The following is a 49,695-nucleotide window of genomic DNA, read 5'->3' on the forward strand; positions in this document are numbered from 1 at the left end:
GAAGTCGGTCTCGCTCGTGATCAGGCCGTTGGCGTCCTGGGTGCGAGAGGCCGCATCGGATTCACCTTCGCCCGAGGGCAACGAGCCCGCCGTGACCGCCAGCTTGCCCTTGGTGGTGCCGTAGCTGAAGTTTCGGCTGGTGCTCAGCGGGTCGATGACCGTTGCAGCGCTGGCAACGGGATAACTCACTTGATATCGGCTGACCCCGCCGGCCAACTCGGTGCTGATCGCTCGTCCTTGTGCGTCGTAGGCGAAGCTGCCCCAGCGAGCGCCGCTCTCGTCCTGGATGCCGGTCAGCGCATGCGGAAACGACGCGTTCTCGTAGGCGAAGCTCCTCGTCTTGCCACCGGGATAGGACACCGATGAAAGACGACCGGTGGCGTCGAATGCGTACCCGGTCTGGCGTCCGTCGAGCGTGGCGACGGAAAGCAAGCGGCCGTTCGTGTCGTGAACGAAAGTCAGGCCGTGGCCGAAGTTGTCGACGACGGTGGCAAGTTGGCCCGCTGCGTTGTATGAATAGCTGTGAGCCCATCCATTGCGTTGGCTGACCGACTGCAGCTTGCCCGAGGCGTCGAACCTGTATGTGGCATCGTCGTCGGCGCGTCGGTAGATCCAGCCCTGATCGCTCGATCGGGCGAGGGTGTCCGCGCCGTTGGTGGCGCTCCACGCCTGAGCGCCTGCGGTGCTGCCGAAGGTCCTGACGAAGCCCTCGGAGAAGTTGATCGCGACGGCCGTTGCCCCACCCGAGGCATCGGAGGCCGTAGTCTTGAGCGAGGTCTCGTGGTTGTGCGACCAGGCCTTGCCGAGCGCGCCACCCTGGCGCCCCGCATCGAGGCCCCAGGCGCTGTGGTACGACCGCGCGAAGGTGAGCCTGGTGCCCGCGGTGATGACGAGATCGATCTCGAACCGGGACTTGTCGCCGCTGGCGGGCGCCACCGGCGCTCCGAACAGTTCACCCGCGCTCGAGGAACGTCCGGGTGCCTTGCAGCTTTGCGCGGAGCCGCTGAGCTGTTGCGGCTCGGGCAGTGCCGCCAGGCACGACGTCTGGCTGCCGTCCTCCTGGTAGCCCGTGTCGCAGCCGCAACCGCCCGAGATGGATGAACTGTTGATCGGGCATCTGTTGCGCAGGAGCTGATAGATGCCGGCTGTTGCCGACGAGCCCGTACAGAATCCATCGCTGAGGCATTGCCCGATCTGGACATCACAGAAGTGGCTGACCGGATCATTCCCGGCAGGACGGACTGTGGCCGAAGTGACCCAGGCCGAGGCCCAGCCGATTCGCAACGCGGCGTTGGCGAAGTCGTCGGCAAAGGCGCTGCAAACCGCCTGCGGCGATGTGGCATCGGCATTTCCACCTGTGGCACCCGAAGGGGTGAGCGAATACACCGACACGCTGGGAGGCGCAAACACAGCCCAGCTCGACGCGCAGAACACAAGCAGCACGAACGCGGTGAATTGCTGGAGCAGTTGCCGGAAAGGCGATGTCTTGATCCGGCGTGAATGCGATGGGAACTTGCGCGCACGGGCGCGACGCGCCTCTTGCGAGCCGATAGGTGGCGGCATGACTTCCTCCCCGTCCTGCGGGTCGTTGTTCTTGATGGGCGCGGATGATAGCCGCAGTTTCTTCACCAAATCACCGCCAACTCCCGAACGCGACCATCACTCACATTTGCAGATCAACCGACTGCTCCCTGTCCCAACATCAGTGCGATCTGCTCCGTCATCAGGCACGCGGCCATGCTCATCGAGTTGACCCCGCTGGCGTCGTAACCACGGACAAATGTCTTGGCCTCTTTCGCAGTGACCACCGGAACTTCCTTGACATCTGTCAACGCGATTCCTAGTATTTCCTCGGCTTCTTGACAGTCGTCCAAACACAACAGGAGACAACCATGAGTGCAACTGACCTGACCGGCCGCAAGGCCCTGGTCACTGGTGGCGCGCGCGGGATCGGCGCGGGCATTGCCCAGGCGCTGGCGGCGGCCGGTGCTTCCGTGATGATCGGAGACGTGCTTGCGCCGCTGGGACGAGAGACGGCAGCGGCCATCGCGGCCGGCGGCGCCAAGGCCGGCTTCGTGCCGCTGGACGTCACGCAGGACGCCGACTGGGAGGCCGCGGTCGCCGCCACGGTGAAGGAGTTGGGCGGCTTCGACCTGCTGGTCAACAACGCCGGCATCGAGATCACGGCGCTCGTGGCCGACATCGATGCGGCCGACCTGCGCCGCATGCTCGACGTGAACATCGTCGGCACCGCGCTCGGCATGAAGCACGCCTTTCGCGCGATGCGGCCGCAGGGCCAAGCCGGCAAGGGCGGCACCGTGGTCAACATCGCATCGGTGGCCGCCACCATCGCCTTCCCGGGCATCGCCGGCTATTCGGCGACCAAGTCGGCGGTCGACCGGCTCACGCGCGTGGGCGCCATGGAGGCCGGCAAGCTCGGCTACGGCGTTCGCGTCAACTGCATCTACCCGGGCCTGGTGCCTACCGAGATGGGCCAGAAGCTGGCCGGCGACGTCGTCACGGCCGGGCTCTTCGCTTCGCCCGAAGCCGCCGTGGGCGAGGTGATCGCGCAGACGCCGATGGGCCGCCTGGGCGAGGTGCAGGACATGGCCGATGCGGTGGTGTTCCTGAGCAGCGACGCATCCCGCTTCATCACCGGCACCGGCCTGGCGGTCGATGGCGGCATGGGCATGTAAGCCCCGAAAGGACAGCACCATGAGCAAGAGCAGCAAGAAGCCGGTCGTCGTCTACGGCGCCAGCGGCTACACCGGCCGGCTGGTGTGCGAGTACCTGCGCGAGTACGGCATTCCCTTCATCGCGGCCGGCCGCAGCAAGGAAAAGCTCGATGCGGCGATGCAGGCGAACGTGCCGGGCATCGAGACCGCCGACTTCGAAGTGGTCGAGGTCGCGCACACCACCGAGGCGCTGACCGCGCTGTTTCGCGGCGCGTCCGTGGTCCTGAACACGGTCGGCCCCTTCGCCCGCTTCGGGCCCGAGGTGGTGCAGGCTTGCCTCGCCGCCAAGTGCCACTACACCGACACAACCGGCGAGCAGGATTGGCTGATCACGCTCGACCAGGAGTACGGCGAGCGCTTCGCGAACGCGGGCCTGCTGCTGTCGCCCGGCCTGGCGCAGATGTACACCACCGGCGAGATCGCGGCGCAGCTCTGCCTCGAAACGCCCGGGCTCGACACGCTGGACATCGCCGTGTTCTGGGGCGGCAGCCCGACCATCGCGTCGACGCAGACCATCCTGGTGAACGCTGCGACCTCGAAAGCCTTCTACCTGCAGCAGGACCAGTACGTCGAATGGCAGCCCGATGCGGGGCTGTACCACCTGTCGATTCCGGGCCAGCACGAGGCCGCTCTGGCGCTGCCGTGGGGCGGCACTTCGCACCCCGTGTGGTTCAGGCGCGACCCGCGCGTGGCCAACGTCAAGGTGCTGGGCGGCGTGTTCAACAAGCCGCTGATGCTGGGCGTGCCGCAGATCGTGGCGGCCGCGCTCGAAGCCACCAAGGACCTGGCGCCCGATGCGCGCTACGAAGCGCTCGCGAAGACCGCGGCCGGCGTGATGAACACGATGCCGCCGCGCGAGAACCCGCGCATCAACAAGTCGGTGGACTCGGTGCATGCATCGGGCCCGCTCGGCCGGGCGCATTGCGTGATCTACGGCAACTGCAATTACAAGCAGACCGGCCTGCTGCAGGCCCATGCCGCCATGTCGCTGCTGCAGCAGGCGCCCCTGCGGGCGGGCTTCGCGAGCGGCTGCCAGGCTTTCGGCCACCGCGAGCTGCTCGGCGTGCTGCGCAGCTTCGGCCTGGTGCAGCCGCCGGTGATCACGGTGCACGCCTGACGGAGCGACCGCCATGCGCCTGATCGACTACCTCGACAAGGGCGCCCAGCTGGGGCCCGGCGCGCCCTGCCTGAGCATGGGCGATGCCGACCTCAGCTACGCCGACGTACAGCGCATCAGCCACCGCGTCGGGCGCGCGCTGCAGCGCGACGGCATCGGGCCCGGCGACAAGGTGGCGGTGCTCAGCAGCAACGACGCGAAGGCCTTCGCCTGCGTCTTCGGCATCTCGCGTGCAGCCGGCGTGTGGTGCCCGATCAACCCGCGCAACGAAGCGGCCGAGAACCGCTACGTGCTCGAGCGCTTCGACTGCGCCTGCCTGATCTTCCACAGCGCCTATGCGCCGATGGTGGAGCAGATGCGCGCCGGCCTGCCCGGCGTGCGGCAGTGGGTGTGCCTGGACCAGGCGCTGCCCTTCGCGCCGTCGCTGGCGCAATGGCTCGACGGCGTGCCCGACGCGCCGCTCACGGTCGCGCCGGTGGACGACCTGGCGATGATCGCCGGCACCGGCGGCACCACCGGCCAGCCCAAGGGCGTGATGCTGTCGGGCCGCAACCTGGAAGCGATGTCGGCGCTGACCTTGATGGGCTACCCCTTCGAGGGCCGGCCCGCCTACCTGGCGCTGGCGCCGCTCACGCACGCGGCTGGCGTGCTGTGCCTGCCGGTGATGGCGCTGGGCGGCCGCATCGTGATCATGCCGAGGCCGGACATCGGCGAGTTCCTCGGCTTGATCGAGCAGCACCGCATCACCCACGCCTTCCTGCCGCCGACGCTCATCTACATGCTGCTGGCGCACGAGAAGCTGCCCGCGACGCGGCTGGATTCGCTGCAGTGCTTCTGGTACGGCGCCGCGCCGATCTCGCCGGCGCGCCTGGCCGAGGCGCTTGAAAAGATCGGCCCCGTGATGGCGCAGCTGTTCGGCCAGACCGAGGCGCCGATGATGGTGTCGATGATGGCGCCCAAGGAGCACTTCATGCCCGACGGCAGCGTGGCGCAAGCCCGCCTGGCCTCGGCCGGGCGGCCCGGGCCGCTGGTGCAGGTCGCCACGATGAACGCCGACGGCGAGCTGCTGGCAACTGGCGAAACCGGCGAGATCGTGGTGCGCGGCTCGCTTGTCATGATGGGCTACTACAAGGACGCCGACGCCACGGCCGAAGCCGGGCGCCACGGCTGGCATCACACCGGCGACATCGGCCGCCTCGACGACGACGGCTACCTCTACATCGTCGACCGCGCCAAGGACATGATCATCACCGGCGGCTTCAACGTCTACTCGGTGGAAGTCGAGCAGGCGCTGATGCAACACCCCGGCGTCCAGGACGGCGCCGTGGTCGGCTTGCCCGACGAGAAGTGGGGCGAGCGGGTCGTGGCCGTAGTCCAGCCCAAGGCCGGCCATGCGCTCGACCGGGACGAGCTGCAGGCCTTCGTGAAGGCCCGCATCGGCAGCGTGAAGGCGCCCAAGCAGGTGGACATCTGGCCCGATCTGCCGCGCTCGAAGGTGGGCAAGGTGCTCAAGAAGGACATTCGCGCCGAGTTGCTGCGGCGCGCGGGCTGAACGCTCAGCGCATCAACCCATTGAGCTTCGCACCCGCCGCCGCATCCGCGAACCCGTCGAAGCGCCCCTCCTGCAGCCCACGAGCGGCCCGCATGAAGCCGCCCCACGCGGCCCGCGCGAGCCCGCCGCCGACGCTGACGCGGCGAACGCCCATGGCCGCGATGTCCTTCAGCGTGAATTCGCTGGTGCCGCCCACCAGCAGGTTGACCGGCTTGGGCGCGACCGCGGCGACCACGGCCTCGATCTGCTCGCGCGTGCGGATGCCCGGCGCGTAGAGGCAGTCGGCACCGGCGTCGGCGTATGCCTTGAGGCGGGCGATGGTGTCGTCGAGGTCGGGCCGGCCGGCGAAGAAGTTCTCGGCCCGGCCGACCAGTAGCGTGTCGCCGCCCTCCTGGTCGACGGCCGCGCGGGCGGCGCGCAGGCGCGCGACGGCGACGTCGATGTCGAACAGCGGATGCGCGGGGTCGCCGGTGGCATCCTCGATCGACAGGCCCGCCACGCCGGTGTCGATGGCCATTCGCACGCTCTGGGCCACGCCTTGCGGATCGGCGGCGAAGCCGTTCTCGAAATCGGCGTTCACGGGCAGGTCGGTGGCGCCGACCAATTCGCGCAGGTGGGCCAGCACGGCCTCGCGCGACAGCGCACCGTCGGCACGGCCGCGCGACCACGCGAAGCCCGAGCTGGTGGTGGCCAGGGCCTCGAAGCCCAGGCTGTGCAGATAGCGCGCGCTGCCCACGTCCCACGGGTTCGGCAGCATGAAGCAGCCCTGGGCATGCAGCGCGCGGAAGGCGGCGCGTTTCTCGGCGACGGAACGTGTCATGGCGACCTCGGTAGAAAGTGGAGCGGAGCGCCTCGAACGAGGCCCAGGGCCGGTTTATAGAACAGCGGCGTGGCGCCCGTGCGGCCTGCATGCAAAATGCGCGCATGAAATGGCTCGCGTCCCTCCCCATCGCCCTGATCGTCGCCGGCTGCGGCGTGCCTCCCAACCAGGTGGTGCCGATGCGCGACGGCACGCTCAAGGCCATCACCTACGTGGCGGCTTCGAACCATTGCGAGGAGAAGGGCCTCACCGCCCGGATGATGGGCAAGGCGCCGGCCGAACAGGGCGTGCTGTTCCGCTGCGAGTAAGGGCGCTCAGCCCCGCCGCATGTCGAGCGGCGCGAAGGAAGAATCGAGCTCTCGCCCGGCGAGCACCGCCATCATCGCGCGGTACAGCTGGCTCGGCAGCACCGGCTTGTGCAGCAGCGGAACGCCGGTGGCGCGCGCCTCGCGCAGCCGTTGCGGCGCGGTGTCGCCGGTGATCAGCAAGGCCGGCAGGTCGTAGCCGAACTCCGCACGCAGCGTCGCGATGGCCTCGGCGCCGGTGCGCAGCTCGCGCAGCCGGTAGTCGCTGATCACCAGTTCCGGCTCGCGGGCACGCGCGAGCGCCTGCGCGTCCTCGATCGAATCGGCCGTGTCGCAGGTGCAGCCCCAGGCCATCAGCAGCTGGCGCATGCCGGTGCGGACCGACTCGTCGTCGTCGATCACCAGCACGTGCAGGTCGAAGCTGCGTGCCGCTGCTGCCGCCGGGCGGCCGCCTTCTTCTTCCACGACGGCGGCACGCGCCAGCGGCAATACGACCCGGAACACGCTGCCCCGCCCCGGCACCGACGACAGCGACAGCGGCTGCCCCAGCGCGCGCGCCAGGCCTTGCGCAATGGCCAAGCCGAGGCCGAGGCCCTTGCGCCGGTCGCGCTCCGCGTTGCCGAGCTGGTGGAACTCGCGAAAGATGGCGTCGTGCTGGTCGCGCTCGATGCCGATGCCGGTGTCCCACACCTCCAGCGACACGTGCGCGCGGCGCGCACGGCAGGCGACCAGCACGCCGCCCTCTTCCGTGTAGCGGATCGCGTTCGACACCAGGTTGCGCAGGATCAGCGCGACGAGCGCCGGGTCGGACCGCACCGCGGCATGCGTTTCGCGCGAGCGGTAGACGATGCCCTTGGCGTCGGCCTGCGGCGCCAGTTCGTTCTCGATCTTGTTGAGCAGCGGCTGCAGCGCGAACACCTGCATCTGCGGCTCGACCACGCCGGCCTCGATGCGCGAGAAGTCGAGCAGGGTGTCGAGCATCTCGGCCGAGGCCTGCCAGGTGGCGCGCGCGTTGGCCAGCGCGTCGTACTGGTCGGTCGACAGCTTGCTGCGCGACAGCACCTCGAGGAACAGGCCTTGTGCGTGAATGGGCTGGCGCAGGTCGTGGCTGGCCGCGGCGAGAAACCGGGACTTGGCCTGGTTGGCTTCGTCGGCCACGCGCTGCGCGGCCTGTGCGTGCTCGGTCTCGACACGCAGGCGCTCGATCAACTCGTGGTTCTCGAAGCGCAGGCCGATCGCGCGCCGCGCCGCGCGCGAGCCGTTGCGCGCCTGGCCCAGCAGCGCGGCCGTGTAGAGCACCGCGGCCACGGCCAGGCCGTTGTAGGCGGGGTCGTCCATGGTCCACAGCTTGGCGCCCAGCACGCCCAGCTCGGCGATGCCGAACACCACGAAGACCGGATAGATGGGCGCCAGCGAGGACATCGAACTCCCCGCCACACCCGCCAGCACCGCAACCACGAGCACGCTGCCGGCCACGCTGGTGGTGCCCAGCGCCGCCCAGGCCAGCGAGCCCCAGATGGCGCCGTCGATCGCGTTGATGACCAGCTTACGCCGCAGCAGGCGGCGCGCATGCTCGGGGCTGATCTCCATGGCCAGCAGGCGCTGCGCGTCCCAGGCGAGGTACAGCTTCATGAGGATGGTGACGCCGGCCCACAGGCGGATGGCCAATGCATTGGCCTCGTTCGACAGCACCCAGACCAGCAGCAACGCGAGCAGGATGGTCGGGATCACCGAACTGCCGATGTTGCCGAGCTGCAGCCGCAGCTGTTCGACCAGCATGCGGTCTTCGGGCAGGCGCGGCCGAACCATCGATGAGGCCGTCGGTCGGTCAGGCGACCAGGCCGCGCTGCCGCGCCGCGAAGCCGGCCTCGGAGCGGCTGGACACCTGCAAGGCGGCGAGCACCGCCTGGACGTGGCCGCGCACCGTGTTCTCCGACAGGTTGAGCCGCCGGCCGATGAGCTTGTTCGACAAGCCCTGGCACATGAGGTCGAGCACCTCGCTCTGGCGCGGCGTGAGCAGTGCGGCGCCCGCGTCGCCCACCGGCGCCTGGGCTGCTTCGCCTGCGACGGGCAGGCCTTGGCGCAGCTGGCCGATCACGCCGAGGATGCGGTCGGCCGGCTCGGCCTTCGAAACGAAGGCCGCGGCGCCGCGATCGAGCGCCAGCCGGATCTTCTGCGGCGAGACATCGGACGACAGAATGACCACCGCCGCCTCGGGCCACTTGCGCTTGACCAGCGCGATGCCCTCGAGGCCGTTGAGCCCGTGCAGCTGGATGTCAAGCAGCACCAGCGCCGGGTCCTGCATGGGGGTGCGCAGCGCTTCCTCGAGCGAGGCCGCCTCGGCCACTTCGAGCCCGTCGATGCCGGCATCGAGCACCATGCGCAGCCCGCAGCGGAACAGCGCGTGGTCGTCGACGAGGAGGATGCGGGGCGGCAACATGGGGAAAGCGAGCGTGGTGCCCACGCATTTTGCCGAAGTCGCCCCCTTGCGCGGCCGGTCCAAATGGACTATTTACGCCGGCGCGCACAGCGGCGACCATCGCTGCAACAACAATTTCACGCTTGCTGCGCCTTCCGTCTTCGACATGAAACCCCTGGTCGAAATCCAGTGCCTCGGCCCCGAAGCCTTCACCTACCGCATCAGCGCCTTCGTCGCCGGTGCGGAGGAGGCGGGCGACAGCGCGACCTTCGATTCGTTGTCGCACTGCCTGTACGACGCCGGCGCCGTGCTGGCCAACTACTTCTCGAGCGTGGAGCTCAACGTCGACGGGCTGTTCGTGGGCTCCTACGCGGTCGACGCGCTGTGCCGCCACTCCAGGCGCGTGGCGCAGCGCATCCAGCAGCACTTTCAGCCGGCCTGAGGCCGCGCTCCTCTCCCCTCATTTGTCCTTCAGCGCACGCCGCAGCGTGTCGATGAAGCTGCGGCTGGCCGCCGACAGCGAACGGCCGCGCTTCGTCACCACGAAGACGTCGCGCGACACGCGAGGCGCCGTCAGGCTGCGCACCACCAGCGAGGCATCGCCGGACGCCCGGGCGAAGGCCGACGGCATGATCGACGGGCCCATGCCGCTGGCCGTCATCCACAGCGCGGTGGACAGAAACGACACCTCGTTGACCACGTTGAGCGCCACGCCGGCCTGCGCCGCCGTGCCGTCGATCAGCGGGCGGATGCCGTAGCCCGGCCGCACGGTGATCAGCGCGTGTCCGGCCAGCTCGGTCCAGCGCACGGGCTTCGCGCTGGCCGCCAGCGGATGCCCGCGCGCGCACACCAGGCTCAGGTGGTCGCGCAGCAGGGTCTGCGTTTCGACCTCGGCGCCCGCGCGCTCGGGCGTGCCGATGCCGAAGTCGACGTGCTCGCCGATGATGCGCGACACGAACTGGTCGGGCGCGCAGTCGTCCACCACCACCCGCACCTGCGGATGGGCCTCGCCGAAGCGGCGGATCGCGGAGGGCATCAGAAACGACGCCAGCGTGGGCGTGATGGCCAGGCAGACGCGCCCGCGCTGCAGTTGCGACAGCTCGCGGAAATCGGCCGACAGCGAATCGACGTCGCGCAGGATGCGCTCGGCCGCGGGCAGCATCTCGTCGGCCGCCGCCGTGGCTTGCAGCGAACGCGTGGTGCGGTCGAAGAGGCGCGTGCCCAGTCCCTCTTCGAGCTGGCGGATCAGCATGCTCACCGCCGACTGCGTGACGTAGAGCTTCTCGGCTGCAGCGCTGAGCTTTCGCAACTGGTACACGGCGAGGAAGGCGCGCAGTTGGCGGATCGTCGGGCTGAACTTCGGATTCATCAGGTCAGATCATATTTCGTTCGAAATTTATTGATTTACGAATGAATGACGCTGCCGTTCAATCGGCCTCGGAGACATCACGAGAGACATCACGAGGAACATCGATGAAGACATTCGCCCGCGCCCTTGGCTGGTTGGCCGCTTCCGCCGGCCTGCTCGCCGCTGCACCTGCGTACGCGCAGGGAGCCGACGCCTATCCCTCGAAGCCGATCCGCATGATCGTGACCTTTCCGCCCGGCGGCAGCGCCGACGCGGTGGTGCGCATGCTGGTGCCGCGGCTCAACGACAAGCTGGGCCAGCCGGTGGTGGTTGACAACCGCCCTGGTGCCGGCGGCAACGTGGGCCTGACGGCGGTCGCCAAGTCGCCGGGCGACGGCTACACGCTGGGCGTGGGCGCGGCCGGCGCGCTGTCGGCCAACGCCAGCCTGTACGCGCAGATGCCCTTCGACCCGATCAAGGACTTCAAGCCGGTCGGCATGCTGGCCGCGATTCCGTTCGTGATCGTGGGCCATCCCTCGCTGGAGGCGAAGACGCTGCCGCAGCTCGTCGCGCTGGCGCGCTCGCAACCGGGCAAGCTCTCGATCGGCCATGGCGGCAACGGCACGGCGATGCATCTGTCGTCGGCGCTCTTCGCGCAGATGGCGCAGCTGCAGCTGGTCGAAGTGCCTTACCGCGGCTCCGGCCCGGCGGCGGTCGACGCGATCGCGGGCCAGGTGCCGCTGGCGGTGGTCGACCTGCCCTCGTCGCTGCAGCAGATCAAGGCCGGCAAGCTGACCGCTTTCGCCGTCACCAGCCCGCAGCGCCTGCCCATGCTGCCGGAGGTGCCGACGGTGGCCGAAGCCGGCTTGTCCGGCTACGACGCCGTCGGTTGGTTCGGCGTGGTGGCGCCGGCCGACACGCCGGCACCGGTGGTCGCGCGACTCAACGCCGAGCTCAACGCAGCCCTGCGCGACGAGAACACGCAGGCGGCCATGCGCAACCTCGGCGTGGAGCCGGCACCGGGCACGCCCAAGGCTTTCGAGGACTACATCCGCAGCGAAACGAAGAAGTGGTCGCAGGTCATCAAGACCGCCAACATCAAGCTCGATTGAAATGAACGAAGCAATGAAAGCCGACGTCCTGATCGTGGGCGCCGGCCCGGTCGGCCTGACCCTGGCCATGGACCTGGCCTCGCGCGGCGTGAAAGTGCTGGTGGCCGAAACGCGCCGCTACGCCGAGCCGCCCAACGTCAAGTGCAACCACGTGTCGGCGCGCAGCATGGAGGTGTTTCGGCGCCTGGGCGTGGCGCAGAAGCTGCGCGATGCGGGCTTGCCCGCCGACCATCCGAACGACGTGGTGTTCCGAACGAGCGTGACGGGCATCGAGCTCACGCGCATCCCCATCCCTTGCCGGCGCGACCGCTACACCGAGACCGAAGGCCCCGACGCCTGGTGGCCGACGCCGGAGCCGCCGCACCGCATCAACCAGCTGTTCCTGGAGCCGATCCTGCTCGAGCACGCCGCTTCGCAGCCGAACATCACCATCCTCAACCGCACCCAGGTGACGGACTTCGAGCAGGACACCGATGGCGTGAGCGCGAACGCCATCGACCTGGATGGCGGCCCTGCGCGCCACATCCGCTGCCGCTACCTGGTGGGATGCGACGGCGGCGCTTCGGGTGTGCGCAAGCGCATGGGCGCGAAGCTGGAGGGCACGGCGGTCATCCAGCGCGTGCAGTCCACTTACATCCGTGCGCCGCAGCTGCGCGCGCTGATCCCGGGCAAGCCCGCGTGGTCCTACTACTCGGTGAATCCGCGGCGCTGCGGCACGATGTTCGCGATCGACGGGCACGAGACCTGGCTCGTGCACAACCACCTGAACGCCGAAGAGCCCGAGTTCGATTCGGTCGACCGCGACCGCTCGATCCGCGAGATCCTCGGCGTGGGCGACGACTTTCGCTACGACGTGATCAGCAAGGAAGACTGGGTGGGCCGCCGCCTGGTGGCAGACCGCTTCCGCGACCGCCGCGTCTTCCTGGCCGGCGACGCCGCCCACCTGTGGGTGCCCTATGCGGGCTACGGCATGAACGCGGGCATCGCCGACGCGGTCAACCTGGGCTGGCTGCTCAGTGCCTGCGTGCAGGGCTGGGCCGACGAGCGCTTGCTCGATGCCTACGAGGCCGAGCGGCAGCCGATCACCGAGCAGGTCTCGCATTTCGCGATGGACCATGCGCAGAAGATGATCCGCGCCCGCCGCGCCGTGCCGCCGGACATCGAGGCGGCCGGGCCCGCGGGCGATGCGCTGCGTGCCGAGGTGGGCCGCGAGGCCTACGAGCTCAACGTGCAGCAGTTCTGCTGCGCCGGGCTCAACTTCGGCTACTACTACACGGGCTCGCCGATCATCGTGGCGGACGACGAAGCGCCGCCGGCCTATTCGATGGGCGGCTTCACGCCTTCGACCGTGCCGGGCTGCCGTGCGCCGCATCTGTGGTTGGCCGATGGTCGCTCGCTGTACGACGCCTTCGGGCCGGGCTACACCTTGCTGCGCTTCGACCGCAGCGTCGACATCCGCGCGCTCGAAGAAGCAGCCCGCGAGTCCGGCATGCCGCTGGTGGTGCTCGACGTGGAAACGGATGGGTTGCCGAGCGCCTACCGGCACCGCCTGGTGCTGTGCCGCGCCGACCAGCACGTCGCCTGGCGCGGTGACGGGTTGCCGGCGAATGCAGGCGCGCTGGTCGGCACGCTGCGCGGCGCCGGCTGACGCTTGTTCACGAATCAGTGCATGGCCGCCTGGCCCGACCGGCTGCGCCGCCATGCCGCCGGCGGGCATCCGTACTCGCGCCGGAACGCGCGGCTGAAGGCCGTGTCGGTCTGGTAGCCCACGTCTTCGGCGATGCGCGCCAGCGGCGCATTGCTGCGACTCAGCAGGTTGGCCGCCATCAGCATGCGCCACTGCGTGAGGTACTGCATGGGCGCGCTCCCCACCAGCTGCTGAAAACGCTCGGCCAGCACCGAGCGCGAGGTGCCGGCGGTGCGCGCCAGTTCTTCCAGCGTCCAGGCCTGGGCGGGGCTGCCGTGCAAAGCCGTCAGCGCACTGCCGACGATGCGGTCGCCCATGCCGGCCAGCCAGCCCGTGCGGCCTTCGTCCTGCTCGTTCATGTACAGGCGCAGCACCTCGATGAAGAGCAGCTCTGCCAGCTTGGCCAGCACCCCTGCGCCGCCGGGGCGTGGCGAGCGCGCTTCGGCCAGGGCGTAGCGCACCGAGCTTTCGAGCCAGATGCCGGCGTCCGAACCGCGCACGTTCACGCGCACCAGCCGCGGCAGGCCCGTGAGCATCATGCGTGCGAGCTTGGCGTCGCAGGCCAGGTAGCCGCAGACCAGGCGCGTGGTAACACCGCCGCCGCCATAGGCCAGCATGCGCGGGCGGCGCGACAGCACCTGGTCGAGGCGGGCGCCGGTGGCCGGCGGCAGGCCGGGCTCGGAGGTCATGCGGTGCGCGTCGCCGTGCGGGAACACGATCGCATCGCCGGCGACGAGGCGCACCGGCGGCTCGCCGGCCATCTCGACGAAGCATTCGCCGTGCGTGATCAGGTGAAAGATCACCACCCGCTCGGCACCGGGCTCGAGGAAGGGCGCCGCCACCTCGGCGGGCGGCGACTGGTAGCACCAGGGCGCGCTGAAGCGGGCATGGATGAAGATCGCGCCCACCAGGCGAACCACGCGCAGGATCTCGGAAAGTGCGTCCATGGCCGTGAACGTCCGCGGTGCGGTCAGGCCAGCTCGACGTGCAGGGCCAGCGGCGTGGCGTTCTGCGTCGCGTTCGGAATCGGCGAACGACGGATGGCCGCCTCGACCAGCAGGCGCAGCCGCTCCGGCGCCACGCCCGCCGCGCCGATGCGCACCTGCAACTGCATGTCGCGCGGCCCGGCATAGACGGCCTGCCCATCGGGCTCCGCCACGCCGACCAGCCCGCGCGTGTCCGAGCGGCTGCCCACGTGCGCCTCGAGCGCATCCAGCGCGATGCCTTCGGCCGCCGCCGCCATGGCGACGGAGGTGGCGGCGCAGGCTGCGATGCCGGCGCGGAACAGCCAGCCGGGTGTGACGCGGTCGCCGGTGCCGCCGAGCTCGCAGGGCATGTCGGTCATCAGGCGGGTGCCGTTGGCGTGGGTGGATTCCACGCGCACCCCGCCTTGCCAGCGCGCGGTGGCCGGCGCGTCGTCGTGCAGTCCCATCTCGGGCCGGCGCTCCAGCACCGTTCCGGCGCGTTGCAATGCGGCAGCGATGTCTTGCATGCTCATCGTTGTCTCTCCGGGGGTGGGTGGTCGGAATTGTGGTCGCCTCGCGCTCGGGGGCCAACTAGGCCGAACAGCCGATGCCATCACGCGGACGATCGGTCAAACCGCGGCGACGCAGGGGCAGGACGCGCGGGGGCCTTGCGTGTTCCAGTTCAGTCAGGCCCGACGCACCTGTGCAGGCCGGCCTTTCGAAGTTCCATTCATCCCATCGATCCCCTGGAGCACTGCAACATGAATGCACCGACCACCGACCTCAACGCCCTCAAGACCCGCCAGCAGGCGGCCTGGTCGAGCGGCGACTACGCCATCATCGGCACCACGCTGCAGATCGTCGGCGAACAGCTGGCCGAGGCCTGCGACCTGCGCTGCGACGAGGCCGTGCTCGACGTGGCCGCCGGCAACGGCAACGCCACGCTGGCGGCGGCGCGGCGCGGCTGCCGGGTCACGTCCACCGACTACGTGCCCTCGCTGCTGGACCGTGGCGCCGAGCGCGCCAAGGCCGAGCGCCTGGACGTGAAGTTCCAGGTCGCCGACGTCGAGGCCCTGCCCTTCGGCGACGCGAGCTTCGATGCCGTGCTGTCCACCTTCGGCGTGATGTTCGCGCCGGACCACGCGAAATCGGCCGCCGAGATGCTGCGCGTGGTGCGCCCCGGCGGACGCATCGGCATGGCCAACTGGACGCCCGAGGGCTTCATCGGCCAGCTGTTCAAGACCCTGGGCCGCCAGGTGCCGCCGCCCGCGGGTGTGCAGCCGCCGTCGATGTGGGGCAACGAAGCGCACCTGCGCTCGCTGTTCGGCGACGCCGCGGAGGTGCGCACGGCCTCGCGCATCTTCAACTTCCGCTACCGCTCCGCGGCGCACTTCATCGACGTCTTCCGCACCTGGTACGGCCCGGTGCTCAAGGCCTTCGCAAGCCTGCCGCCCGAGAAGGCGACGGTGCTGGAACAGGAACTGACCGAGCTGCTGAACCGGCTGAACGTCGCCGGGCCGGATTCGCTGGTGGTGCCGAGCGAATACCTCGAGATCGTCGTCACACGCCGCCGCTGAACGCCGCAGGCGCCACGCCGCCGCCGAACGCCGACGGACGCCGCCGACGAGGGGCCGTCATGGAGCCACGCCTGCAGCGCAGGATCCAGCGCTACGGCTGGGACCTGGCGGCCACCGACTACGAGCGGCTGTGGCAGGCGCAGCTGGCACCGGCGCATGACGCCGTGCTGGCCCATGCCGCGCTCCGGCCCGGCGAGCGCGTGCTCGACGTGGCCTGCGGCACCGGCCTGGTGTCGCTCGCGGCGGCCGAGGCGGTGCGACCGGCGGGCCACGTGCTGGGCACCGACCTGTCGCAAGGCATGGTCGACGCCGCGCGCGAGCGTGCGGCCCGGCAAGGCCTGCACCACGTCGACTTCGAGCGCATGGACGCCGAGCAGCTCGCGCTGCCCGATGCGGGCTTCGACGTGGCGCTGTGCGCGCTCGGCCTCATGTACGTGCCCGGACCGGAGGCCGCGCTGCGCGAGCTGCGGCGCGTGCTGCGCCCCGGCGGCCGGCTGGTGCTGGCCGTATGGGGCGAACGCGCGCGCTGCGGCTGGTCCGCCCTGTTCCCCATCGTCGATGCCGAGGTGCGCAGCGAGGTCTGCCCCTTGTTCTTTCGCCTCGGGCAGCTGGACACGCTGGCCCGGCTGTGCACCGAGGCGGGCTTCGGGCGGGTCGAGCACCAACGCATCGCCACCACCCTGCGTTATGCCGACGGCGACGAAGCCTGCGGTGCCGCCTTCGCAGGCGGGCCCGTCGCGTTGGCCTGGTCGCGCTTCGACAGCCCGGTGCGCTCGCGCGTGCAGGGGCGTTACCTCGATGCGATCGCCGGCTGGCGGGAGGGGCAGGGCTATCGCATTCCCGGCGAATTCGTGATCGTCTCCGCCACCACGCCGCGCGTCGACTGAGCGTGCTGCGTCCGCGCAGGCGCAGGCGCAGCTGATGGCACACACAGCCTGACGCGGGCCGCCGGCGAACCCCGCGAGCCCGCCGTGGGCCGCCTCATCGCGTTCTTTTCCCCGCACGGCGCCCCAGCGCGGCGCGCAGCTCACCGACCATCAACGCTGCGTAGGGGCTGGGATCGGCGCGCCGATGCACCAGGTAGAGGCTGGACACCGCGCCCTTGTCCGCGACGGGCTGGTAGACCACGCCCTCGAGCTGGATGCAGCGCGTGTCGCCCGGCACCAGCGCGATGCCCACGCCCGCGGCGACCAGGCCCACCAGCGTGGAGGCATCGCGCGCCTCCTGCACCATGCGCGGCCGGAAGCCGGCCTTGGTGCACAGCGCCTGCACCATCCAGTACAGGCCGATGCCGGCGTCGCGCGGATAGGTGAGCAGCGGCTCGTCGCGCAGGTCGGCGATGTGGATCGCCGCGCCGGCGAGCGGGTGCCCCCGCGGCACCGCGGCGACCAGTGGCGACTGATACCACTTCTCGATCACGATGCCCGGCGGAATCGCCACGTCGGGCCGCCGCAGGATGCCCACGTCGAGGCTGCGCCCGTGCACCGCGTCGAGCTGGTCCAGCGAGGTCATCTCGTGCAGGGTCAGCACCACCTGCGGATACGCACGGCGAAAGCGCTGGAGCGCGGCCGGCAGCGCCAGCGACAGCATGGACGATGCGGTGTAGCCGAGCGCGACGCGCCCGATGTCGCCCGAGGCGGCGCTCTGCGCTTCGCCCTTGGCCACGTCTACCTGCTGCAGGATGGCCCGTGCGCGGTCGAGGAAGTGGCGGCCCGCCTGCGTGAGGAACACGCGCCGCTTGTCGCGCTCCAGCAGCCGGACCTTGAGCTCCTCTTCGAGCGCGCGGATCTGGATGCTCAGCGGCGGCTGCGCGATGTGCAGGCGCAGGGCCGCGCGCGTGAAGTTGAGCTCTTCGGCGACTGCGACGAAGTAACGGAGATGGCGCAATTCCATGATATTCAGAGGATATCGAAAACGCTTCAAAAACGATATTTCCAAATATAAGCGGCGCTGCCTACGATGCCGTGCATGACACAGAGAGACACGCTGCAGAAGCGCTTCCAGGGCCATCCCGTGATGCAGCGGCTGGCTCGCCGCGAACCGGTGGCGGCGTTCGGCGTGCGCATGGCGCGCACCGCTGACGTCGCCCGGCTGGCCAAGGCGACCGGCCACCATGCGATCTGGATCGACCTCGAACACAGCACCATCGGACTGGACGTGGCGGGCTACATCTGCGCGGCGGCCCACGACATCGGCCTGATGGCGCTGGTGCGCGTGCCCGAGCGCGAATACGGCGCGATCGGCCGGCTCCTCGACGCCGGCGCCTCGGGCCTGATCTTTCCGCGGGTGGAGACCGCCGAGCAGGCCGCCGACTTGGCTGCGGCCTGCCGCTTTCCGCCGCACGGCCACCGCTCGGCCATCGCCGCGCTGCCGCAGGCCCACTACCGCCGCATGCCGCCGGCCGAGCTGTACCGCCTCGCCGACGATGCGGTCGTGGTGAACGTGCTGATCGAAAGCCCGCGCGGGATCGACAACGCCGAGGCCATCGCCCGGGTACCCGGCGTCGACCTGGTGAGCATCGGCACCAACGACTTGAGCGCCGAGCTCGGCGTGCCCGGCGAGTACCGCCATCCGTCGGTGCAGCAGGCGCTCGATGCCGCGCTGGCGGCCTGCGCGTGCGCCGGCAAGCCGCTGTCCATCGGCGGCATTGCCGATGCGGCGCTGAACGCCGAGCTGCTCGCGCGCGGCGCGGTGCCTTTTCTCATGACCGGCATCGACACCGACGTGCTGTATGCCGCGATGCAGGAACGAGCGCGCCAGGCGCTGGACGCGCATGCGCACGCCACGCAAGCCCAGGTCCAGGTTCATTGACATCCGATTGCAGACCCCGCCACCATGACCGACGAGATCCTCACTTCCAGACCCATGCGCGACGCGCAGACCCTCACCCGCGCCGGCTTCGAGCTGCCTGCCGGCGCTTGCGATGCGCACGTGCACGTGTTCGGGCCGGCCGATCGCTATCCGCGCGTGGACCGCCCGCACTACACCCTGCCGGACGGCGATCTCGCCCAGCTGGAGCGCGCCCTCGGTGTGCTCGGCGTCGAGCGCTTCGTGATCGTGCAGCCCAGCTACTACGGCACCGACAACCGCTGCATGCTCGATGCGCTCGATGCGGCTGGCGGCCGCGCACGCGGGGTGGCGATGGTCGACGACGACGTGGACCTGCAAGCCTTGCAGGCGATGCACGAGCGCCACGTGCGCGCGCTGCGGCTCGACCTGTTCCTGCGCGCCAGGCTGCCCACCGCCGAGATCCGCGCGTTCATCGAGCGCAGCATCCGCCGCGTGCGCCCGCTCGGTTGGCATGTTCAGTTCTACACGCCTGGCTGGGTGGTGCGCGACCTGATTCCGCTGCTGCCCGATCTGGAGACGGACTTCGTGATCGACCACATGGGCTACATGCTCGAAAGCGACGGCCTCACGCGGGCCGACTTCGACCGCCTGCTGCGCGCCGTGGCCGACGGCCGCGGCTGGTTCAAGCTCTCGGGCCCGTACCGCCTGGCGAAGGACGGCAACTACGCCAGGCTGCAGCCGCTGGCGCGTGCCATCGTCGAGGCCGTGCCCGAGCGCGTGGTCTGGGGCAGCGACTGGCCGCACATCCCCGAAGGCGGCCGCGACACCGGCGAGCTGCTCAACCTGATCGGCGAATGGATCCAGGACGCCGCGGCGCGGCGCCGCATCCTGGCCGACAACCCTGCACGCCTCTTCGGCTTCTGACCATGAACATCGCACTGCACGACATCCAGGCGCTCGACACCTCGGGCGCACGCGCCGTCGAGAGCTTCGAGCACCAGGGCACGCGCTACCTCGTGGTGCCGCAACTCGCCCGCGATGTGGCGGGCCAGCCGGCCCGGATGACCCTGGGCGACAGCGACGTCGACGCGCTGGTGTACCGGTGGCACGGCGGGCGCTTCGTCGAGCACGCGCGCTTGCCCGTGCCCGGCGGCGAAGATGCCGAGTTCTTTCGCATCGGCGAACGCGCCTTCCTGGCGACGGCGAGCCTGCGCACCGGCTCGGACCCGTACTCGCTGGACACGCACTCGACGATCTTCGAACTCGTCGACGGGCGCTTCGAGGTCTTCCAGCGCGTGCCGACCTCGGCGGCCAAGCAATGGACGCACTTCGAGATCGACGGCCGGCATTTCCTCGCGTTGGCGCAAGGCGTCACGCTCGGCGACGCCAAGCCTGCGCATCCGTCCGACTCGTGCATCTTCGAATGGGACGGCGAGGGCTTTCGCAAGCGCCAGTCCGTGCCCTCCGGCTGGGGCTACAACTGGGCGTTCTTCGAGGTCGGCGGGCACCGGCTGCTCGCCTATGCGGACCACGCCGTGCCTTCGCAGTTGCTGCGCTGGAACGGCACGTCCTTCGAGCCCTTCCAGGAACTGGCAGGCAAGAGCGGCCGGGCCTTCTGCTTCTTCGAGGCCCAGGGCGATGCATGGCTGGCCTTCGCCTGCCTGCACGAGGACACGGTCTTGCTGCGCTGGGCCGACGGGCGCTTCGTGCCGCACCAGGTGCTCGGCGGGCCGGGCGGACGCGAGTTCGAATGGATCGCCGATGCGGGCCTGCTGGTGCAGGTCAACTTCCTGCACGGCACGCGCGAGGCGCCGGTGCCGCGGCTGCAGTCCGTGGTGCACCGGCTGGAACGCGGGCGCATGGTGCCGGCTCACGAATTCACGACCCATGGCGGCACCGACGCCACCAGTTTCGAGGCCGATGGGCAACGCTACCTGGTGGTGGCCAACAGCCTCAGTGCCGAGGTGCGCTTCCGTACGCCGACGCAGGTGTACCGGCTCGCCGTGACGTCATGAAAGGAGCCGACATGAGCGCTGCATCCGACGCGCACCGCAGCCCCGAGCTGCTGCGCCTGTTCGAGACCTACACCGGCGGGCCGCAGGGCATCGGCGGCAAGCTCGCGGCGCTGACCGGCGCGGCCACGGCCGGCGACCCGCTGATCGTGGCGACCAGCTCCGACGTCGTGCTATTTCCGGGCAACGGCCGCGATCCCGAGGTCCAGGGCTTCCGGCTGTCCACGCGTGGCTTCAAGGAGCTGGCGGGCATCTCGCATCACGGCCCGGCCGTCGCCTCGGTGCTCAAGATGCGGCTGGTCGATCCCGACGGCATGACGTGGCGCCGCGAAGCCGAGCGGCTGCTCGTGGCCACGCGTGCCGCCCGCGAGGCCAACTCGGTCGAACTGTGGCGCGACGTGATCGCCGTGCCGGCCTACCGCGGGCGCGAACAGCGCATCGCCGAGCTCGTGAACTACTCGTGCGTGCTGACCGAGCGCTACCTCGAGCGCGTGCTCGAGGCGCCCGCCCTCTTCACGCCCGCCGACATGCGCGAGCACTACCTGGAGGCCACGGGCTCGGCCGCCGGTGCCACCGTGCCGATGAACGCCGTGATGATCGCGACCTTCTTCCTGGTCGGCATGGAAATCAGCCACCGCGTGATCGCCTGGCTCGACGGCCACGCCATCGACTGGTCGCGCGCCATGGCGCTGGTGGTGGGTCGCCAGGGCCGGCCGACCGCCGGCGTCACCTGGACCACCAATTCGGTGTGCGCCATGATCCTCGGCGCCTCGCGCCATGCGCTGTCGCTCGACCGGCTCTTCGTCGCGCCGCATGCCGGCAGCGAGCTGCAGGCTGGCGCAGTGCCCGACATGGCGACGCTGCGCGCCTTCGAGAAGCCGATGCGGCAGCTGTGGGCGCACACGCGCACCGTGAGCGAGCTGGGCGCGCTGATGTACGAAGGCTATCCACGCTACGAGCCGGCCTCCACCACCCGCCCCGTGCTCGACGCGGGCACGCGCACGGTGGCCGAGATGCCGGCCATCGGCGGCCCGGACGACTGGCGCGCCCTCAACACGCGGCTGCGCGTGGTGCTGGAGGACCCGCGCCAGCTGCTGTCCGGCTGCGTGACCGACTACGCGGTCGATCAGCTGCAGGCCCATGGCAATGACCCCGCGCGCGTGCAGGTGCCCGGGCTCGATGCGGTCGACTACCCGCCGCTTCCCGGACCCTGACCCGCCGGCGGCTTCGCGATGGCGGCGCCATGAGGCGGCCCGCACCCGGAACTTGGAACCCAGGAGACAAAAGATGAAACTCGTCCGTTCGTTGCTCGTCGCACTGACGGCTGCCGCTTCGCTCGCGCCCGCGTGGGGCCAGGGAGCGGCCTGGCCGTCGCGCCCCATCAAGATCATCACGCCGACCCCGGTGGGCGTGGGCTCCGACATCTTCGCGCGCCAGTACGCCGACCGGCTGTCGCGCGCGCTCGGTACGCCCGTGGTCGTGGAAAACAGGCCCGGCGCGCTGTCCACCATCGGCACCGACGCCGTGGCCAAGGCCGCGCCCGACGGCTACACGATCCTGTTCTCGACGAGCAACCCGTTCACGATGACGCCCTTCCTGCTGTCGAAGGTGCCGTACGACGCGAAGAACGATCTGGCGCCCGTGACGCAGGCGCTGAAAGGCGGCTCCTTCATCGTTGCCGGCACCGCGGTGCCGGCGAAGACCGTGCCCGAGCTCGTGGCGCTGGCCAGGCGCGAGCCGGGCAAGGTCTCGTACGCCTCCTACGGCGCAGGCAGCACGGCGCACCTGGGCTTCGAACTCTTCCAGGAGGCCGCCGGCATCGAGCTGCTGCACGTGCCCTACAAGCAGAGCGCCGCGCCCGACGTGATCGCGGGCCAGGTGATGCTGGGCTTCGAGCCGCCGGTGTCGGCGCTGCCGAACATCCGCTCCGGCCGGCTCAAGGCCCTTGCCTATACCGGACACAAGCGCAACGCGGCGATGCCCGACGTGCCCACGCTGTCGGAGGCCTACCCCGGCGTGGAGATCTTCACCTGGCTCGGCTTCTGGGTGCCGGCGAAGACGCCGGCGGCGATCGTCGAACGGCTCAACCGCGAAATCATCGCCATCACGCACTCGCCCGAGATGGCGAGGCTGATCGGCGACGCCGGGCTCGACCCGATGGGCACCACGCCCGCCGAGACGGCCGCGATCGTCGACCGCGAGGCACAGGTCATGAGCCGGCTCATCAAGGCCAAGAACATCCGCATCGACTGACGGTGCCCGCGCGCGGCTGACCGCCGCGACGTTCCCGCTCCGCCGCATCCCCACCCCGAGTTCGCGACGCCTGCAGCGCAGGCGCCGCGCGACGACGCACGCCTTTTTCAACACGAGGAGACATCTTGAAAAGAACCGGAACCCGCATCGCCCCACCCCGCCGCCTGCTGCCGCGCGCCCTGGCCGGTGCCGCCTGCGTCACCGCCGCGGCGGGCAGCATGGCCCAATCGAGCGTCCAGCTCTTCGGCACGCTCGACCTGAATCTGACGTACTCGAAGAGCGACCGTGCCTCGGTCAAGGCGATGGACCAGGGCGGCAACATCTTCCCGAGCCGCCTCGGCTTTCGCGGTACGGAAGACCTGGGCGGTGGGCTGGCGGCCAGCTTCTGGCTCGAGATGGCGCTCCTGCCCGACACGGGCGAGATCCAGGGCACGGGCTTCCACCGCCGCTCGACGCTGAGCCTGTCGAGCAACTCGCTCGGCGAACTGCGCATGGGACGCGACTACACGCCCACTTTCTGGAACATCTCGCAGTTCTCGCCCTTCGGCACGGTGGGCGTGGGCGGGTCGGCCAACATCATCGAAGGCTGGCCCTTCGGCCTCGGCGGCGCCCGCACGCTGGCGCGCGCCAACAACTCGGTCGGCTACTTTCTGCCCCGGGGGCTGGGCGGCTTCTACGGCCAGGCGATGTACGCGCTGCCCGAGGACGTGGAAGGCGCACGCTACCGCGGTGCGCGCGTGGGCTGGACCAACGGCACGATCGACGTCGCGGCCGCCTACGGCGTGACGCCGGTCGGCCCCGCCGATGCCCGCGTGGCCAGCCTGGGCGGCACCTACGATTTCGGACCCGCCAAGCTCTACGCCAACTACTACCGGCAGTCCACCGAGGGCGACCGGCAGGTCAACCTGCTGCTCGGCCTGAGCGTGCCGGTCGGGCCGGGCGTGATCAAGGCCGTGGTCTCGCGCTCCAATCGCTCGGGCCCCGGCATCGACGACGACGACGCCCGGCAGTACGCGATCGGCTACGTGCACTACCTGAGCAAGCGCACCGCGCTCTACGGCACCTATTCGCGCATCCGCAACCGCGGCAACGCGGCTTACATGGTCAGCGACTCGGCGCCGGCCACCGTGCCCGGCGGCGCGTCGAGCGGACTGCAGCTGGGCATCTCGCACAACTTCTGAAGCGCAGCGAACCGCCCCGGTCGCGCGGATGCGCGACACTCCGGCGTGATGTCTCCTGCTGCCTCTCCGCCCTCCGGGGCCATGCCCGTCGCCCCGCTGCGCCGCCCCACGCTGCGTTTTCTGTTGTCGCACCCCGCCCACTTCATCGCGCTGGGCTGCGGCGCCGGCCTGGCGCCCCGCGCGCCCGGCACCGCCGGCACGCTGTGGGCCTGGGCCGCCTTCGTCGTCATGCAGCGCTGGCTGCCGCCGGCGGCCATCGGCTGGATCATCCTGGCCTCGCTGCCCATCGGGTGGTGGGCCTGCACGGTCACCGCGCGCCACATGGCGATCGCCGACCCCGGCAGCATCGTGTGGGACGAGGTGATCGCTTTCTGGATCGTGCTGTGGCTGCTGATGCCGGCCGGGCTGTGGGCCCAGCTGGCGGCCTTCGTGCTGTTCCGCGTCTTCGATGCGGCCAAGCCCGGGCCGGTGGCCTGGGCCGACCAGCTCTTCAAGCAACGCGGCGCCACGCCGGCCGCCTTCTCGTGGCGGGCCGCCGGCTTCGGGATCATCTTCGACGACTTGGTGGCGGCCTTCTGCACGTTGGTGGTAATCGCGCTCGTCCGCGCATGGTGATCAAGGTGAATGGCATGAACGACGCTTCTTTCTCGGCCGATGCATCGGGTCCGTCGGAAACGGCCGCGCTGGTCGAGCAGCTGGCCAAAGCGCTACAGGACAAGGGCTGGATGATGGCCACCGCCGAGAGCTGCACCGGCGGGCTCATCGCGGGCGCCTGCACCGACCTGTCGGGCTCCAGCAACTGGTTCGAGCGCGGCTTCGTCACCTATTCGAACGAGGCCAAGACCGAGCTGCTGGGCGTGGACGCCGCGCTGATCGCGGGCCACGGCGCCGTCAGCGAGCAAGTCGCGCGCGCCATGGCCGAAGGCGCGGTCGCGCGCTCGCGGGCGCAGGTGTCGGTGGCGGTGACCGGCGTGGCCGGGCCGACCGGCGGCAGCGTGGACAAGCCGGTGGGGACGGTGTGGTTCGGCTGGTCGGTGGGCGGCCAGACCCGCACCGAGCGGCGGCGCTTCCAGGGCGGGCGGGCGGAGGTTCGGGAAGCCACCGTCGATCACGCGCTGCACGTGCTCATCGAGCTGCTGCGGCGCGCCTAACCCGGCTGGAAGAAATTCATTATTGAACAGACTGCCCTATTTGTTTAATAATAGTTGAATGCCATCTCGCTCCGATGCTTTGGAAAGTTTCCCCGCAGTCGCAGCGAACGCGCTTCGACGCCTCGGAGAAGATCTCGGAATCGCCCGCAAACGCCGAAAGCAATCGCTTCGCGCATGGGCGACGCGCATGAACGTGTCCGTTCCGACCTTGATGAAGATGGAACTCGGCGACCCGGCCGTCTCGATGGGCGTTTACGCCACAGCCATCTGGATGATCCAGCGGCAGGAGGCCTTGGCGCGGGTGGCAGAGCCGGCACAAGACCTCGCCGCGCTCGAATCGGACATCCAGACGGCATCGCGCCGCGGAGCCCGGCGCGATGAATGAAGCCCACGCCTACGAGCCGCAAGACACGCTGGCCCTGTGGATGCTGTCGGACCCCGGTCGCCCCGTCCTCGTCGGCGAACTCTCCCTGGCCAGCGGAAGCCAAGGGGTCAGCCTGCGCTACGGCCAGGCATGGCGCGGCGCAGGCTATGCATTGAGCGAAGACCTGCCGCTGACCGACGCGCTCTTCCTCCCGCCCGACCGGAAGGGCGCACCTGGCGCGGTCGAGGACGCTCGCCCCGACCGCTGGGGTGAGCGCGTCATTCGCCGCTTCGAGCGCAGCCCGCGGCTGTCCGTGCTGGAGCTGCTTCTGTTCGCAGGGGCCGACCGCTACGGTGCGCTCGGTGTGTCGCAGCGGTCCGATGTCTACGAGCCATGGGGGCGGTCGCCCATCCCTCGCATGGGCGAGCTGGAGCAGATGCAGGACGTGATCCGCAAGGTGATCGCCAACGAGCCGGTCGCCGAGTTGGAAAAGCGCCTGCTGCGTCCCGGTGTGTCCCTGGGCGGTGCGCGCCCCAAGTCGCTGATCGAGATCGAAGGACACGCCTGGCTCGTCAAGTTCGGAGAAGGCGAGGACGAGGACACGCCGCTCATCGAGCACGCGACCATGTCGCTGGCCGCCAGGTGCGGCATCGATGTCGCGCAGACGCGGGCGCTTCCGGTACAGGGGCGGCATGCGGTGGCCATCAAGCGCTTCGATCGCGAGGGCACGTCGCGCGTCCATGCCGTGTCCGCCCACGTCATCCTGCGAGCGGTCGGCGAACCCTACGGCTATCCGCAACTCGCGCAGCAACTGCGACGCCTGTGCCGCGTTGACGACATCGCACGTCAGCAGGCGCAGCTGTTCCGGCGGATGGTGTTCAACATCCTCATGGACAACACCGACGATCACGAAAAGAACCATGCGCTGTTGCGGGAAGCCGATGGCTACTGGGCCCTTTCGCCGGCGTACGACATGGTGCCCAGCCTGTCCGGCCTCGGGGTCCAGGCCATGCTGGTGGGCAAGGATGGGCACGATTCGACGATGAAGAACGCCATGTCCGACTGCAAGGCCTTCGGCATGAATCGCCAGCAGGCCTCGAGCATCGTCCGCGAGGTCTGCGAAGTGGTCGATGGATGGCAGACTCACTTCCAGGCCACCGCAGTCATCGACACGGACTTGGCGCTTCTCGCGCAGTACATCGACAACGAGCGGCTCGGCGGCCAGAGACGCCTGCCTTTGCGGTAGGGCGGCCTCCCCGGCCGGTCTTTCGGCCTCGGCTACCATCGCCGACCATGCGCAACGAAGACACCATCCAGCGCCTTTACGAGGCCTTCGCCCGCCTCGACGCCGACACCATGGCGAGCTGCTACGCGCCGGACGCGCGCTTCGACGACGAAGCCTTTTCGTTGCGCGGTGCACGCGAGGTCGGCGGCATGTGGAAGATGCTGTGCGAGGCCACGCGCGCCAAGGGCGCCGATGTGTGGAAGCTGAGCTGGCGCGACGTGCAGGCCGACGGCAGCACGGGCCGTGCGCACTGGGACGCGCACTACCGCTTCAGCACCACCGGCCGACTCGTCGACAACTCGATCGACTCCGAATTCCGCTTCACGCCCGACGGGCTGATCGCCGAGCAGCGCGACCGCTTCGACTTCTGGACCTGGTCGCGCCAGGCGCTGGGCGCGCCGGGCCTGCTGCTGGGCTGGACGCCGATGCTGCGCAACAAGGTGCGCGCCGGCGCGGCGAAGAACCTGGCCAACTATCTGTCGACCCATCCATGACGATCACCATCACCAACCATCCCGACCAGCACCGCTACGAAGCCCACATCGACGGGCAGCTCGCCGGCTACTGCGAATACAACGTGCTCAGCAACGCGGTGATGTTCACCCACACCGAGGTGTTGCCGGCTTTCGAAGGCCAGGGCGTGGGCTCGGCGCTCGCGCGGCACGTGCTCGACGACGCGCGCACCCAGGCGACGCCGGTCATCCCGGCCTGCCAGTTCATCGCGGGCTACATCCGCAAGCACCGCGAGTACCTGGACGTCGTGCAGCCCGCCAGCCTGCGCGCCTTTCACATCGAGTGAAGCTTCAGCTGCGGGCGGCCGTCGCGCCCTGGGGCGCCGGCAGCCAGGTGAAGGCCGCGCATCCGGCCACCAGCAGCACGGCGATGAAGCCCAGCACCACCGCATAGGGCTCCATGCCGAAGGCTTGCGCCACCGAGGCCGCGACGCCGGTCAGCCACTGCATGAGCGCCACGCCAAGGAACATGGCCATGGTGAACACCGCCATCGCGCGCCCCGTCAGCGCCGCCGGATAGGCGCTGCGCACGTCGGCGTACTGCCAGACGATGAAGCCCGACAGCAGCCCGATCGCGAGGGCGCAGCCGACGTCGATCCAGGCCGCGTGGAAGATGCCGACCGCGGCGAACAATGCCGCGTAGATGCCGCCGCACACCAGGATGCGCCGGCGCCGCTGCGGGCCGCCGCGGTCCAGCCGGCCGAAGAGCGGCGGACCGAACAGCGAGATGACCGACACCGCGAGCGCGACGTTGCCGCTCTGCACCAGCGAGTAACCGTGGCGCTCCACCAGCAGCGGGCCCAGCCACAGGCCGCGCAGCGAGATGAACGCGGCATAGGTGACCGCGCCCAGCACCACGATGCCCAGGGTGTGCGGCATCGCGAACAGCTCGCCGAAGCGGCGCAGCGCGGCGATGGGCGATTCGCGCGGCACGGCGCCACACTCGCCCCCCGGCTCGCGCACCATCAGCGCGATGCTGAGCCAAGCCAGCGCCGAAGCCCCTGCCAGCACCCAGAAGCCCATGCGCCACGAATACGCCTCGACCAGCCAGGCCAGCGGCGTGCCGGTGATCAGCATCCCCACGCCCCCGATGCCCAGCACCAGCCCCGACACCGAGGCAAAGCTGGCCGCCGGAAAATGCCGTGCGATGAACACGGTGCACACCAGGAAGGCCGGCGCACAGCCGACGCCGATCAGCACCTGGCCCACGATCAGCAAGCCGAAGCTGGTCGACAGCGCGGAGATCAGCGCCCCGACGATCGCCAGCGGAAAGGCCGTGAGCACCGTGCGGCGCACGCCGTGCAGGTCGATGCCGATGCCCATGAAGAGCTGCATGGCGCCGAAGGCGAAATGAAAACTGCCGGAGAACAGCCCCAGCGCCTGCGCCGACAACCGGTATTCGCCCTGCAGTTGCCCGGCCATGATGGCGCCCACCGTGCGGTATGCCTGACTCAATGCGAAAGCGGTGCACAGCGTGAGCACCATGGCCCACGCGCGGCGGATGGTCAGCGAACGGGCCGCGTCAGCCTGCACCGTGGCACTTCTTGTATTTTTTTCCGCTGCCGCAGGGGCAGGGGTCGTTGCGACCCGGCGTCGCTTCCTTGCGCACGGTCTCGACTCGCGGGCCCATGCTGCGCCACAGGCGGCGCAGGTCGTACACGCCCCAGATCGCATCGCCGAAGTCGTCGACGCGCTGCTGGCTCACGCTGGGCGGGCCGTCCTCGCTGTACATCGAGAGCACGGGCTTGCCGCGGTCGTCCTCGGTCAGCGCGACGATCGAATCGAGCGCCTCGTCGAGCATGCCGGCCGCCTCCTTGTCGCGCGGCGGGGTCCATTCGTCGGGCCAGTTCTCCACCGCGTACATGAAGCCGAGCGCCCACACCTGGGCGAAGGAGGGAATGTCCTCGCCGGCCATGTCGGCGCGCTCCTCCTCGGGCAGCGAAGCGATGGCGCCACGCGTGTCGAGCACTTCGGGTTGCCAGGCCTGTTCGTCGTCGAGCGACTGCACGTCGGCGTCCAGCCCTTGCTCGATCTCCCGCCAACGCCGCTTCCAGCGCCAGACGAATTCCATGTGCCGGGCCGGCACGAAGCCGTCGCCCAGCAGCACGGGCCAGTACTCGGCCGGCTCGATGGTCCGGCGGGTGCACACCAGCGCGGCCATGAAGCCTTCGCAGAACTCCCATTGCGGGATTTCCTCGTCGTGCTCGCGCATCGCGTCGAGGTCCTGGTCGAGCGCGTCGAAGTCGTCGGGGCTTAGTGCCTGGGCGGTGGAATCGGGGGTGGGGGAGGTGTCGTTGCTCATGGCCATGGGGTGCAGCCGCGGCGCTGCCGGGGCCGGTCATTATGCCGAGGGCCACCCTCCGGGTCTGTCATCCGGTGCCGCCGCACGGCGCCTATGATGCGGGCTCCACGGCCGCCGCCGGCCGCCCCGCCATGACTTCGATCGTTCCGTCCCGTTACTTCGCCTTCGCCCTGTGCGTGCTCGGCCTGCTGGCCAGCCTGGCCGCCCTCTTCGCGGCACCCTTGCACTGGATGCCCTGGCTTTGCACCGCGGCCTTCGCCGTGCTCAGCGGAACCGGCGTGCACGACCTCCGGCAGCCGCGCCACGCGATCCTTCGCAACTACCCCGTCATCGGCCACCTGCGCTTCCTGCTCGAATACATCCGCCCCGAGATCCGGCAGTACTTCATCGAAAGCGACCGCGAGGCCGCACCTTTCTCGCGGGCCCAGCGCTCGCTGGTCTACCAGCGCGCCAAAGGCGAGCCCGACAACCGGCCCTTCGGCACGCAGCTCGACGTCGGCATCGCCGGCTACGAGTGGATCAACCACTCGATGCAGCCGACCCGGCTCGATGGGCACGACTTCCGCATCGTGATCGGCGGCACGCCCAACCCGGCCTCGCCGGCGGGACAGGTCTGCACCCAGCCCTATTCGGCCAGCGTGTTCAACATCTCGGCCATGAGCTTCGGCTCGCTGTCGGCCAATGCGATCCTGGCGCTGAACCTGGGCGCCAAGCACGGCGGCTTCGCGCACGACACCGGCGAGGGCTCGATCTCGGCCCACCATCGCGTACATGGTGGCGACCTCATCTGGGAGATCGGCAGCGGCTACTTCGGCTGCCGCGACGAGCACGGCCGCTTCAGCGAGGAGCGCTTCACCGCCAACGCGCGCGACCCGCAGGTGAAGATGATCGAGATCAAGCTGAGCCAGGGCGCCAAGCCGGGCCACGGCGGCGTGCTGCCGGCGCCCAAGGTCACGCCCGAGATCGCGGCCGCGCGCGGTGTGCCGGTGCGGGTGGACTGCATTTCGCCCTCGTCGCACAGCGCCTTCTCCACGCCGGTGGAGATGCTGCATTTCATCGCCCGGCTGCGCGTGCTGTCGGGCGGCAAGCCGGTCGGCTTCAAGTTCTGCCTGGGCCATCCGTGGGAATGGTTCGCCATCGTCAAGGCCATGCAGCAGACCGGGCTCACGCCCGACTTCATCGTGGTCGACGGCGCCGAGGGCGGCACCGGTGCCGCGCCGGTGGAGTTCAGCGACCACGTGGGCGCGCCGCTGCAGGAAGGCCTGCTGCTGGTGCATAACACGCTGATCGGCGTCAACCTGCGCGAACGCATCAAGATCGGCTGCGCGGGCAAGGTGATCACCGCCTTCGACGTGGCGCGCATGATGGCGCTGGGCGCCGACTGGTGCAATGCGGCGCGCGGCTTCATGATGGCGCTGGGCTGCATCCAGGCGCAGACCTGCCACACCGGCCACTGCCCGACCGGCGTGACCACGCAAGACCCGGCGCGCCAGCAGGCGCTGGTGGTGCCCACCAAAGCCGAGCGCGTGCGCAACTTCCACGACAGCACGCTGCATGCGCTCAAGGAACTCGTGCAGGCCGCCGGCCTCGACCATCCGCAGCAGATCACGGCCCACCACATCGTGCGGCGCATCTCCGACACCGAGGTGCGGCTGCTCAGCAACCTGGTGCTGCAGGTGAAGCCCGGCGCGCTGCTGCACTCGCTGGAGAACCAGCACAACGTCTTCCGCACCTACTGGCCGCTGGCCAGCGCGCACAGCTTCCAGCCCCTGCTGGACACGGAACCTGCCTTGGCTGCCGCATGAACCCGGTTGCGAAACGCGGCACGCGCGTGCAGGCGCGCAAGGGGGTGGCATCGGCGCCGGCACCCCTCGAAGCCGGCGTGCCGCCGCTGGAACCGGGCGATTACGCGGAGTTCCTGCGCAGCATGCTGCCGCAGCAGCCAAAGGCCGTGGCCAGCCATCGGCTCGGGCAGGAACGCGTGTGGCTCAAGAAGGCCGGCCCGCCGCACGGCAAGCTCGGCTACCACCTGATGGCCGCGGTGGCGAGCCTGCTGCGCCTCGACGTGCTGACCCCGGTGGTCAACCCCGGCGGCGAGGCCGCCATCGCCACCGAGGCGCGGCGCCTGCGGGCGCTTGGCGCGCTGGGCCTGCGCGTGCCGGCCGTGCTGGCGCAGCAGCCCGATGGCCTGCTGATCTCCGACCTGGGCGAAAGCGGCCGGCCGCCCGTGGTGCTGCAGGAGCGCCTGGACCAGGCCGCGGCGCAGGGCCCGAGCGCGCTGCTGGCCGTTTGGCGCGAGGGATTGGAAGCCATCGCCGTGGTGCATGCGCACGGCGCTTACTTGAGCCAGGCCTTCGACCGCAACCTGGTGCAGTGCCCCGACGGCGTGATCGGCTACATCGACTTCGAGGACGACCCGGGCGAGACATTGCCGCTGGCCGAATGCCAGGTGCGCGACTGGCTCAGCTACCTGCATTCGACCGCGATGCTGGTGCGCGCCGCATCGTCCCAAGCGGCCGGTGCCCACTGGCATGCGGTGCTGGCCGACGCGGCCGATGAAACGCGCGACCGGCTCGCGCTGGCCGCACGCCGCATGCGCTGGCTGCGCCACCTGCCCGCGGGGCGGCGTTGGGGGCGGGACACGCAGCGCTCGCGTGCGGTGGCGCGGTTGCTGTGGCGGTGGTATGGAGGCGAGGCAGCTCGGCCTACGCAGCGCTAGCCCCTCTTCGAATCGGTTCGCCGTTGCAAGAGATGCGACGGTGCGACAGTGCGACATGCAACGGCCAGATCGTCTTGCCACACCGGCTTGTTCGGCCGGATGCAATGGATATCCGAGGAACGCGAAAGCAATTCCGGTTACCCAGTGTGCTGTTTTCAACAGTTCACCGCCTTGCACATGGAACCAATCGTCCCGGGCTTTGCTGCCATTCCTTCCAACCTGCCCGCACTTGCGATCGCAGATCACCTCGAAGAAACACTCAAGGATCTGCCGAAGATCCTGCAACAGGCCCAGCCCGCACTGCTGGCCGGCACCTCGCTCGGGGAATTGAGGGGACTCGAAAGCGCCGACCGCGATGCACTGTACGAGGCCGCCTGCGAGCTGTGCGATGCAGATCGGTTCCGAGAAGCCTTGCCGATCGCCTTGCAACTTGTCGCGCATGAACCGCGTGATGCCCGCTTCACCTTCATCGCGGGCAGCTGCCTGCAGCGTTTGGAACTATCGAAGCCCGCGTCGGCCATGTTCGGGCTGTGCATCATGGAAACGTTCGACCCGGTGGCGCTTTACCGCCTGGGCGAATGCCTCGATGCGCAAGGAGAAAGCCGGCAGGCACGCGAAGCCTTTGAAGCGGTTCAGGAGATGTGCAGGGGCGACCATGAGCGACGCGAACTGCAGGTGTGGTGTACCGAGGCGCTGGGCCGTCTCAGCGCCTCGGAAATCTCTCACTGAAACACGATCTTGCAGACTGCCCCATGTACAACCACCTCTTCAATGCCCCCGCACCTTTGACCCGCGTCGCGTTGCCGACGACGCACGGCGAAAGCCCCGATCCCCACCAACCGCAACCGCAGAAGTCATGGAGAGCCCTGGCGAGAGTTCACGGCCTCGAGCCTGGCGACCGCTGCATCCGCAACGCGCTGAAGCAGATCGACAGGGAGAAGGAGGAGCAGAACAAGGAGAGCGGCACGCGGAGCATCGGTGTTTCCATCACAAATATCGCGGACAAGCTCACCGCCGTTCCTGACCACACCGGCATGAACCGCGCCATCAACGAGCTTGGACTCCCCCGTACAGCAGTTCACTCGCTCGCAATCGATATCGAATCACGTGACGGCGTTCTTCGGCGTTTTGAAGAGCTGCGACACGAAAGTGCATCCGCCGAACGGTCCAACGAACTCGACCAGCTCGAAGGCGAACTAGAGGAATATCAATCGAAGATCGAGAGGAACCACGACTACCTTCAGCTTTTGTTGACCGGTGCTCAACCGGCTCCGCTTCTTCTCCCAGGCTATGGTGACGCTCACCGCCTGTATCACAACCAAGCACTACGCATAGCGGCGGCGGCGTTCGTAACCTTCACGCCGGTGGCGGTCGTCGGGATCCTCGCATACGACCAAGCAATGCGCCGAGCCGACTTTCTGCACAACAACCCCGGCTTTGGCGCATTGGCCGGATTCGATCCGTCGTCGCCCACGTACCACGAGGACGTCGATGCCGTCGTTCTCCGCAACGTCAGGCACTACGTGCCGATGGCGGCCGTCGCCGCCCTGGTGAACGTGGTTTTGACGGAAGTCTTCTATCAAGTGTTCTGTCGTCAGTTCTGAGGCATTTCTCGTTCACGGCCCCACCCAGTCACGCAGCGCGCCGACCTCCACGCCGTGCACCGCAAGCCGGCGACGCAAGTCGAGCACCGCCCGGTCCTTGCTGAACAGCCGGGCCCGGTGCGCGACGGCGAGGTCGACGAAGACCTGGTCGTCGACGTCGTCACACAGGCATGGCGCACGCGGTGCGTCTTCGACCATCTCGACGCGTCGATCGAAGGCCTCCAGCACGGACGCGGCAAGGCGTCCACGGCTCGCCAGCCGCGCAGCGATCAAGGGGTAGCCCAGCACGCGTTTCAGTTCGCCGCGCATCGCCGCGGTTGCGATCCACCGCACGGCGCCGGCATCGAGCGCCACCACCAAAGCCGCGCATCCCGGATCGTCGAACACCAGCAGGTCGAGGGCGATGTTGGTGTCGATGACGACGTGCATGGGCGGTGATGCTAACCCCCGGCACTTTCTGTTCAGAACCCGCGCAGGTCGTCCACCGCCATCGCCAGCTTGCCGGCGGTGATGCGCTCCAGCGCGCGCGTCATGACTTCGATGTCGTTGTCGAAGGCGCCGTGCGACGAGCGCTCCAGCACCGGCTGGCCGGCCGCGTCGAGTGCCACCTCGATGCGCGCCGCCTGCACGCGCTGGGTGCGCGACTCCAGCTTCGACGCCAGCGCGGCCTGGCGCCACAGGGCCAGCGCCTCGCCGGTGTCCGACGAACCGTCCCAGCCCGAATAGGCCGCGTCGTTGATGCGGTCCAGGCCGAGGATGGGCGTGTGCAAATCGGACTCCAGTGCGTTGGAGACCAGGTACAGCAGCGACTTTCGGTAGACGGGGCCGACCGTGTCCGCGCGCTCGACCGTGTCGGCGAGCACGTCGAGATGCAGCCGCTCCATCAGCTTCGCATCGGCCGCGTAATGGCGGTTGGCGAAGGCCACCGAGCAGGCCGGCGCCATCAGGCTCACCGAGGCGATACGAGCGCCGAGGCCGCCGTCGCGGCCGGCGCGCTGGCGTTCGGCCAGGGCGCCGAGCAGGTGGCCGATGGCGATCGCGCCGGCCGAATGCCCGACCAAGTGCAGCTCGAACTTCTCGCCCCAGTTGCCGGCCAGCGCCTGCACCGCGTCGAGCAGCAGGTCGCCGCCGCGCCGCACGGCGAAGGCCAGTTCGGCGTTCTCCTTCATCTCGCTCCACAGCGGCCGCGCCACGGGCCGGCCCACGCTTTTCTCGATGAGCAGGTCGGTCTTCTCGCTGACCCATTCGCCGGCGCCGGCGCCTGCTCGGGCCGGCTCGGTGCGGAAGGCATCGGCGAGGATGTTGCCGATGGTCTCGAACAGCCCCGTCTTCCACACCAGGAACAGCGGGTAGCAGCCATTGCCGATGAAGTAACGGCCCATGGCGCTGGCGCGCTTGATCGCCTCGTCCTCGCTGTTGAGCCCGCCATGCACGTAGAGCACCAGCCGCTTGGTGCTCACCTGCTGCTGGCGGAACCAGGTGTCGGGCAGCACGCAGGCCTGCTGCTGCAGCTTGCGCGGCTGCTCGTCCTCGGTGAGATAGCGGCTGACGCGGCCGTCGTTGCCGAGCACCACGCTGTGCTGGTAGGCCAGGCCGGTGTCCCACCACTTGCTGCGGTCGGTGCCCGAGAGCGCGGCGGACGCGCCGCTGCCGCCCACCGCCAGCCGGCCGGCGATGACGCCGGGCACGCCCAGCGCGACCACCCAGGCGTCCATCGCATTGGCCAGCCAGTCGAGGTAGCCGAGCACCGCGAAGCCGCCCGCGCCCCAGCCCTTGCCCCAGGAGTTCTGCAGGATGAAGCCCTGCGCGTTGAAGCCGATCAGCGCGAAGGCATGGCCACCCGTCTGCGAGCGGCGGCCGTCGAAGGCGATGAGCGGCAGGTCGGCATGCTTCTTCGGCGCCGGCGTCATGGGCACCGCATCCCATCCGGCATGGGTGAAGGCGGAGACGAAAACCGCGCGGTGCTGCGCGATGGCGGCCTGCAGGTCGGTGATGGACGTGGTGTCGACGCGGTAGTACACGCCCAGCGTGTTCTGCGAGGCGCGCGCCGCGAAGCCGTAGTTGGCGGGGTTCGATTTCTCGGGCAGGTAGGGCCAGTCCTGTTCCAGGCACACGCCGTGGTTGAACCAGCCCTTGATCGCGCCGCGGCAGCTCGACCCTTCGTAGTTCTCGCCATCGTACTCGTCGTGCCGCCGCGCGAGCGTGTAGAGCATGCGCGGGCTCACCGACTCGAACTTGGCCGGCAGGCCCGACTTGACCCAGCGCAGGTAGTTGATGACGCACGACAGCCCGAAGCCGGTGCAGGCGCCCTCGCGACCCTGGTCGAGGATCAGGCCGGCGCGGGTGTAGGCCGGCAGGTACTGCCGCACTTCCTCGGTCGGCGGAAACTCGTCGGGCAGGCTGATCGCGCTGGGCAGGAAGACGCGGTCGCGCAGGTCGGCCGCGTCCTTGCGCGTGCGGGAGACGGTGGCGCGTTCGACGGGCGACGGCGCGTCCGCCGCGGCCCTGGCAGCGGCAGCACCGCGCCCCGCGGCACCCGCACGCACGGGCGGCCACACCGCGGCCGCGCGCTCGTACACGTCCTCGAACCGATCGAGGCCGTGGGCGCCGCCGTTCACGAGCTTGCGCGCCTGGGCCAGGTCGCCGCCGCCGATGGCCTGGCGGAACTTGGCGGCCTTGTCGGCCAGGTACAGCGCCAGCAGCACGGCCGCCACTTCAGGCGCATTGGCCCGGTCGGGCGAAGCGCCGAGCGGCACGCCGATGCGTTCGCCGTAGCGCGTGTAGTTGTCCTTGCCGGTCAGCTGCACGAAGCCGCGACCGCGGTAGCGCTCACCGTCGCCGGGCTGGCTGTTGCCCAGGCTCGTGCGCTTGTCGTAAAGGCTGAAGGGCGGGCCGCCGGGCGGCGTGTTGAACTTCGACGGCGCCTCGGAGATGGGTACGAAGCCCTCGGTCTCGGCGCGGATGGTGCCCAGCGCGCCGAGGATCATGGCGCGGTCGGTCAGCTGCGCGACGCCGAGGGCGGCCTCGATGTAGGGCAGGTAGCGCGCGATGTTGGCCGGCTTGGTGGCCGGAAACAGCCGGCTGACGTTGCCGACGTTGAGCGCCAGCTCGAAGCGGCCCGTGTCGATCTCGATGAGGTCCAGCAACTGCTGGCAGCGCGGCCCGACCACGCCGTCGGCGATGAGGCCGACGCCGGCCTGCCAGCGGCGGATGGCGGCGTCGAAGTCGTCGTCGATGGCAGTGCCGGCGGACTGCAGCGAGGCGAAGGGCTTGGCATCGTCGCCCAGCACCTTCACGAGGGCCTTGCGCAGCCTCTCGACGTCCTCGCCGGCGCTCCCCTTGATCATCAGGATCTGCATGGCGGCTCCTCGGGCGGCAGTCGCCCAGCGCGAGGCATGTTGCTGCGCGTGCCCGGGGCTGTCCATCGGCCGAACCGGCTAGGCCATCGGGCGGTGCGGCGCAGAGGGCCGCGCGATCGCGATGCTCAGGCGGCCGGCTTGCCGCGCGCCGAGCCCGCCACCATGTCGAAGCGGAAGAGCCGGCATTCGATGGGCCCGTTCCACATCGGCACGCGGCGCGATTCCTTGAGCCGCATGCGCTTGGGCAGTTGCAGGTCGGGCGTGAGCACCCAGGCGGTCCAGCCGGCGAAGCTCTTCTTCCAGTGGCTGGCCAGCTGCTGGAAGAACTCGCCGCCGTCCTCGGTCTGCGCCTGCTCGCGGCGGCCGCGCGTGACGCCGCCGACCTCGATGCGCTCGCCATAGGGCGGATTGAGCACGATCACGCCCGACTCGGCAGGCGGCATGCGCTGCAAGGCATCGCCGCCGCGGAACTGCACCGCGGCCGCGACGCCGGCCCGCTCGGCATTGCGCTGCGCGAAGTCGACCATGCGGTGCGACACGTCGGAGCCGAAGATAGGCGCCGCGGTCGACGTGCGCACCGCCGCCTGCGCTTCAGCCTTGAGCGCCGCCCACACGTGCGCCTGAAAGGGCAACAGCTTCTCGAAGCCGAAGCGCCGCACGCTGCCCGCCGCGATGCCCAGCGCCAACTGCGCCGCCTCGATCGCGATGGTGCCGCTGCCGCAGCACGGGTCGTAGAGCGGTGCGTTCGCGATCTCGCCGGTCTCGGGGTTCCACCAGCCGCTGGCGGCCAGCATGGCGGCGGCCAGGGTTTCCTTGAGCGGTGCGTCGCCCTTGTCCTGGCGCCATCCGCGCTTGAAGAGCGACTCGCCGGAGGTGTCGATGTACAGCGTGCAGTGGGTGGCGTCGAGGTGCGCGAACACGCGCGCGTCGGGCCAGCGGGTCTCGATGCTCGGGCGCACGCCGCCGGCGCGCTCGCGGAAGCGGTCGACGATCGCGTCCTTGATGCGCAGGGTGGCGAAGTTGAGGCTCTTGAGCGGACTCTGCTGGGCCGTGGTCTCGATCTTGAAGGTGTTCCTGGCCGTGAACCAGATCTCCCAGGCCACGCCGCTCGCGATGGCGTACAGGTCGTGCTCGCTGCCGTAAGGCGCATGGGACAGCTCGATCAGCACGCGTTGCGCGAGCCGGCTGTGCAGGTTGAGCCGCAGCGCGTCGCGCCAGTCGGCGCGCACCCGCACGCCGCCGCGCAGGCTCAGCAGGTCCTGGCCGGCGCGACCGGTCAAGGCGTGCACTTCCTGGGCCAGGAAGTCTTCCACGCCGGCGGCGCAGGGAAGAAAAAGGGAAAGCTCGTTCATGGGGGAGGCGGTCAGTATCCCATGCAGGCTTCGGCGCGCCCGCGCACCTTCGCCGACCCCGGTGGCATAGCGCCTTCGCGCGATGGCTGCCGCGCACACCGGGTGGGAGAATGCGCGCGTCGCATCGCCGAAGGGCAGCCATGACCACCAGCGTGCTGATCGTCGAAGACGAACCCGAGTTCCTGCGCCGCTTCTCGGATGCGGTGCTGGCCGACCCGGCGCTGAACCTGGTCGGCGCCGTCGCCAACGGCCGCGCCGGCATCGCGATGCTCGATGCGCAGCCGCCCGACGTCATGCTGGTCGACCTGGGTCTGCCCGACATCGACGGCGTGGACGTGATCCTCCACGCGGCGCGCAAGCACCCGCAATGCGACGTGCTGGTGGTCACGATGTTCGGCGACGACCAGCACGTGGTCGACTCCATCGAGGCCGGCGCCACCGGCTACCTGCTGAAGGACGCGGGTGCCGATCGCATCGCCGGCAGCATCCACGAGCTGCGCGCGGGCGGCTCGCCGATCAGCCCCAGCATCGCGCGGCGCGTGCTCTCGCGCTTTCGCATCAGCACGGCGCCGCAGCCCGCACCGGCCAAGGACGTGCCGCCCTCGCCGCTGACCGAACGCGAGACCGAGATCCTGCGGCTGGCCGCCAAGGGCCTGAGCTTCGAGACCATCGGCGAGCTGACCGGCATCTCGCCGCATACCGTGGTGGCGCACGTCAAGAAGATCTACCGCAAGCTGGCCGTGCATTCGCGCGGCGAGGCGGTCTACGAAGCGAGCCAGATGGGGCTGCTGTGATGCGTGCAGCGCGCCTTGCCGGCGCGCTGTGCGGCGTTCTGCTGCGTGCGTCGGCGGCGATGCTGCTGGCATGCCTTGCCACGTTCGCTGATGCGGCGGCACAGGCGGCGGCACAGGCGGCGGCACAGGCGGCGGCACAGGCGGCGGCACAGGCGGCGGCGCAGGCGGCAGTGCAGCCAACCGTGCAGACGCCGCGCGTGGCACAGGTATACGCGGCCCCGGAGGTGCAGCGCAGTCCGCCACCGCCTGGCGCGGCCTGGCAGCCAGTGATGCTGCCCGACGACGCGGGCTATTCGCGCCCATCGCTGGCGCTGGTGCCGGCGTGGTATCGCGTCGGCTTCGTCTACCCCGACGACCCGGCGCGCCAGACCGCGTGGGCCGTCTACGTGCCCTACCTCTACGACGGCGGCGAGATCTGGCTCAACGGCGGCCTGATCGGCAGCGTGGCAGAAAGCAGCCCGGCCCTGCATGCACGCACCTACCGGCCGCAGATGGCGCTGCTGCCGCCCTCGCTGCTGCGTCCGGGGCCCAACGAGATCGCGATTCGCGCCGCGCCGTCGAAGGAATACCCGCTGCGCTTTCCGCAGCTGCGCATCGGCCCGCTGGACCAGATCCAGCCGCTGCACAACCGCCGCCTGTTCTGGGTGCGCACGGTGCCGGAGCTGACGGTGGTGGTGTCCTTCCTGTCGGCCGGCTTCGTCGCCTTCATCTGGTGGCGGCGCCGCGAAGAGGTGCTCTACGGCCTCTTCGGGCTGGCCGCGGCGCTGTGGGCCGTGCGCACCATGACCTTTCTGATCGACAGCATGCCGATCGGGCCCTGGCACTGGTGGCGCGTGTTCTACCAATGCGCGACCGGCGGCTTCGTGATCGTGATGGCGGTGTTCACGCTGCACTACGCAGGCGTGCGCCGACGATGGCTGGACCGCGCGCTGGTCGGCTACGGGCTGGTGGGGCCGTTGTGGTTCGCCATCGGCGGCTTCGAGGCCGAGCTGGCCATCGCGCGCTGGTGGCTGGGCGGCATGGTGGGCGTGGGCCTGCTGATCATCGCCATCGCCTTCGTCTATGCCCGGCGCCGCGGCACGCTGACCGCGGCGGCGCTGTTCGCGGTGATGGCTTTCGCGGTGCTCGTGGGCATCCACGACTACCTGCTGACCTGGAACCCGGCGCTGCTCGCGCGCGTGCTGCCGACGTGGACCGGCCACCGCATCCACCTGCTGCACTACGGCTCGAACACGCTGCTGCTGGCCATGGGCGCGCTGCTCGTGTCGCGCTTCCTGCGCACGCTGCGTTCGCTGGAAGACCTCAACCGCACGCTCGAAACCCGCGTGGCCGACCGCGAACGCGCGCTGGCCGACAACTACCAGCGCCTGGCCGCGCTCGAGCGCGAGCATGCCGCCTCGGAAGAACGCCAGCTGATCATGCGCGACCTGCACGACGGGCTGGGCTCGCAGCTGTTCACCTCGCTGTCGCGGGTGGAGCGCGGCGACATGGATGCGCAGCAGACCGCGACGATGCTGCGCGCCTGCATCGCCGACATGCGGCTCGCACTCGATGCACTGGCCTCCGGCGAGCACGACCTGGGTGCGGCGCTGGGCAACTTCATGTTCCGATGGGAAGGCCAGCTCGTGGCGGCCGGCGTGCATCCGGCCTGGGACGTCGAGTTGCCGGAAGACGGCATGACGCTGTCGCCGCATGCCGCGCTGCAACTGCTGCGTGTGGCGCAAGAGGCCTTGACCAACGTGCTCAAGCACGCGCACGCCAGCCAGGTGCAGGTGCGCCTGCGCCGCGCTGGCGACTTGCTGGAGATGGCCGTCGAAGACAACGGCCGCGGGCTGGCACCCGAACCGCGGCGCGAGGGCCACGGCCTGCGCAACATGCAGGCGCGGGCCCGACGGCTGGGCGGCACGCTCGAGCTGCGGCCGGGCACCGCGGGCGGCAGCCGTGTGCTTTTGCGCCTGCCGATGACGGCGGCTGCCGCAACGCCGGCGTGAATCGCAAGCTGTCTGGAATGCTTTCGCGACGGGTCGTTACCCAGCTCCGGGCAAGTTGACGTGCCTGCCCTCCCCTAAGACCACCCCGGAGCTATTTTGAATATCAACAGCAGAAGCAATTCTTCCAGCCCGCGTATCGGCACTATCGCGGAACGGGAAAAATCGAATAACTTTCCAATCGAGCAACTGACAAAAACACTGGACGAGATCATTTATGACAAGGAGCTTGCTCTGCCGGGCAATTTCCATCAATTGCATCTGCATGACGACTCCCAGCGTTCGATGCTCGTCAATGCCATCCTCGACTGGCCAAAGCTCGACAGCGGGGGAAAAATTGCAATGCTCCAGGCAATGGGGCAGGGATTTCCGGAAACGCTTCATCTGACCAGTCGAGCCGTCGCGGTCGATGCGTTTGTCGATTTCATTGCCGATCCTGATTGTTCGCTCGATCGCTTGGGCCTCGATATCACGAGTCTTATCGATCTCGATTTCGAAAGAATTGCACGCGCATTGCAAAATCTTTCGAGCTTAACCGACCTGTCGCTACATAGCTTCGGGACAAAGTGGTTCGGAGAACCCGTCGCTGCCATCTTGGACAATAACCGATCACTGAAGCTCTTCAGCCTGACCGGATTACCCATGAATACCGAAGATGGTTCGATCGTGATCCAAGCTTTGAAAAGCAATACCAGCCTCGAATCTTTGATTTTTTCGTACAACGAAATTGACGAGGCTTGCGCTTTCTTGATCGCTGAGTCCGTGGCCCGCAATCGAAATCTCCTGAGCCTGCAGTTTGTAGGAAATCGCCTGAAGGATTCAGGCGTTGAGCACATCTGCAAGCTCCTGGAAAAGTCCAATGTGCAGACACTGGAAATCACGGATGGAGGCATCACCCAAGCAAGTATTCGCAGACTGCTTTCAACCCCCCTGTTGGTATTGGCGCTCGGTGGCCCAGAAATCAACAATGAAGTTGCCAAGCAGATCGCTGCATCCATGGCAAGCAATACCTCGTTGAAAACGCTGGACCTTGCTTTTTGTGGCATTGGGAACGAAGGCGTCGCAGCACTTGCCGGCATGCTGAAAACAAATGATTCGCTCGAAGAACTCGACCTCAGTTTTAACAAATTCGATAACGCGGGCTTCAAGGCCATTGGCGCGATACTCAAAAACAATGTGTCGCTGATCGATCTGAAGTTGCACAACAACCACCCTCGGTTGTCCGGTTTTGAAGCCCTTCGTATGGGCGTTTGGCACAACCTCAATCTGCGCAGCCTGACCTGCGAATACAGCATGGACCACAATCATGGCAAGTGGTGGAATCGTCTTCCAAGCTTCTATCGAATACAGATCGAACAGGAAATCGAAATCATCGATTGGTGCATAAAGCAAAATCAGGACGCGGAACGAAGATTTGTATTCACGGGTGCATTTGCATGCCTGCTCAGCAAACAATACTTGCCAGCGGACGTCGTCACTCAAATCGGCAGATTCGTGTGGCGGCTGAGCAGGGTCAGCGGTGAGGAACTGGCCGACCTGGTCGACCCCCGGCCTTTGCAGACGAAAAAGTAGCCCAACCGGCCTGGTGTCTTCACCACCTCGCCTTGCACCCGATGCTCCCGCATTCGCGGGATGCCTGACGCGAACGCGGAATTCCCGGCACGGCGCGTTCTTTCTAGATTGCATGCACGGACGCCTCGAGCGCCCCGTGTTTGAAAGCAGGAAGGAAGCGCCATGCAGAGCCCCCATCGGAACCCGACCCGTTCGCCCTCATGGTTCTCGCGCCGCCCTGCCCGACGCCCATCCAGCCTGCCGCGGCTGATGCTGGGCTCGCTGGCGGCCGCCGCGGTGATGCTGGCCGCGCTGGCCTTGCTGGGCCACTGGCAGGCAGAGGCCAGCACCACGGCGCCGGTTCGCACGTCGGCATTTCCGGGCACTACCGACAACCCCTCGCCCGTGCCAGCGGCCAGCGACGTGCTGGGCCAGCCGACGCCCGTGCCAGACGAGCCGGTCGCCACCTTCTGAGCCAGACCCGGAGAGCGACCATGAACGCCACCAGCCAAGCCCGCGAGCCCCGCGATGCGCCGTGGGCCGTCGTGCCCTGCCTGCTGCTGTCCGTGCTCGGCCTGGGCCTGCTGCTGATCTCGCACTGGAGCCTGGCCTGAAGTCCTTTTGAGAGCGCGAGACGACGGCGGGCGCACGCCCCGCGGCCGCCGGACGACGCGCCCGCGGGCTTATGCTCCGGGCATGTCCGCCGAGCCGCCCCGTCCCGAGGCCCTTGCACCCCCACGCGTCGCCGCCCGGCGCTACGGCGCGGTCGCGATGACGCTGCACTGGCTGCTCGCGCTGATGATCGTCACGTCCTTCAGCGTCGGGCTCTACATGTCGGGCCTGCCTTTCTCGCCGCTTCGGCTCAAGCTCTTCAATTGGCACAAGTGGGCCGGCATCACCATCCTCGGCCTGACCGCGCTGCGGCTGCTGTGGCGCCTGTCGCACCCGCCGCCGCCGCTGCCGGCCTGCATCGTGGCCGCCATGCCGGGCTGGCAGCTGGTGGCGCACCGCGGCACACACCTGCTGCTGTACCTGCTGTTCTTCGCGGTGCCGCTGGCCGGCTGGGCCTACAGCTCGGCGCTGGGCTTTCCGATCGTCTGGTTGGGCCTGGTGCCGTTGCCGGACCTCGTGCCGGTCGACAAGCAGCTCGCCGAGGCCGTGCTCAAGCCGCTGCACCAGGGCAGCGCCTTCACACTGGCGGCCGTGGCCTCGCTGCATGCGGCGGCGGCGCTCAAGCACCATTGGGTGGACCGTGACGGGCTGATGGACCGCATGTGGCCGCTTTCGCACCAGGGGCATCGCAGATGAGTTCGTTCCATCCTGGCTGGCGCGCGCTGCTCGCGTCCGCCCTGCTCGCCGCGGCCGCCGGTGCCTGCGCGGCCGGCGGCGAGCCCATGGCCAAGCTGGTCCCGGGCCAGGGCCAGATCGCCTTCGTCAGCAAGCAGATGGGGGTGCCGGTCGAAGGCGAGTTCCGCAAGTTCGAGGCCCAGATCGGCTTCGACCCGAAGAAGCCCGAGGGCGGCACGGTGACGCTGCAGATCGACATGGCCAGCGCCACGCTGGGCGTGCCGCAGAGCGACGCCGAGCTGCCCAAGCCGCCGTGGTTCGACACCGCGCGCTTTCCGCAAGCCAGCTTTCAGTCGAACGCCATCAAGAGCCTGGGTGGCGGGCGTTTCGAGGTCGCGGGCCGGCTGACCCTCAAGGGTCGCAGCCAGGAACTCGTGGTGCCGGTGGCGATCACGCAGTCGGGCGAGCGCTCGACCGCAACCGGAAGCTTTACGATCCAGCGCCTCGCCTTCAAGGTCGGCGAAGGTGAATGGACCGACACAGCCATGGTCGGCGACGAAGTGCAGGTGCGCTTCAAGCTGGTCCTGACCGGGCTGAAGCCCCTTTGAACACGCCATGCACGCATCCACCCCCATGCCCAAGCCCAAACCCGTCACGTTGAAGAAGCTCGCTGCGGCAACAGGGGCCCTTGTCGCTGCCGTCGCCGCGGTCGCGACCGCGGCGCCCCAGGCCTTCGCGCAGACCGCGCCCGAGATGGCCGCCCAGCCCGCAGGCGGGCCGGTCAAGGGCGCCAGTTATGTGGTCGACCCTACCCACACCTTCGTGATGTACGAGATGGGCCACTACGGCACCACCACCAACCGCGGCCGCTTCAGCACCAAGGACGGCACGATCAAGATCGACCCCAACGGCAGGGCCGGCAAGATCGACATCACGATGGACATCAGCTCCGTCAACACCGGGGTCGACCTGCTCAACCGCCACGTGCTGAGCCGGGACTTCTTCAACGTCGCCGAGTTTCCGGTGGCCCGGTTCGTGGCCGACAAGATCGACTTCAGCGGCGACAAGGTGACCGAGGTCGACGGCACGCTGACCCTGATGGGCCAGACCAAGCCGGTGAAGCTGAAGGCCAGCCGCTTCGGCTGCTACCTGAGCCCGCTGATCAAGCGGCAGGTGTGCGGCGGCGATTTCGAAACCATCGTGGAGCGCAGCAACTGGGGCATCACCTGGGGCATTCCGTTCGGGTTCGAGGACAGGGTGCGGTTGCTGGTGCAGGTGGAGGCGGTGAACATCACCGGCGGGAGCTGAGTCGGTGGTCACAGGCTGTGACCACCTCGGCTTTCTCGGCGGCATCTGCATGCCATCTGCATGCCATCTGCATGCGTTTGCATGCTTTACAGCAGACTCTCCGGCGCCAGCGGCGCCAGGATCTCCAGCATCACACGATCCCACAGGGTCGAATCGGGCTCCGTGGTCAGCACCTGCTCGACGCCGGCTTCGTCGCTCACCCATTCGATGCGCTCGGTGCCGGGCGCGAAGCGCACGCGGTAGGCGCCCTGCTGCTTGAGCACCTCGATGATCTTGAGCACCTGCTGCGCCATCTCGCGGCTGAAGATGATGAGGCCGATCTCGGTGTTGTGCACCTCGGAGCGCGGGTCGAAGTTCATCGAGCCGACGAAGAGCACGCGCCCGTCGATCACGGCCGACTTGGCATGCAGCCGGCCGACCTGCGTGCCGAAGAGGCCCAGCCGCACGCTGCGGCGGGTGCGCTGCGAGCTGAGTTCGTGGATTTCGGTGTCCAGGCGCAGCATGTCGGGCCGGTAGCGCCGGTAGCCGGTGTGCACCACCGGCTCGTCGGTCGCGGCGAGCGAATTGGTGACCACGCTGATCTTCATGCCGCGGCCGCGCACCTCGCGCATGGCCTCGAGCCCGCCCTTGCCGGGGATGAGGTAGGGCGAGACGATGGTGACGTCGGAGCGCCCGCGCCGGATCTGCTCGATGACGTTGTAGCGAACGCTGTCGACGTCCATCAACGGGATGCCGCCGTAGCTGGCCTGCTTTCCGACCACGCGGTCGGGCGAATCGGCGTAGGCCTCGGCGCGGGTCCAGATGAGGTCGAGCCGGCCGGCCTGGATGTCGTCGCGGATCGGGCCGTAGCCCAGCAGGTCGTTCGGTGGCGGCGCGCGCGGCGCGGGCGTCGTGGCGGGCGCCGTGAGTTCCTCGAAGCGGCGCTGGCGCGCCTCGCGCGGCACCTGCGTGGCGATCACCGCTTCGATGGGCCGCACGTGTTCGCTGTTCCAGTACTGGTCGAACAGGCTGGCCAGGCGCGGGATCAGCGCGCCGGCGACGAAGGTGTCGAGGTCGATGAAGTTGGCACCGGCCGTCTGCGTGAAGTACTCGTTGCCGATGTTGCGGCCGCCGGCCACGGCCATCGCGCCGTCGGCAATGAAGAGCTTGTTGTGCATGCGCCGGTTGACGCGGCTGAAGTCGAAGAGCGACGCGGAAAAGCGCCCGAGCATGCTGCCGCGGCCCGCGGGGAACGGATTGAAGAGGCGCAGCTCGACGTTGGGCGTGGCCGCCAGCGCGAGCAGCAGTTCGTCTTCGCCCGAGGTGTACAGGTCGTCCATCAGCAGGCGCACGCGCACGCCGCGCCGGGCGGCGTCGCGCAGGGTGCGCATCAGGTAGCGGCCGGTCTCGTCGTTGTAGATCTGGTAGTACTGCACGTCGAGCGTGCGCTCGGCGCGGCGCGCCAGCTCGAGGCGGGTGTTGAGCGCGTAGTCGCCGCCGGGCAGCAGCCGAAAGCCGCTCAGGTCGGGGTCGGGTTGCGAGGCCTTGGCGATGCGGCCGAGGGCGGTGCCCGCGTCGAGCGGCACGGCCTTCGAGGCGGTGCGCTCGAAATCGGCGGGGAGCATGGCGCAGCCGCTCGCGAGCAGCAGCAGCGCCACCAGTGCCAAGCCCAGGCCCAGACGCATCCAGTGCGGCCACAGGCTCGGGCGCGCGTTCATCGCTACAAGGCCTTGCGCAGGTTCGCGGGCGCGATGCGCAGCGCCTCGCGGTACTTGGCCACGGTGCGGCGCGCGCATTCGATGCCCTGCTCCTTGAGCATCTCGGACACCTGGCTGTCCGACAAAGGCTTCTTCACATCCTCGGCGCTCACGAACTGCTTGATCAGCGCGCGCACCGCGGTGCTGGACGCATTGCCGCCGGTCTCCGTGCCCAGCGCCGAGCCGAAGAAGTACTTGAGCTCGACCGTGCCGTAGGGCGTGGCCATGTACTTGGCGGTCGTCACGCGGCTGATGGTCGATTCGTGCAGGCCGAGTTCGTCGGCGATCTCGCGCAGCACCAGCGGCCGCATGGCCAGCTCGCCGTGGACGAAGTAGCTCTTCTGCCGCTCGACGATGGCGTTGGACACGCGCAGGATGGTGTCGAAGCGCTGCTGGATGTTCTTGATGAACCAGCGCGCCTCCTGCAGCCGCTGCGACAGCGCCTGGCTGCCTTCGCCCTTGTGCGCCTTCAGCGCGCCGGCATAGATGTCGTGCACGCGCAGCCGCGGCATGACCTCGGGATTGAGCATGACGCGGAACTTCGCATTGCCGCCCTGGCCGATGCGGGTGACGATGACGTCCGGGATGACGATGTTGCGCTCGACGTCGACGAAGCGGCGCCCGGGCTTGGGTTCGAGCCGGGCGATGAGCTGCAGCGCGGAGCGCACCTCGTCCTCGTTGCTGCGCGTGAGCGTGGCGAGTCGCTTGAAGTCGCGCTTGGCCAGCAGCTCCATCGGCTGCTTGCAGATGGCCATCGCGGTGCGGCGCACCTGCTCTTCCTCGTCGGTGTCGTCCTCGTCCTGCTGCGCGCGCAGCTGGATGGTGAGGCACTCGGCCAGGCTGCGCGCGCCGACGCCGGCCGGCTCCAGGCTCTGCAGCAGGCCCAGCGCAACCTGGAAGTGATGGACCAGGTCGTCGAACTGGTCGTTGTCGTCGCCGGCCAGGCCCGAGGCCAGCGCGGGCAGCGAATCTTCAAGGTAGCCGTCGTCGTTGAGCGATTCGATCAGGAAGCGCAGGGCCGCGCGGTCGTTGTCTTCGAGGCGCAGCGACAGCGCCTGGCGGTGCAGGAAGGACTGCAGCGACTCCTGGCTGCGGGCGAGCTCGGTGGCATCGGGGCGCTCCTCGTCGCCAGGGCCGCTGTTGTTGCGGGCGGGGGCGTCGCCGCCCCACTCGCTGTCGTCGGGCGCCATGTCGGCCGTGCCGTCGCCTTCCCAGCCGGGCTCGGTCTCGGGGCTGTCGGAGCCCTCGGTGCCGGTGGCCGACTCGCCTTCGCCGGCCGACGCCGAGGCGCTTTCGGAGGACGAGGACGATGATGCGCCGGGCGTGTAATCGCTTTCCGTTGCCGAGGCGTCGAAGGCATCGGAGGCTTCCGAGGCTTCTACGGCTTCGGACTGGCGGTCGTCGTCGCGCACCGGCGTGTCGGCGGCTTCCAGGCCGAACTCCTCGCGCGGCGCTTCGTCGGCGGCGCGTTCCAGGAAAGGGTTTTCGTCGAGCATCTGCTCGACCTCCTGGCCCAGCTCGAGCGTCGACAGCTGCAGCAGCCGGATCGACTGCTGCAGTTGGGGCGTCAGCGCGAGGTGCTGCGAAACGCGCAGCGAGAGCCCTTGCTTCATGTACGTCGGCCTTACATCCGGAAATGCTCGCCCAGGTACACGCGCCGTACCTCGGCGTTGTCGACGATCTCCGAAGGCGTGCCTTGTGCCAGCACATGCCCGTCGCTGATGATGAAAGCGTGGTCGCAGATGCCCAGCGTCTCACGCACGTTGTGGTCGGTGATGAGCACGCCGATGCCGCGCTCCTTCAGGAAATTGATGATGCGCTGGATCTCGATCACCGCAATCGGGTCGATGCCGGCGAAGGGCTCGTCGAGCAGGATGAAGCGGGGCTGCGTGGCCAGCGCACGCGCGATCTCGACGCGGCGGCGCTCGCCGCCCGACAGCGCCAGCGCCGGCGAATCGCGCAGGTGGTCCACGCGCAGGTCGTGCAGCAACTCGCTCAGGCGCTCTTCGATGCGGGCCTTGGGCAAGGGCAGCGCCCGGCCGTCGCCGTTGGGCTCGCGCTGCAGTTCGAGCACGGCGCGCACGTTTTCCTCGACCGTGAGCTTGCGGAAGATCGAGGCCTCTTGCGGCAGGTAGCTCAAGCCCATGCGGGCCCGGCGATGGATCGGCATGTGCGCGATGGGCTCACCGTCGATGCTGATCTCTCCGGCATCGGCCCGCACCAGGCCGACGATCATGTAGAACGACGTGGTCTTGCCGGCGCCGTTGGGGCCCAGCAGACCGACCACCTCGCCCTTTTCGACGCCGAGCGAAACGTCCTTGACGACCTTGCGGCTGCCGTAGCTCTTCTGGAGACCGCGCGCCTCGAGGCGGCTGCCGGACGTACCGGCGCCGCCGTTGACGCGGCCAGGGACCGTGCGGGCTTCGTCGTTCACTGGCGCGATTCCCCGCCGAGCGCGGTGGTGGGGCGCAGGCCCTGGCCGGGCGCCTGGGCCTTGGGCTGGGTGGCGG

At 69.0% G+C, this 49,695-nt stretch carries 49 protein-coding genes; 32 read left to right on the forward strand and 17 right to left on the reverse strand.

Annotated features, from left to right (window positions below):
• Both B0W80_RS22290 and B0W80_RS35630 read right to left on the reverse strand, forming a co-directional pair.
• Positions 1-1,629 (reverse strand): DUF6531 domain-containing protein (locus B0W80_RS22290; RefSeq protein ID WP_143684733.1); only part of this gene is annotated, 1,629 nt, incomplete at its 3' end.
• Between the two features lie 47 nt (positions 1,630-1,676).
• On the reverse strand, positions 1,677-1,832 hold the full coding sequence (locus B0W80_RS35630) for a hypothetical protein (protein WP_179106999.1): 156 nt from the start codon (positions 1,830-1,832) through the stop codon (positions 1,677-1,679).
• Between the two features lie 60 nt (positions 1,833-1,892).
• Between B0W80_RS35630 and B0W80_RS22295 the strand changes: the two genes are divergently transcribed.
• The 3 genes from B0W80_RS22295 to B0W80_RS22305 are packed head-to-tail and all read left to right on the forward strand — an operon-like array spanning position 1,893 to position 5,404.
• Positions 1,893-2,696, forward strand: a complete 804-nt coding sequence (locus tag B0W80_RS22295) for an SDR family NAD(P)-dependent oxidoreductase (protein ID WP_077001352.1) — start codon at positions 1,893-1,895, stop codon at positions 2,694-2,696.
• A 19-nt stretch (positions 2,697-2,715) separates the two neighbouring features.
• Positions 2,716-3,852, forward strand: coding sequence for a DUF5938 domain-containing protein (locus tag B0W80_RS22300; RefSeq protein ID WP_077001353.1), 1,137 nt, complete (start codon positions 2,716-2,718; stop codon positions 3,850-3,852).
• A 13-nt stretch (positions 3,853-3,865) separates the two neighbouring features.
• Complete coding sequence (locus B0W80_RS22305) at positions 3,866-5,404, forward strand: AMP-binding protein (RefSeq protein WP_077001354.1); 1,539 nt, start codon at positions 3,866-3,868, stop codon at positions 5,402-5,404.
• 4 nt (positions 5,405-5,408) lie between these two features.
• On the opposite strand, the gene B0W80_RS22310 is transcribed toward B0W80_RS22305, so the two are convergent.
• Positions 5,409-6,224: an oxaloacetate decarboxylase gene (locus B0W80_RS22310; protein WP_077001355.1), complete on the reverse strand. Its 816-nt coding sequence runs from the start codon at positions 6,222-6,224 to the stop codon at positions 5,409-5,411.
• Between the two features lie 104 nt (positions 6,225-6,328).
• Here B0W80_RS22310 and B0W80_RS22315 point away from each other — a divergent pair, with 104 nt between their 5' ends.
• Positions 6,329-6,532 (forward strand): hypothetical protein, encoded by a 204-nt coding sequence (locus tag B0W80_RS22315; RefSeq protein WP_077001356.1) that lies wholly within the window; start codon positions 6,329-6,331, stop codon positions 6,530-6,532.
• A 6-nt stretch (positions 6,533-6,538) separates the two neighbouring features.
• Here B0W80_RS22315 and B0W80_RS22320 read toward each other — a convergent pair whose 3' ends face one another.
• Both B0W80_RS22320 and B0W80_RS22325 read right to left on the reverse strand, forming a co-directional pair.
• Entirely contained in the window at positions 6,539-8,338 is a 1,800-nt protein-coding gene (locus B0W80_RS22320) for a hybrid sensor histidine kinase/response regulator (RefSeq protein WP_143684734.1), read from the reverse strand.
• 19 nt (positions 8,339-8,357) lie between these two features.
• Positions 8,358-8,969, reverse strand: coding sequence for a response regulator transcription factor (locus B0W80_RS22325; protein WP_077001357.1), 612 nt, complete (start codon positions 8,967-8,969; stop codon positions 8,358-8,360).
• Between the two features lie 145 nt (positions 8,970-9,114).
• On the opposite strand from B0W80_RS22325, the gene B0W80_RS35095 reads away from it, so the two are divergent.
• Positions 9,115-9,390, forward strand: coding sequence for a hypothetical protein (locus B0W80_RS35095; RefSeq protein ID WP_143684735.1), 276 nt, complete (start codon positions 9,115-9,117; stop codon positions 9,388-9,390).
• 18 nt (positions 9,391-9,408) lie between these two features.
• Here B0W80_RS35095 and B0W80_RS22335 read toward each other — a convergent pair whose 3' ends face one another.
• Positions 9,409-10,317: a LysR family transcriptional regulator gene (locus tag B0W80_RS22335; RefSeq protein ID WP_077001359.1), complete on the reverse strand. Its 909-nt coding sequence runs from the start codon at positions 10,315-10,317 to the stop codon at positions 9,409-9,411.
• 104 nt (positions 10,318-10,421) lie between these two features.
• Here B0W80_RS22335 and B0W80_RS22340 point away from each other — a divergent pair, with 104 nt between their 5' ends.
• Together B0W80_RS22340 and B0W80_RS22345 are read left to right on the forward strand one after the other, a co-directional pair.
• The gene (locus tag B0W80_RS22340; protein ID WP_077001360.1) at positions 10,422-11,408 is read left to right on the forward strand and encodes a tripartite tricarboxylate transporter substrate binding protein; all 987 of its coding nucleotides are present in this window, start codon (positions 10,422-10,424) and stop codon (positions 11,406-11,408) included.
• Between the two features lies 1 nt (position 11,409).
• Positions 11,410-13,056 (forward strand): FAD-dependent oxidoreductase, encoded by a 1,647-nt coding sequence (locus tag B0W80_RS22345; RefSeq protein ID WP_077001361.1) that lies wholly within the window; start codon positions 11,410-11,412, stop codon positions 13,054-13,056.
• A 14-nt stretch (positions 13,057-13,070) separates the two neighbouring features.
• Here the strand turns inward: B0W80_RS22345 and B0W80_RS22350 are convergent, their stop codons facing one another.
• Together B0W80_RS22350 and B0W80_RS22355 are read right to left on the reverse strand one after the other, a co-directional pair.
• On the reverse strand, positions 13,071-14,042 hold the full coding sequence (locus B0W80_RS22350) for an AraC family transcriptional regulator (RefSeq protein WP_077001362.1): 972 nt from the start codon (positions 14,040-14,042) through the stop codon (positions 13,071-13,073).
• A 23-nt stretch (positions 14,043-14,065) separates the two neighbouring features.
• The gene (locus tag B0W80_RS22355) at positions 14,066-14,593 is read right to left on the reverse strand and encodes an OsmC family protein (protein ID WP_077001363.1); all 528 of its coding nucleotides are present in this window, start codon (positions 14,591-14,593) and stop codon (positions 14,066-14,068) included.
• Positions 14,594-14,821: 228 nt separating this feature from the next.
• Between B0W80_RS22355 and B0W80_RS22360 the strand changes: the two genes are divergently transcribed.
• Both B0W80_RS22360 and B0W80_RS22365 read left to right on the forward strand, forming a co-directional pair.
• Entirely contained in the window at positions 14,822-15,637 is an 816-nt protein-coding gene (locus B0W80_RS22360; protein ID WP_077001364.1) for a class I SAM-dependent methyltransferase, read from the forward strand.
• A gap of 59 nt (positions 15,638-15,696) precedes the next feature.
• The gene (locus B0W80_RS22365; RefSeq protein ID WP_077001365.1) at positions 15,697-16,524 is read left to right on the forward strand and encodes a class I SAM-dependent methyltransferase; all 828 of its coding nucleotides are present in this window, start codon (positions 15,697-15,699) and stop codon (positions 16,522-16,524) included.
• A 94-nt stretch (positions 16,525-16,618) separates the two neighbouring features.
• Here B0W80_RS22365 and B0W80_RS22370 read toward each other — a convergent pair whose 3' ends face one another.
• On the reverse strand, positions 16,619-17,530 hold the full coding sequence (locus B0W80_RS22370) for a LysR family transcriptional regulator (protein ID WP_077001366.1): 912 nt from the start codon (positions 17,528-17,530) through the stop codon (positions 16,619-16,621).
• A 75-nt stretch (positions 17,531-17,605) separates the two neighbouring features.
• On the opposite strand from B0W80_RS22370, the gene B0W80_RS22375 reads away from it, so the two are divergent.
• The 12 genes from B0W80_RS22375 to B0W80_RS22430 all read left to right on the forward strand — a co-directional run bounded on the left by B0W80_RS22375 (position 17,606) and on the right by B0W80_RS22430 (position 27,472).
• The gene (locus tag B0W80_RS22375; protein ID WP_179107000.1) at positions 17,606-18,448 is read left to right on the forward strand and encodes an HpcH/HpaI aldolase/citrate lyase family protein; all 843 of its coding nucleotides are present in this window, start codon (positions 17,606-17,608) and stop codon (positions 18,446-18,448) included.
• 24 nt (positions 18,449-18,472) lie between these two features.
• Positions 18,473-19,351 (forward strand): amidohydrolase, encoded by an 879-nt coding sequence (locus B0W80_RS22380; RefSeq protein ID WP_083745552.1) that lies wholly within the window; start codon positions 18,473-18,475, stop codon positions 19,349-19,351.
• Positions 19,352-19,353: 2 nt separating this feature from the next.
• Positions 19,354-20,442 (forward strand): hypothetical protein, encoded by a 1,089-nt coding sequence (locus tag B0W80_RS22385; RefSeq protein ID WP_077001368.1) that lies wholly within the window; start codon positions 19,354-19,356, stop codon positions 20,440-20,442.
• An 11-nt stretch (positions 20,443-20,453) separates the two neighbouring features.
• Positions 20,454-21,653 carry a DUF5624 domain-containing protein gene (locus B0W80_RS22390; protein WP_077001369.1) on the forward strand — a complete coding sequence of 400 codons (1,200 nt, stop codon included), beginning with the start codon at positions 20,454-20,456 and terminating at the stop codon, positions 21,651-21,653.
• A gap of 73 nt (positions 21,654-21,726) precedes the next feature.
• Positions 21,727-22,692, forward strand: coding sequence for a tripartite tricarboxylate transporter substrate binding protein (locus tag B0W80_RS22395; RefSeq protein WP_077001370.1), 966 nt, complete (start codon positions 21,727-21,729; stop codon positions 22,690-22,692).
• A gap of 125 nt (positions 22,693-22,817) precedes the next feature.
• Positions 22,818-23,873 carry a porin gene (locus B0W80_RS22400; RefSeq protein ID WP_256856654.1) on the forward strand — a complete coding sequence of 352 codons (1,056 nt, stop codon included), beginning with the start codon at positions 22,818-22,820 and terminating at the stop codon, positions 23,871-23,873.
• A gap of 81 nt (positions 23,874-23,954) precedes the next feature.
• The gene (locus B0W80_RS22405) at positions 23,955-24,488 is read left to right on the forward strand and encodes a phosphatidylglycerophosphatase A (RefSeq protein WP_077001371.1); all 534 of its coding nucleotides are present in this window, start codon (positions 23,955-23,957) and stop codon (positions 24,486-24,488) included.
• Positions 24,489-24,502: 14 nt separating this feature from the next.
• Complete coding sequence (locus B0W80_RS22410) at positions 24,503-25,024, forward strand: CinA family protein (protein ID WP_077001393.1); 522 nt, start codon at positions 24,503-24,505, stop codon at positions 25,022-25,024.
• Positions 25,025-25,211: 187 nt separating this feature from the next.
• Complete coding sequence (locus tag B0W80_RS36255; RefSeq protein ID WP_143684736.1) at positions 25,212-25,409, forward strand: hypothetical protein; 198 nt, start codon at positions 25,212-25,214, stop codon at positions 25,407-25,409.
• A complete protein-coding gene (locus tag B0W80_RS22420; RefSeq protein ID WP_077001373.1) occupies positions 25,402-26,634 on the forward strand; it encodes a type II toxin-antitoxin system HipA family toxin in 1,233 nt (410 codons plus the stop codon). Before B0W80_RS36255 ends, B0W80_RS22420 begins: the two co-directional genes overlap by 8 nt.
• Positions 26,635-26,681: 47 nt before the next feature.
• Positions 26,682-27,167 (forward strand): nuclear transport factor 2 family protein, encoded by a 486-nt coding sequence (locus B0W80_RS22425; RefSeq protein WP_077001374.1) that lies wholly within the window; start codon positions 26,682-26,684, stop codon positions 27,165-27,167.
• Complete coding sequence (locus tag B0W80_RS22430) at positions 27,164-27,472, forward strand: GNAT family N-acetyltransferase (RefSeq protein ID WP_077001375.1); 309 nt, start codon at positions 27,164-27,166, stop codon at positions 27,470-27,472. Before B0W80_RS22425 ends, B0W80_RS22430 begins: the two co-directional genes overlap by 4 nt.
• 4 nt (positions 27,473-27,476) lie before the next feature.
• Here B0W80_RS22430 and B0W80_RS22435 read toward each other — a convergent pair whose 3' ends face one another.
• Together B0W80_RS22435 and B0W80_RS22440 are read right to left on the reverse strand one after the other, a co-directional pair.
• Positions 27,477-28,670 (reverse strand): MFS transporter, encoded by a 1,194-nt coding sequence (locus B0W80_RS22435; protein ID WP_077001394.1) that lies wholly within the window; start codon positions 28,668-28,670, stop codon positions 27,477-27,479.
• 37 nt (positions 28,671-28,707) lie between these two features.
• Positions 28,708-29,487 (reverse strand): YecA family protein, encoded by a 780-nt coding sequence (locus tag B0W80_RS22440; protein WP_077001395.1) that lies wholly within the window; start codon positions 29,485-29,487, stop codon positions 28,708-28,710.
• Between the two features lie 131 nt (positions 29,488-29,618).
• On the opposite strand from B0W80_RS22440, the gene B0W80_RS22445 reads away from it, so the two are divergent.
• The 4 genes from B0W80_RS22445 (at position 29,619) to B0W80_RS22460 (ending at position 33,810) form a co-directional block, all read left to right on the forward strand.
• Positions 29,619-31,292, forward strand: a complete 1,674-nt coding sequence (locus tag B0W80_RS22445) for an FMN-binding glutamate synthase family protein (RefSeq protein ID WP_077001396.1) — start codon at positions 29,619-29,621, stop codon at positions 31,290-31,292.
• Entirely contained in the window at positions 31,289-32,206 is a 918-nt protein-coding gene (locus B0W80_RS22450; protein WP_077001376.1) for a hypothetical protein, read from the forward strand. The genes B0W80_RS22445 and B0W80_RS22450 overlap by 4 nt, the downstream gene beginning before the upstream one ends.
• Positions 32,207-32,383: 177 nt before the next feature.
• Positions 32,384-32,935 carry a hypothetical protein gene (locus B0W80_RS22455; RefSeq protein ID WP_143684737.1) on the forward strand — a complete coding sequence of 184 codons (552 nt, stop codon included), beginning with the start codon at positions 32,384-32,386 and terminating at the stop codon, positions 32,933-32,935.
• Positions 32,936-32,958: 23 nt separating this feature from the next.
• A complete protein-coding gene (locus B0W80_RS22460) occupies positions 32,959-33,810 on the forward strand; it encodes a hypothetical protein (RefSeq protein WP_077001378.1) in 852 nt (283 codons plus the stop codon).
• Positions 33,811-33,822: 12 nt separating this feature from the next.
• Here B0W80_RS22460 and B0W80_RS22465 read toward each other — a convergent pair whose 3' ends face one another.
• The 3 genes from B0W80_RS22465 to B0W80_RS22475 form a co-directional block, all read right to left on the reverse strand.
• A complete protein-coding gene (locus B0W80_RS22465) occupies positions 33,823-34,239 on the reverse strand; it encodes a putative toxin-antitoxin system toxin component, PIN family (RefSeq protein ID WP_077001379.1) in 417 nt (138 codons plus the stop codon).
• A gap of 32 nt (positions 34,240-34,271) precedes the next feature.
• Entirely contained in the window at positions 34,272-37,169 is a 2,898-nt protein-coding gene (locus tag B0W80_RS22470) for a C1 family peptidase (RefSeq protein WP_077001380.1), read from the reverse strand.
• A gap of 125 nt (positions 37,170-37,294) precedes the next feature.
• Positions 37,295-38,521, reverse strand: a complete 1,227-nt coding sequence (locus B0W80_RS22475; protein WP_077001381.1) for a class I SAM-dependent RNA methyltransferase — start codon at positions 38,519-38,521, stop codon at positions 37,295-37,297.
• Between the two features lie 140 nt (positions 38,522-38,661).
• Between B0W80_RS22475 and B0W80_RS22480 the strand changes: the two genes are divergently transcribed.
• The 7 genes from B0W80_RS22480 (at position 38,662) to B0W80_RS22510 (ending at position 45,449) form a co-directional block, all read left to right on the forward strand.
• Positions 38,662-39,315 carry a response regulator transcription factor gene (locus tag B0W80_RS22480; protein ID WP_077001382.1) on the forward strand — a complete coding sequence of 218 codons (654 nt, stop codon included), beginning with the start codon at positions 38,662-38,664 and terminating at the stop codon, positions 39,313-39,315.
• Positions 39,315-41,306: an ATP-binding protein gene (locus B0W80_RS22485; RefSeq protein ID WP_077001383.1), complete on the forward strand. Its 1,992-nt coding sequence runs from the start codon at positions 39,315-39,317 to the stop codon at positions 41,304-41,306. The genes B0W80_RS22480 and B0W80_RS22485 overlap by 1 nt, the downstream gene beginning before the upstream one ends.
• A gap of 96 nt (positions 41,307-41,402) precedes the next feature.
• Positions 41,403-42,875 carry a hypothetical protein gene (locus B0W80_RS22490; RefSeq protein WP_143684738.1) on the forward strand — a complete coding sequence of 491 codons (1,473 nt, stop codon included), beginning with the start codon at positions 41,403-41,405 and terminating at the stop codon, positions 42,873-42,875.
• A 162-nt stretch (positions 42,876-43,037) separates the two neighbouring features.
• The gene (locus B0W80_RS22495) at positions 43,038-43,328 is read left to right on the forward strand and encodes a hypothetical protein (protein ID WP_143684739.1); all 291 of its coding nucleotides are present in this window, start codon (positions 43,038-43,040) and stop codon (positions 43,326-43,328) included.
• A gap of 222 nt (positions 43,329-43,550) precedes the next feature.
• The gene (locus B0W80_RS22500) at positions 43,551-44,162 is read left to right on the forward strand and encodes a cytochrome b (protein WP_077001386.1); all 612 of its coding nucleotides are present in this window, start codon (positions 43,551-43,553) and stop codon (positions 44,160-44,162) included.
• Positions 44,159-44,749: a YceI family protein gene (locus tag B0W80_RS22505; protein ID WP_077001387.1), complete on the forward strand. Its 591-nt coding sequence runs from the start codon at positions 44,159-44,161 to the stop codon at positions 44,747-44,749. The genes B0W80_RS22500 and B0W80_RS22505 overlap by 4 nt, the downstream gene beginning before the upstream one ends.
• A 25-nt stretch (positions 44,750-44,774) precedes the next feature.
• Positions 44,775-45,449 carry a YceI family protein gene (locus B0W80_RS22510; RefSeq protein ID WP_143684740.1) on the forward strand — a complete coding sequence of 225 codons (675 nt, stop codon included), beginning with the start codon at positions 44,775-44,777 and terminating at the stop codon, positions 45,447-45,449.
• Between the two features lie 86 nt (positions 45,450-45,535).
• On the opposite strand, the gene B0W80_RS22515 is transcribed toward B0W80_RS22510, so the two are convergent.
• From B0W80_RS22515 to lptB, 3 genes are read right to left on the reverse strand one after another with little or no spacing between them, the layout of a single operon-like run.
• The gene (locus B0W80_RS22515) at positions 45,536-47,113 is read right to left on the reverse strand and encodes a phospholipase D-like domain-containing protein (RefSeq protein ID WP_077001398.1); all 1,578 of its coding nucleotides are present in this window, start codon (positions 47,111-47,113) and stop codon (positions 45,536-45,538) included.
• 35 nt (positions 47,114-47,148) lie between these two features.
• Positions 47,149-48,798: an RNA polymerase factor sigma-54 gene (rpoN, locus tag B0W80_RS22520; protein WP_077001388.1), complete on the reverse strand. Its 1,650-nt coding sequence runs from the start codon at positions 48,796-48,798 to the stop codon at positions 47,149-47,151.
• Between the two features lie 11 nt (positions 48,799-48,809).
• Positions 48,810-49,619, reverse strand: a complete 810-nt coding sequence (gene lptB, locus B0W80_RS22525) for an LPS export ABC transporter ATP-binding protein (protein ID WP_077001389.1) — start codon at positions 49,617-49,619, stop codon at positions 48,810-48,812.
• Positions 49,620-49,695 lie beyond the last annotated feature (76 nt).

The organism is Variovorax sp. KK3, assembly GCF_001984055.1.
In the GTDB taxonomy this organism is placed as follows: Bacteria; Pseudomonadota; Gammaproteobacteria; order Burkholderiales; family Burkholderiaceae_C; genus Variovorax.

Bases quoted from the DNA above. Each gene is read 5' to 3' on its own strand.
- B0W80_RS22365 (WP_077001365.1), top strand. From the start codon at position 15,697: ATGGAGCCACGCCTGCAGCGCAGGATCCAGCGCTACGGCTGGGACCTG.
- B0W80_RS22410 (WP_077001393.1), top strand. From the start codon at position 24,503: ATGAACGACGCTTCTTTCTCGGCCGATGCATCGGGTCCGTCGGAAACG.
- B0W80_RS22405 (WP_077001371.1), top strand. From the start codon at position 23,955: ATGCCCGTCGCCCCGCTGCGCCGCCCCACGCTGCGTTTTCTGTTGTCG.
- B0W80_RS22390 (WP_077001369.1), top strand. From the start codon at position 20,454: ATGAGCGCTGCATCCGACGCGCACCGCAGCCCCGAGCTGCTGCGCCTG.
- B0W80_RS22340 (WP_077001360.1), top strand. From the start codon at position 10,422: ATGAAGACATTCGCCCGCGCCCTTGGCTGGTTGGCCGCTTCCGCCGGC.
- B0W80_RS22385 (WP_077001368.1), top strand. From the start codon at position 19,354: ATGAACATCGCACTGCACGACATCCAGGCGCTCGACACCTCGGGCGCA.
- B0W80_RS36255 (WP_143684736.1), top strand. From the start codon at position 25,212: ATGAACGTGTCCGTTCCGACCTTGATGAAGATGGAACTCGGCGACCCG.
- B0W80_RS22470 (WP_077001380.1), bottom strand. From the start codon at position 37,169: ATGCAGATCCTGATGATCAAGGGGAGCGCCGGCGAGGACGTCGAGAGG.
- B0W80_RS22495 (WP_143684739.1), top strand. From the start codon at position 43,038: ATGCAGAGCCCCCATCGGAACCCGACCCGTTCGCCCTCATGGTTCTCG.
- B0W80_RS22370 (WP_077001366.1), bottom strand. From the start codon at position 17,530: ATGGAATTGCGCCATCTCCGTTACTTCGTCGCAGTCGCCGAAGAGCTC.
- B0W80_RS22380 (WP_083745552.1), top strand. From the start codon at position 18,473: ATGACCGACGAGATCCTCACTTCCAGACCCATGCGCGACGCGCAGACC.
- B0W80_RS35095 (WP_143684735.1), top strand. From the start codon at position 9,115: ATGAAACCCCTGGTCGAAATCCAGTGCCTCGGCCCCGAAGCCTTCACC.
- B0W80_RS22425 (WP_077001374.1), top strand. From the start codon at position 26,682: ATGCGCAACGAAGACACCATCCAGCGCCTTTACGAGGCCTTCGCCCGC.
- B0W80_RS22325 (WP_077001357.1), bottom strand. From the start codon at position 8,969: ATGTTGCCGCCCCGCATCCTCCTCGTCGACGACCACGCGCTGTTCCGC.
- B0W80_RS22355 (WP_077001363.1), bottom strand. From the start codon at position 14,593: ATGAGCATGCAAGACATCGCTGCCGCATTGCAACGCGCCGGAACGGTG.
- B0W80_RS22455 (WP_143684737.1), top strand. From the start codon at position 32,384: ATGGAACCAATCGTCCCGGGCTTTGCTGCCATTCCTTCCAACCTGCCC.
- B0W80_RS22420 (WP_077001373.1), top strand. From the start codon at position 25,402: ATGAATGAAGCCCACGCCTACGAGCCGCAAGACACGCTGGCCCTGTGG.
- B0W80_RS22445 (WP_077001396.1), top strand. From the start codon at position 29,619: ATGACTTCGATCGTTCCGTCCCGTTACTTCGCCTTCGCCCTGTGCGTG.
- B0W80_RS22310 (WP_077001355.1), bottom strand. From the start codon at position 6,224: ATGACACGTTCCGTCGCCGAGAAACGCGCCGCCTTCCGCGCGCTGCAT.
- B0W80_RS22335 (WP_077001359.1), bottom strand. From the start codon at position 10,317: ATGAATCCGAAGTTCAGCCCGACGATCCGCCAACTGCGCGCCTTCCTC.
- B0W80_RS22515 (WP_077001398.1), bottom strand. From the start codon at position 47,113: ATGCGTCTGGGCCTGGGCTTGGCACTGGTGGCGCTGCTGCTGCTCGCG.
- B0W80_RS22435 (WP_077001394.1), bottom strand. From the start codon at position 28,670: ATGGTGCTCACGCTGTGCACCGCTTTCGCATTGAGTCAGGCATACCGC.
- rpoN (WP_077001388.1), bottom strand. From the start codon at position 48,798: ATGAAGCAAGGGCTCTCGCTGCGCGTTTCGCAGCACCTCGCGCTGACG.
- B0W80_RS22460 (WP_077001378.1), top strand. From the start codon at position 32,959: ATGTACAACCACCTCTTCAATGCCCCCGCACCTTTGACCCGCGTCGCG.
- B0W80_RS22345 (WP_077001361.1), top strand. From the start codon at position 11,410: ATGAACGAAGCAATGAAAGCCGACGTCCTGATCGTGGGCGCCGGCCCG.
- B0W80_RS22500 (WP_077001386.1), top strand. From the start codon at position 43,551: ATGTCCGCCGAGCCGCCCCGTCCCGAGGCCCTTGCACCCCCACGCGTC.
- B0W80_RS22465 (WP_077001379.1), bottom strand. From the start codon at position 34,239: ATGCACGTCGTCATCGACACCAACATCGCCCTCGACCTGCTGGTGTTC.
- B0W80_RS22485 (WP_077001383.1), top strand. From the start codon at position 39,315: ATGCGTGCAGCGCGCCTTGCCGGCGCGCTGTGCGGCGTTCTGCTGCGT.
- B0W80_RS22450 (WP_077001376.1), top strand. From the start codon at position 31,289: ATGAACCCGGTTGCGAAACGCGGCACGCGCGTGCAGGCGCGCAAGGGG.
- B0W80_RS22300 (WP_077001353.1), top strand. From the start codon at position 2,716: ATGAGCAAGAGCAGCAAGAAGCCGGTCGTCGTCTACGGCGCCAGCGGC.
- B0W80_RS22475 (WP_077001381.1), bottom strand. From the start codon at position 38,521: ATGAACGAGCTTTCCCTTTTTCTTCCCTGCGCCGCCGGCGTGGAAGAC.
- B0W80_RS22315 (WP_077001356.1), top strand. From the start codon at position 6,329: ATGAAATGGCTCGCGTCCCTCCCCATCGCCCTGATCGTCGCCGGCTGC.
- B0W80_RS22505 (WP_077001387.1), top strand. From the start codon at position 44,159: ATGAGTTCGTTCCATCCTGGCTGGCGCGCGCTGCTCGCGTCCGCCCTG.
- B0W80_RS22395 (WP_077001370.1), top strand. From the start codon at position 21,727: ATGAAACTCGTCCGTTCGTTGCTCGTCGCACTGACGGCTGCCGCTTCG.
- B0W80_RS22295 (WP_077001352.1), top strand. From the start codon at position 1,893: ATGAGTGCAACTGACCTGACCGGCCGCAAGGCCCTGGTCACTGGTGGC.
- B0W80_RS22480 (WP_077001382.1), top strand. From the start codon at position 38,662: ATGACCACCAGCGTGCTGATCGTCGAAGACGAACCCGAGTTCCTGCGC.
- B0W80_RS22350 (WP_077001362.1), bottom strand. From the start codon at position 14,042: ATGGACGCACTTTCCGAGATCCTGCGCGTGGTTCGCCTGGTGGGCGCG.
- B0W80_RS22375 (WP_179107000.1), top strand. From the start codon at position 17,606: ATGACACAGAGAGACACGCTGCAGAAGCGCTTCCAGGGCCATCCCGTG.
- B0W80_RS22305 (WP_077001354.1), top strand. From the start codon at position 3,866: ATGCGCCTGATCGACTACCTCGACAAGGGCGCCCAGCTGGGGCCCGGC.
- B0W80_RS22510 (WP_143684740.1), top strand. From the start codon at position 44,775: ATGCCCAAGCCCAAACCCGTCACGTTGAAGAAGCTCGCTGCGGCAACA.
- B0W80_RS22430 (WP_077001375.1), top strand. From the start codon at position 27,164: ATGACGATCACCATCACCAACCATCCCGACCAGCACCGCTACGAAGCC.
- B0W80_RS22440 (WP_077001395.1), bottom strand. From the start codon at position 29,487: ATGAGCAACGACACCTCCCCCACCCCCGATTCCACCGCCCAGGCACTA.
- B0W80_RS22320 (WP_143684734.1), bottom strand. From the start codon at position 8,338: ATGGTTCGGCCGCGCCTGCCCGAAGACCGCATGCTGGTCGAACAGCTG.
- B0W80_RS22360 (WP_077001364.1), top strand. From the start codon at position 14,822: ATGAATGCACCGACCACCGACCTCAACGCCCTCAAGACCCGCCAGCAG.